Origin of the sequence: Ferrimonas marina (genome assembly GCF_900129905.1) — a bacterium.
GTDB lineage: Bacteria > Pseudomonadota > Gammaproteobacteria > Enterobacterales > Shewanellaceae > Ferrimonas > Ferrimonas marina.
In genome coordinates, this window is sequence record NZ_FQXG01000006.1 from 132,468 (window position 1) to 189,785 (window position 57,318).

General features: G+C 61.8%; 49 protein-coding genes and 2 tRNA genes (2 of these 51 running past the window's edge). 26 read left to right on the forward strand and 25 right to left on the reverse strand.

Annotation, left to right across the window (positions count from 1 at the left end; all coding sequences use genetic code 11):
* The 5 genes from cyoE to BUC04_RS23985 form a co-directional block, all read left to right on the forward strand.
* Positions 1-172: the 3' end of a heme o synthase gene (cyoE, locus tag BUC04_RS15195; RefSeq protein ID WP_067659539.1), read on the forward strand. 731 nt of this gene lie to the left of the window's left edge; only the last 172 of its 903 coding nucleotides appear in the window; the start codon falls outside the window, past its left edge; it ends in the stop codon at positions 170-172.
* Positions 169-822 (forward strand): SCO family protein, encoded by a 654-nt coding sequence (locus BUC04_RS15200; protein WP_067659536.1) that lies wholly within the window; start codon positions 169-171, stop codon positions 820-822. Before cyoE ends, BUC04_RS15200 begins: the two co-directional genes overlap by 4 nt.
* 276 nt (positions 823-1,098) lie before the next feature.
* Positions 1,099-1,284, forward strand: a complete 186-nt coding sequence (locus tag BUC04_RS15205) for a hypothetical protein (protein WP_067659533.1) — start codon at positions 1,099-1,101, stop codon at positions 1,282-1,284.
* Between the two features lie 377 nt (positions 1,285-1,661).
* Positions 1,662-2,045, forward strand: coding sequence for a hypothetical protein (locus BUC04_RS23705; RefSeq protein WP_143165744.1), 384 nt, complete (start codon positions 1,662-1,664; stop codon positions 2,043-2,045).
* A 16-nt stretch (positions 2,046-2,061) separates the two neighbouring features.
* Positions 2,062-2,211: a hypothetical protein gene (locus BUC04_RS23985; RefSeq protein ID WP_156479998.1), complete on the forward strand. Its 150-nt coding sequence runs from the start codon at positions 2,062-2,064 to the stop codon at positions 2,209-2,211.
* 36 nt (positions 2,212-2,247) lie between these two features.
* Here the strand turns inward: BUC04_RS23985 and prpF are convergent, their stop codons facing one another.
* The 5 genes from prpF to BUC04_RS15230 all read right to left on the reverse strand — a co-directional run bounded on the left by prpF (position 2,248) and on the right by BUC04_RS15230 (position 8,952).
* On the reverse strand, positions 2,248-3,426 hold the full coding sequence (gene prpF / locus BUC04_RS15210) for a 2-methylaconitate cis-trans isomerase PrpF (RefSeq protein WP_067659529.1): 1,179 nt from the start codon (positions 3,424-3,426) through the stop codon (positions 2,248-2,250).
* Positions 3,427-3,545: 119 nt separating this feature from the next.
* Positions 3,546-6,161, reverse strand: coding sequence for a Fe/S-dependent 2-methylisocitrate dehydratase AcnD (gene acnD, locus BUC04_RS15215; protein WP_234977428.1), 2,616 nt, complete (start codon positions 6,159-6,161; stop codon positions 3,546-3,548).
* 71 nt (positions 6,162-6,232) lie between these two features.
* Positions 6,233-7,357 (reverse strand): bifunctional 2-methylcitrate synthase/citrate synthase, encoded by a 1,125-nt coding sequence (gene prpC / locus BUC04_RS15220; RefSeq protein ID WP_067659523.1) that lies wholly within the window; start codon positions 7,355-7,357, stop codon positions 6,233-6,235.
* Positions 7,358-7,408: 51 nt separating this feature from the next.
* Entirely contained in the window at positions 7,409-8,290 is an 882-nt protein-coding gene (gene prpB / locus BUC04_RS15225; protein WP_067659520.1) for a methylisocitrate lyase, read from the reverse strand.
* Positions 8,287-8,952: a GntR family transcriptional regulator gene (locus BUC04_RS15230; protein ID WP_234977430.1), complete on the reverse strand. Its 666-nt coding sequence runs from the start codon at positions 8,950-8,952 to the stop codon at positions 8,287-8,289. The genes prpB and BUC04_RS15230 overlap by 4 nt, the downstream gene beginning before the upstream one ends.
* A 220-nt stretch (positions 8,953-9,172) precedes the next feature.
* On the opposite strand from BUC04_RS15230, the gene BUC04_RS15235 reads away from it, so the two are divergent.
* On the forward strand, positions 9,173-9,619 hold the full coding sequence (locus BUC04_RS15235) for a 2-thiouracil desulfurase family protein (protein WP_234977433.1): 447 nt from the start codon (positions 9,173-9,175) through the stop codon (positions 9,617-9,619).
* Between the two features lie 32 nt (positions 9,620-9,651).
* Here the strand turns inward: BUC04_RS15235 and BUC04_RS15240 are convergent, their stop codons facing one another.
* From BUC04_RS15240 to BUC04_RS15260, 5 genes are all read right to left on the reverse strand, one after another.
* Complete coding sequence (locus tag BUC04_RS15240) at positions 9,652-10,050, reverse strand: hypothetical protein (protein ID WP_143165745.1); 399 nt, start codon at positions 10,048-10,050, stop codon at positions 9,652-9,654.
* Between the two features lie 199 nt (positions 10,051-10,249).
* On the reverse strand, positions 10,250-11,203 hold the full coding sequence (locus BUC04_RS15245) for an acyltransferase (RefSeq protein ID WP_067659512.1): 954 nt from the start codon (positions 11,201-11,203) through the stop codon (positions 10,250-10,252).
* 20 nt (positions 11,204-11,223) lie between these two features.
* On the reverse strand, positions 11,224-12,114 hold the full coding sequence (locus BUC04_RS15250) for an acyltransferase (RefSeq protein ID WP_234977434.1): 891 nt from the start codon (positions 12,112-12,114) through the stop codon (positions 11,224-11,226).
* A 99-nt stretch (positions 12,115-12,213) separates the two neighbouring features.
* The gene (locus BUC04_RS15255; RefSeq protein ID WP_067659506.1) at positions 12,214-12,675 is read right to left on the reverse strand and encodes a porin family protein; all 462 of its coding nucleotides are present in this window, start codon (positions 12,673-12,675) and stop codon (positions 12,214-12,216) included.
* A 49-nt stretch (positions 12,676-12,724) separates the two neighbouring features.
* Positions 12,725-14,233 (reverse strand): YifB family Mg chelatase-like AAA ATPase, encoded by a 1,509-nt coding sequence (locus BUC04_RS15260; RefSeq protein WP_067659503.1) that lies wholly within the window; start codon positions 14,231-14,233, stop codon positions 12,725-12,727.
* 390 nt (positions 14,234-14,623) lie between these two features.
* Here BUC04_RS15260 and ilvG point away from each other — a divergent pair, with 390 nt between their 5' ends.
* From ilvG to BUC04_RS15295, 7 genes are all read left to right on the forward strand, one after another.
* Positions 14,624-16,306, forward strand: coding sequence for an acetolactate synthase 2 catalytic subunit (gene ilvG / locus BUC04_RS15265; RefSeq protein ID WP_143165746.1), 1,683 nt, complete (start codon positions 14,624-14,626; stop codon positions 16,304-16,306).
* Entirely contained in the window at positions 16,306-16,563 is a 258-nt protein-coding gene (gene ilvM / locus BUC04_RS15270) for an acetolactate synthase 2 small subunit (protein ID WP_067659500.1), read from the forward strand. The genes ilvG and ilvM overlap by 1 nt, the downstream gene beginning before the upstream one ends.
* Before the next feature lie 15 nt (positions 16,564-16,578).
* Entirely contained in the window at positions 16,579-17,553 is a 975-nt protein-coding gene (locus BUC04_RS15275) for a branched-chain amino acid transaminase (RefSeq protein WP_067659497.1), read from the forward strand.
* A gap of 9 nt (positions 17,554-17,562) precedes the next feature.
* Entirely contained in the window at positions 17,563-19,398 is a 1,836-nt protein-coding gene (gene ilvD / locus BUC04_RS15280) for a dihydroxy-acid dehydratase (protein ID WP_067659495.1), read from the forward strand.
* A 2-nt stretch (positions 19,399-19,400) separates the two neighbouring features.
* A complete protein-coding gene (gene ilvA / locus BUC04_RS15285) occupies positions 19,401-20,975 on the forward strand; it encodes a threonine ammonia-lyase, biosynthetic (RefSeq protein WP_067659492.1) in 1,575 nt (524 codons plus the stop codon).
* A 215-nt stretch (positions 20,976-21,190) separates the two neighbouring features.
* Entirely contained in the window at positions 21,191-22,282 is a 1,092-nt protein-coding gene (locus BUC04_RS15290) for an efflux RND transporter periplasmic adaptor subunit (protein ID WP_067659489.1), read from the forward strand.
* A gap of 9 nt (positions 22,283-22,291) precedes the next feature.
* Positions 22,292-25,360: an efflux RND transporter permease subunit gene (locus BUC04_RS15295; protein WP_067659486.1), complete on the forward strand. Its 3,069-nt coding sequence runs from the start codon at positions 22,292-22,294 to the stop codon at positions 25,358-25,360.
* A gap of 114 nt (positions 25,361-25,474) precedes the next feature.
* Here BUC04_RS15295 and BUC04_RS23990 read toward each other — a convergent pair whose 3' ends face one another.
* A complete protein-coding gene (locus BUC04_RS23990) occupies positions 25,475-26,119 on the reverse strand; it encodes an outer membrane protein (protein ID WP_067659483.1) in 645 nt (214 codons plus the stop codon).
* Between the two features lie 122 nt (positions 26,120-26,241).
* Here BUC04_RS23990 and BUC04_RS15305 point away from each other — a divergent pair, with 122 nt between their 5' ends.
* From BUC04_RS15305 to BUC04_RS15315, 3 genes are all read left to right on the forward strand, one after another.
* Positions 26,242-27,102, forward strand: a complete 861-nt coding sequence (locus tag BUC04_RS15305; RefSeq protein ID WP_067659480.1) for a LytTR family DNA-binding domain-containing protein — start codon at positions 26,242-26,244, stop codon at positions 27,100-27,102.
* Between the two features lie 128 nt (positions 27,103-27,230).
* On the forward strand, positions 27,231-28,352 hold the full coding sequence (locus BUC04_RS15310) for a pyridoxal-phosphate-dependent aminotransferase family protein (RefSeq protein WP_067659477.1): 1,122 nt from the start codon (positions 27,231-27,233) through the stop codon (positions 28,350-28,352).
* 163 nt (positions 28,353-28,515) lie between these two features.
* Complete coding sequence (locus BUC04_RS15315; RefSeq protein WP_067659474.1) at positions 28,516-29,124, forward strand: TorD/DmsD family molecular chaperone; 609 nt, start codon at positions 28,516-28,518, stop codon at positions 29,122-29,124.
* Between the two features lie 463 nt (positions 29,125-29,587).
* On the opposite strand, the gene BUC04_RS15320 is transcribed toward BUC04_RS15315, so the two are convergent.
* From BUC04_RS15320 to BUC04_RS15350, 7 genes are all read right to left on the reverse strand, one after another.
* Positions 29,588-30,139 carry a 4Fe-4S dicluster domain-containing protein gene (locus tag BUC04_RS15320; protein ID WP_067659471.1) on the reverse strand — a complete coding sequence of 184 codons (552 nt, stop codon included), beginning with the start codon at positions 30,137-30,139 and terminating at the stop codon, positions 29,588-29,590.
* 15 nt (positions 30,140-30,154) lie between these two features.
* Positions 30,155-32,404: a molybdopterin-containing oxidoreductase family protein gene (locus BUC04_RS15325; RefSeq protein ID WP_082766656.1), complete on the reverse strand. Its 2,250-nt coding sequence runs from the start codon at positions 32,402-32,404 to the stop codon at positions 30,155-30,157.
* Between the two features lie 547 nt (positions 32,405-32,951).
* Positions 32,952-33,500: a 4Fe-4S dicluster domain-containing protein gene (locus tag BUC04_RS15330; protein ID WP_067659465.1), complete on the reverse strand. Its 549-nt coding sequence runs from the start codon at positions 33,498-33,500 to the stop codon at positions 32,952-32,954.
* 14 nt (positions 33,501-33,514) lie between these two features.
* Entirely contained in the window at positions 33,515-35,758 is a 2,244-nt protein-coding gene (locus BUC04_RS15335) for a molybdopterin-containing oxidoreductase family protein (RefSeq protein WP_067659462.1), read from the reverse strand.
* Positions 35,759-36,126: 368 nt separating this feature from the next.
* Positions 36,127-36,735, reverse strand: a complete 609-nt coding sequence (locus tag BUC04_RS15340) for a TorD/DmsD family molecular chaperone (RefSeq protein WP_067659459.1) — start codon at positions 36,733-36,735, stop codon at positions 36,127-36,129.
* A gap of 62 nt (positions 36,736-36,797) precedes the next feature.
* The gene (locus BUC04_RS15345) at positions 36,798-37,415 is read right to left on the reverse strand and encodes a DMSO/selenate family reductase complex B subunit (RefSeq protein ID WP_067659456.1); all 618 of its coding nucleotides are present in this window, start codon (positions 37,413-37,415) and stop codon (positions 36,798-36,800) included.
* Positions 37,416-37,433: 18 nt separating this feature from the next.
* On the reverse strand, positions 37,434-39,893 hold the full coding sequence (locus BUC04_RS15350) for a DMSO/selenate family reductase complex A subunit (protein ID WP_067659453.1): 2,460 nt from the start codon (positions 39,891-39,893) through the stop codon (positions 37,434-37,436).
* A 429-nt stretch (positions 39,894-40,322) separates the two neighbouring features.
* On the opposite strand from BUC04_RS15350, the gene BUC04_RS15355 reads away from it, so the two are divergent.
* Complete coding sequence (locus BUC04_RS15355) at positions 40,323-41,060, forward strand: Crp/Fnr family transcriptional regulator (protein WP_067659450.1); 738 nt, start codon at positions 40,323-40,325, stop codon at positions 41,058-41,060.
* 6 nt (positions 41,061-41,066) lie between these two features.
* On the opposite strand, the gene BUC04_RS15360 is transcribed toward BUC04_RS15355, so the two are convergent.
* Genes BUC04_RS15360 through BUC04_RS15370 form a run of 3 tightly spaced genes read right to left on the reverse strand, consistent with a single transcriptional unit; the run spans position 41,067 to position 44,901 of the window.
* Positions 41,067-41,675, reverse strand: a complete 609-nt coding sequence (locus BUC04_RS15360) for a TorD/DmsD family molecular chaperone (protein WP_067659447.1) — start codon at positions 41,673-41,675, stop codon at positions 41,067-41,069.
* 43 nt (positions 41,676-41,718) lie between these two features.
* Positions 41,719-42,336: a DMSO/selenate family reductase complex B subunit gene (locus tag BUC04_RS15365; RefSeq protein WP_067659444.1), complete on the reverse strand. Its 618-nt coding sequence runs from the start codon at positions 42,334-42,336 to the stop codon at positions 41,719-41,721.
* Between the two features lie 15 nt (positions 42,337-42,351).
* Positions 42,352-44,901 (reverse strand): DMSO/selenate family reductase complex A subunit, encoded by a 2,550-nt coding sequence (locus BUC04_RS15370; protein ID WP_067659441.1) that lies wholly within the window; start codon positions 44,899-44,901, stop codon positions 42,352-42,354.
* Between the two features lie 420 nt (positions 44,902-45,321).
* Here BUC04_RS15370 and BUC04_RS15375 point away from each other — a divergent pair, with 420 nt between their 5' ends.
* The 6 genes from BUC04_RS15375 (at position 45,322) to BUC04_RS15400 (ending at position 51,239) form a co-directional block, all read left to right on the forward strand.
* Complete coding sequence (locus BUC04_RS15375; protein WP_067659439.1) at positions 45,322-46,068, forward strand: helix-turn-helix domain-containing protein; 747 nt, start codon at positions 45,322-45,324, stop codon at positions 46,066-46,068.
* Positions 46,065-46,796, forward strand: a complete 732-nt coding sequence (gene modA / locus BUC04_RS15380; protein ID WP_067659436.1) for a molybdate ABC transporter substrate-binding protein — start codon at positions 46,065-46,067, stop codon at positions 46,794-46,796. Before BUC04_RS15375 ends, modA (BUC04_RS15380) begins: the two co-directional genes overlap by 4 nt.
* On the forward strand, positions 46,786-47,475 hold the full coding sequence (gene modB / locus BUC04_RS15385; RefSeq protein WP_143165747.1) for a molybdate ABC transporter permease subunit: 690 nt from the start codon (positions 46,786-46,788) through the stop codon (positions 47,473-47,475). Before modA (BUC04_RS15380) ends, modB begins: the two co-directional genes overlap by 11 nt.
* Entirely contained in the window at positions 47,472-48,284 is an 813-nt protein-coding gene (locus tag BUC04_RS15390; protein WP_067659433.1) for an ATP-binding cassette domain-containing protein, read from the forward strand. Before modB ends, BUC04_RS15390 begins: the two co-directional genes overlap by 4 nt.
* A gap of 66 nt (positions 48,285-48,350) precedes the next feature.
* A complete protein-coding gene (gene modA / locus BUC04_RS15395) occupies positions 48,351-49,094 on the forward strand; it encodes a molybdate ABC transporter substrate-binding protein (RefSeq protein WP_067659430.1) in 744 nt (247 codons plus the stop codon).
* A 72-nt stretch (positions 49,095-49,166) separates the two neighbouring features.
* On the forward strand, positions 49,167-51,239 hold the full coding sequence (locus BUC04_RS15400) for an alkyl/aryl-sulfatase (RefSeq protein WP_200804693.1): 2,073 nt from the start codon (positions 49,167-49,169) through the stop codon (positions 51,237-51,239).
* On the opposite strand, the gene BUC04_RS15405 is transcribed toward BUC04_RS15400, so the two are convergent.
* Together BUC04_RS15405 and BUC04_RS15410 are read right to left on the reverse strand one after the other, a co-directional pair.
* On the reverse strand, positions 51,233-51,697 hold the full coding sequence (locus BUC04_RS15405) for a hypothetical protein (protein ID WP_067659426.1): 465 nt from the start codon (positions 51,695-51,697) through the stop codon (positions 51,233-51,235). The two genes, BUC04_RS15400 and BUC04_RS15405, sit on opposite strands and share 7 nt — an antisense overlap.
* Before the next feature lie 154 nt (positions 51,698-51,851).
* On the reverse strand, positions 51,852-52,100 hold the full coding sequence (locus BUC04_RS15410) for an accessory factor UbiK family protein (RefSeq protein WP_067659423.1): 249 nt from the start codon (positions 52,098-52,100) through the stop codon (positions 51,852-51,854).
* Between the two features lie 124 nt (positions 52,101-52,224).
* On the opposite strand from BUC04_RS15410, the gene rep reads away from it, so the two are divergent.
* Positions 52,225-54,240: a DNA helicase Rep gene (gene rep, locus BUC04_RS15415; protein ID WP_067659420.1), complete on the forward strand. Its 2,016-nt coding sequence runs from the start codon at positions 52,225-52,227 to the stop codon at positions 54,238-54,240.
* Positions 54,241-54,249: 9 nt separating this feature from the next.
* On the opposite strand, the gene BUC04_RS15420 is transcribed toward rep, so the two are convergent.
* Positions 54,250-56,871: a bifunctional diguanylate cyclase/phosphodiesterase gene (locus tag BUC04_RS15420; RefSeq protein ID WP_067659416.1), complete on the reverse strand. Its 2,622-nt coding sequence runs from the start codon at positions 56,869-56,871 to the stop codon at positions 54,250-54,252.
* 198 nt (positions 56,872-57,069) lie between these two features.
* On the opposite strand from BUC04_RS15420, the gene BUC04_RS15425 reads away from it, so the two are divergent.
* Together BUC04_RS15425 and BUC04_RS15430 are read left to right on the forward strand one after the other, a co-directional pair.
* A tRNA-Arg gene (locus BUC04_RS15425) sits at positions 57,070-57,146 on the forward strand.
* 32 nt (positions 57,147-57,178) lie between these two features.
* Positions 57,179-57,254, forward strand: a tRNA-His gene (locus tag BUC04_RS15430).
* Positions 57,255-57,298: 44 nt separating this feature from the next.
* Here the strand turns inward: BUC04_RS15430 and BUC04_RS15435 are convergent.
* Positions 57,299-57,318 carry the 3' portion of a bifunctional diguanylate cyclase/phosphodiesterase gene (locus BUC04_RS15435; RefSeq protein WP_067659413.1) on the reverse strand. It continues 1,918 nt past the right edge of the window, so 20 of the gene's 1,938 nt are visible here — the last part of the coding sequence; its start codon lies off the right edge, out of view; its stop codon occupies positions 57,299-57,301.

A 57,318-nucleotide genomic window follows, 5' to 3' on the forward strand; every position in this document is an offset into this window, starting at 1 on the left:
GTACCTGCTCGGAGCCACCATACTGGGTGGGTGGTTCCTGGTTCGTGCCTGGCAGCTGAAGTACCAGCCCGATCGCTATCCCCCGATGAAGCTGTTCCTGCTCTCCATCTGGCAGCTGATGGGTCTGTTTGTACTGCTGCTGGTGGACCATTACTTGATGGTGTGGCTATGAAGTTAAGCTGGCAGTGGGTGATTCTGGCAGGCGCTTTGGCGCTGGCTGCGGGTGTCGGTTTGTCTCTGAATGGACAAGCCGACGAGCGGCCATTGGTGTCGGCGCTGTGGTACGAGCAAGCGCGGCCACTGCCGGAGGTCGAGCTCAAAGATCATAGCGGCGGCGTCTTTACCAACAAGCAGTTCAAGGGTCGCTGGACCCTGATGTTTCTGGGTTACACCTCTTGCCCGGATGTGTGCCCCACTACCATGGCGGATCTGGCTCGGGCTTATCCCAAGTTGCAGGTGCACCTGACCAAGTCCCCGTTGCAGGTGGTGCTGATGAGCGTTGACCCTGGCAGGGACTCTCAGCAGAAACTGGCGGACTACGTTGGCTTCTTCAATCCCGAGTTTTATGCCATCACCGGTGAGCACAGCCAACTTTACAAGCTGAGCCAGTCGCTTGGCCTGATGTACGTGTTGGTGGACAACCCCAACCCGGATGGCACGGGGGAGGATTATCTGGTGGACCACTCTGCCGATATCGTGCTGATTAACCCTGAAGGGGCGGTAGAAGCGGTGTTCCGCCCCGAGGGGGGTGTTGGTGAGATCCGAAAGGTATCGATGAACCGGTTGATGGAGGATTACCCGGTAATCACGGGTGTGCAGTGACTCTAAGTTCGCAATTTGGAACTGAAGGCGCTTGAGATATTATCTGGCGGTAATGTAAGAACTTATCCTGCTCAGGCCTTAAGAAAAAGCTATTACTTGATCGGAATATATCCGCTCTTACTAAAATTTATGCTTTGTTAACATGCTCTTATGTATCTGGATTACTTCTTATACACCAGATAGACCATGGCTTGGATGAGAATGCTCCGAGTTTTGCTCTAAGTTTAAATTGTCTTTTCGTTGAAAGACATAATTTATGGAGCAAAGGAGATACTCATGGAAGAGATTAATAGCAAATCGATTGAAAAGGTCACTGGTGGCTACTGGCACTTTATGGGGGGATGGGCAGCAGGTCATGCTCTTGATTATGCAATAGGGGCTTATGTGGACTACTGGGACCGGGCTGTTGAGGAAGGGTGGGGTAAGAATCCTGGTGAGGCCCCACGGCATAGTAACTACTAAATAGGTGAGTTAGATGAATTTATCTGGTAATAAGGCCTTTTTTGCTGGTGTGGCACTTGCTTTCATTTTACCCAGGTTGTTACCAGAGGGGACTAGTCTCTTAGTAGAATTTTTTGTCCTGCTCGGTATTGTTACTATATTAATTGGATACAAACGGTTAGTTGGTGACAAGAGCAAGTAGATATTAAAACTTATTAGTCAAGATAAATTCATTGGTCATGCCTAGAGAAGCAAGGTTGATGTTATGATATCAACCTTGCTCCGTTCTCAGTGTTGTTGGCTGTGCCATTTTTGATGCAAACCTATAACTGTCTAAGCTGTTGGAGTCTGTTCGCATCGCTTTATAACTAAGAGATTTGTTTAGGCACATTCTAGCTATGATACTCTCCGTTATCGTCTCATCCATTCTTGGCTCTATATGTGGCATTCTCTTGGGATTGTTTGTCTTGGAGCACTTCTTATATAAAACAGGTGACTTAGAGAGTTCATCAGTATTTTATATATCTATAATCATGGTACTTTCGTTATCTTCTGTTTACTCATTGATAATGATTTTAAGAAAGAAATATATAGGGATAGTATCCTTTTTGGCCATGATGCCAGTTGTAACCTTTTTCTTGCTGCTTCACCGTTATGCAACTATTAACATGTTAGGTTTTGCTGAAATATTTATTTTTGTGATGGTGACATCGATTTCTTTGGTGATTTTAAGACAAACACAAAAACTCAACCTAGAGGATCCTGAGTCATGGCCTTGGTAGGGAAGGGCTTCGCATCATGAAACAGTTTTTGGCGGGGGTGCTGCTGGCCTTTGCGCTGCCAAGGTTGCTACCGGAGGGGACCAGTTTGCTGGTGGAGTTTTTGGTGTTACTGGTGATCGTCACTATCCTAATTGGCTTGCGTAAGCTGACAAACAAAGAGGGCTGAACCTTTTGGTTCAGCCCTCTTTGTCTTCTGGGGAGGTTAAGCGACAGGTACGCGCACTTTCCCTTCCATCAATACTCGGGCACTGCGGCTCATGGTGACGGTTCGGGCCTGCCAGAGACCCTCCTCTTCAACCACTTCTGCGCCCACCTTTAGAGTGCCGGAAGGGTGGCCAAACCGGACGCCGTTGTCGGCACGGCCTTGCGTAGCGGCATTGACCAGGGTGCCAGGAATGGCGGCTGCAACCGCAATAGCGACGGCAGCGGTGCCCATCATGGCGTGGTGCAGTTTGCCCATCGACAGGGCACGCACGTTCAGATCAATCTGTTCACTGTCGATCACCTTGCCACTGGAGGCGGCGTAGCTTTTCGGCCCCGCGACGATGGCAATCTTCGGCGTATGACCTCGATTGGCCGCTTCGCTCAGTTCATTGATTAAGCCCATTTTCAGAGCACCGTACGCACGCAGTTGTTCAAACCGCTCCAACGCCTTGGCATCGCCATTGATCGCTTCCTGCAGCTCAGTGCCGTCGTAACCCAAATCCTCTGCCCGGATAAACACCGTTGGGATCCCTGCATTGATCAGCGTGGCTTGTAATCGTCCGCCTGCCAGCAGATGCTCCGGCACCGTAAGGGTGTCGACGGTGTTACCGGTCGGGAATAGCGCACCATCGGCGGGATCGGCAAAGGTCACCGCTACCTCAGCAGCCGGAAAGGTGACCCCATCCAGCTCAAAGTCGCCGGCCTCCTGCACCTGACCATCAGTGATGGGCACCTGGGCGAGGATGGTCTTGCCGATGTTGGCTTGCCAGATCCGCACCGTACAGCTGCCATGATCCGGGATCCGGTCAGCGGCAACCAGCCCCTGTTCTATGGCAAAGGCACCCACTGCTGCGGTCAGGTTGCCGCAGTTGCCACTCCAGTCGATAAAGGGCTTATCGATGCTTACCTGGCCGAACAGGTAGTCGACATCGTGGCCGGGCTTGGTGCTCTTCGACAGGATCACCGTCTTGCTGGTGCTGGAGGTGGCGCCCCCCATACCATCGGTGTGCTTGCCGTAAGGGTCCGGGCTGCCAATGACGCGCAGCAGGATGGCGTCTCGCTGAGAGCCTGGAGATTGGGCCTCGGAGGGCAGGTCGTCCAGCTTAAAGAACACCCCTTTGCTGGTGCCGCCGCGCATGTAGGTGGCGGGGATCTTGATTTGAGGTGGGTATTTCATCGGTCTCTCCCTGGGGAGACTAGGTGCTGGGGCGGGCAACGCCGCCAGGTACGGGAGGGCAGCATTGGCTGCTGCCCTCCACACCTGATGCCTAGACTCCTTACTAATGCCTATGTTGGCTATTGTTGGGCCAAAAAGTCCTTGGCAAAGCGCTGCAGAACGCCACCGGCGTCGTATACCTTGACCTCTTCGGCGGTATCCAGACGACAGGTCACCGGCACCTCCAGGGTTTCGCCGTTGCTGCGATGGATAAGCAGCGTCAGGGTGGCACCCGGCGTGCGTTCACCCAGTACATCGTAGGTTTCGGTACCATCCAGCTCCAGGGTCAGGCGGGTGGTGCCGGGCTGGAACTCCAGCGGCAACACACCCATCCCCACGAGGTTGGTGCGGTGAATGCGCTCAAATCCTTCGGCAACGATCGCTTCTACCCCAGCCAGGCGCACGCCCTTGGCGGCCCAGTCGCGGCTGGAGCCTTGGCCGTAGTCGGCACCGGCGACGATGATCAGCGGCTGTTTGCGGCCCATGTAGGTCTCAATCGCCTCCCACATGCGGGTTTCGCGTCCTTCCGGCTCCAATCTGGCCAGTGAGCCCTGCTTCACCTGGCCTTGCTCATCCCGCACCATCTCGTTGAGCAGCTTGGGATTGGCGAAGGTAGCGCGCTGGGCGGTCAGGTGATCACCACGGTGGGTGGCGTAGGAGTTAAAGTCCTCTTCCGGCAGGCCCATCTTGGCCAGGTATTCGCCGGCGGCGCTGCTGGCCAGGATGGCATTGGAGGGGGAGAGGTGATCCGTGGTGATGTTGTCCCCCAGCACAGCCAGTGGGCGCATCCCCTTGAGGGCGCGAGCACCGGCCAGGACACCCTCCCAGTAAGGTGGACGACGGATGTAGGTCGACATCGGGCGCCAGTCGTACAGCGGGTTGTTCTGCTCGCCATAATCCACGGAGAGATCGAACATCGGCTCGTACACCGACTTGAACTGCTCCGGCTTGACGAAATCCCGGACGATAGCGTCGATCTCCTCGTCACTGGGCCAGAGATCTTTCAGGGTGATGGCATTGCCGTTGGCATCCCGGCCCAGTACATCCTGTTCGATGTCGAACCGCACGGTGCCGGCGATGGCGTAGGCCACCACCAGCGGCGGCGAGGCCAGGAATGCCTGCTTGGCGTAGGGATGGATACGGCCATCGAAGTTGCGGTTGCCGGACAGCACCGCAGTGGCGTAGAGGTCGCGGTCGATGATCTCCTGCTGGATAACCGGGTCCAGCGCGCCGCTCATGCCGTTACAGGTGGTACAGGCGTAGGCAACGATGCCAAAGCCCAGCTTTTCCAGTTCCGGCAGCAGGCCGGCTGCTTTAAGATAGAGCTTGGCCACCTTGGAGCCGGGGGCGAAGGAGGACTTCACCCAGGGTTTACGCACCAGCCCCAGTGCATTGGCTTTCTTGGCCACCAAGCCGGCGGCCACGACGTTGCGGGGGTTGGAGGTGTTGGTGCAGCTGGTAATGGCAGCAATGATCACGGCGCCATCGGGCAACTGGCCCTCGGCTTCCTGCTGCTGAGCGCTGGCCAGATCGGTAGCGATACCACGTTGGGCCAGGTGATCGGTGGGCAGGCGACGATGGGGGTTGGAGGGGCCGGCCATGTTTCGGCCAACCGCTGCAAGGTCGAACTCCAGCACCCGCTCATACTGGGCGGTTTTCAGGTCATCGGCCCACAACCCAGTGGTCTTGGCGTACTGCTCGACCAAGGCCACCTGCTCCGGCTCACGGCCGGTCAGGGTCAGGTAGTCCAGGGTTTGTTGGTCGATGTAGAACATCCCGGCGGTGGCACCGAACTCGGGGGTCATGTTGGCGATGGTGGCCCGATCGCCGATGGTCAGGCTGTCGGCCCCCTCGCCAAAGAACTCCAGGTAGGCGGAGACCACCCGCTGCTGACGCAGGAATTCGGTCAGGGCCAGCACGATGTCGGTGGCGGTGATCCCAGGCTGACGCTTGCCGGTGAGCTTGACGCCGACGATCTGAGGCAAGCGCATCATCGAGGGGCGCCCCAGCATCACGGTTTCTGCCTCCAGCCCGCCAACCCCGATGGCGATAACGCCCAGGGAGTCCACGTGCGGGGTGTGACTGTCGGTGCCAACACAGGTATCCGGGAAGGCGATGCCATCGCGGGATTGGATCACCGGCGACATCTTCTCTAGGTTGATCTGGTGCATGATGCCGTTGCCGGCGGGGATAACGTCGACGTTCTTGAAGGCAGTCTTACACCAGTCGATAAAGTGGAAGCGATCGGCGTTGCGACGCTCCTCGATGGCACGGTTCTTCTCAAAGGCTTCGGGATCGAAGCCAGCGTGCTCTACCGCCAGGGAGTGATCGACGATCAGCTGGGTGGGCACTACCGGATTGACGTCGGAGGGGTCGCCACCTTGCTCAGCGATGGCATCGCGCAGCCCCGCCAGGTCAACCAGGGCGGTTTGGCCGAGGATGTCGTGGCAGACCACACGGGCGGGGTACCAGGGGAAGTCCCGGTCTCGTTTTCGCAGCGCTATCTGTTCCAGGCTGGCGGTCAGCTCCGCCGGGTCACAGCGGCGCACCAGTTGCTCGGCCAGCACACGCGCGGTGTAGGGCAGGGTGTCGTAGGCACCGGGTTGGATCTCCTCGATCGCTTGGCGGGTGTCGTAGTAGTCCAGTCCAGTTCCAGGCAGGGGTTTGCGGTATTCGGTGTTATTCACGGCAGGCACCTTCCATTGTCTTGCTCGTCCCGGGCTTCGACGCCGGGGGCAAAAGGGGGCACTGGGCCCCCTTGCTCATCTCAGGGGCGATCCTCGATGGCCACCCATTCCGCGGTTTCCGGCCCGGTGTAGTCGGCGCTGGGACGGATGATGCGATTGTTGTTGCGCTGCTCTATCACGTGGGCGGTCCAGCCGGACACCCTGGAGCAAACGAAGATGGGGGTGAACAGCTTGGTGGGGATCCCCATGAAGTGGTAGGCGCTGGCGTGGAAGAAATCGGCGTTGCAGAACAGCTTCTTCTCGCGCCACATCACCGCTTCCACCCGCTCGGAGACGGCATAGAGGTGAGTATCCCCCACCTGCTGGGCCAGCTTCTGCGACCAGGCCTTGATGATGGCGTTGCGAGGATCGGATTCCCGGTAGATGGCGTGGCCAAAGCCCATGATCTTCTCTTTGCGCTCCAGCATGCCCATGATGGCGGTTTCCGCTTCATCGGCACTTTGCCAGTTCTCGATCATCGCCATGGCGGCCTCGTTGGCCCCACCGTGCAGCGGGCCACGCAGCGAGCCGATGGCGCCGGTCACACAGCTGTGAACGTCGGACAGGGTGGATGCACAGACCCGGGCGGTGAAGGTGGAGGCATTGAACTCATGCTCGGCGTAGAGGATCAGCGAGGCATGCATCACCTTAACGTGCAGTGGATCGGGCTTGCTGTCGTGCAGGGTCCAGAGAAACTGCTCAGCGATGGAATCGGCGTCGGTGTCGACCTCAACCCGCTTGCCGTGGTGGCTGAAGTTGTACCAGTAGTTGATCAGGCCAGGGAAGACCGCCAGCATCCGGTCGATGTGCTGGTGCTGCTCGGCAAAGTCCTGCTCGGTTTCCAGGTTACCCAGCATGGAGCAGCCGGTGCGCATCACGTCCATCGGGTGGGCGTCGGCGGGGATCTGCTCCAGCACCACCTTGAGGGCGTCCGGCAGGGTGCGCATCCCCTTGAGCTTGGTTTTGTAGGCGCTCAGCTCCGCCTGGTTGGGCAGATGACCGTACAGCAGCAAAAACGCCACCTCTTCAAACTCTGCCTTCTCCGCCAGCACGGCGATGTCATAGCCGCGGTAGGTCAAGCCGGAGCCGGTCTTACCTACGGTGCACAGGGCGGTTTCACCGGCGCTCTGGCCTCGCAGGCCGGCGCCACCAATGGGCTTAGTCATGTAATGCTCCTTATCCTTTCTTCTAATCCGTCAGTTGAGGTCAGTGACCACTTACTTGCCTTGTTTGAACAGGGTATCCAGCTTGTCTTCGTAGCTGTGATAGCCGAGGAAGTCGTAGAGTTCGGCCCGGGTCTGCATCGCCTCCACCTGGCTGCGCTGATGGCCATCCTGCTTGAGCGCCTCGAACACCTTGAGGGCGGCAGCATTGGCGGCGCGGAAAGCGCCCAGGGGGTAGAGCACCATGTCGGCACCGGCTTCGAACAGATCCTCTTTGTTGAACAACTCGGTCTTACCAAACTCGGTCATGTTGGCCAGGATTGGCGCCTTCACCTGGGCCTTGAACTGGCGGTAGTGGTCCAGCTCGGTCAGGGCCTCGGCAAAGATCATGTCGGCACCCGCTTCCAGGTAGGCGTTGGCGCGCTCGATGCCGGACTCCAGGCCCTCCACGGCCACCGCATCGGTGCGAGCCATGATGACGAAGCTGTCGTCGGTGCGGGCGTCTACGGCAGCCTTGATGCGGTCACACATCTCCTCGATGCTGACCACGGCCTTGTTGGGGCGATGGCCACAGCGCTTTTGCGCGACCTGGTCTTCCATGTGCACCGCCGCCACCTGGGCTTTTTCAAACTCCTTGATGGTGCGGGCGATGTTGAAGGCGCCGCCCCAGCCGGTATCGATGTCCACCAGCAGCGGCAGTTCGGTGGCGGAGGTGATGCGACCTGCGTCGATCAGTACGTCGTTCATGGAGGTCATGCCCAGATCCGGCAGGCCATAGGAGGCGTTGGCGACACCGGCGCCGGACAGGTACAGGGCCTGGTGCCCCACACGCTCCGCCATCAGCGCAAAATAGGCGTTGACGGTACCGACGATCTGTAGCGGTTTGGCGTTGGCCACGGCGTGGCGAAAGCGTTGACCCGGGGTTGTAAAGCTCATCCTGAATACTCCTCCATGGTGTGTTGCAGCACTTGGCGGGTGCGGCGGGCGCCCGCTTCGATATGGCGTCGCATCAACAGGGCGGCGAGTTCACCGTCACCAGCCGCGATGGCGGCGAGGATGGCGCGGTGTTGCTCGAGGGCCTGCAGGGGGCGACGGCCGCTGCTGCATTGGTAGCGGTACATCTGCAGTTGGTGATAGAGATCGCCGGTGAGGGTGGCGATCAAGGTGCGGTTCTGACTGGCCTGGATGATGCCGCTGTGGAAATCCAGGTCGTCTTGAAATTCGGTGACAGGCTGCTGGGTAAAGGCGGCTTGCTGGCGGTCTAGCAGCTGTTGCAGTGATTCGAGCTGTGTTGGGGTGATGCGCTCGGCCGCCAGACGGCAGGCCATGGCCTCCAGTTCGGCCCGAACCTGGTAGAGGTCATCGAGTTTATCCGGGGTGAGTTGAACCACCCGCGCGCCAACGTGGGGTTCTCGCTCGATCAGGCGACGCTGCTCCAGCCGCTGCAGTGCCTCGCGCAGCGGGCCACGGCTGACGCCAAAGCGCTCGGCAATGGCCTGTTCGTTGATTTTGCTGCCTGGGGCCAGCTCACCACCGACGATGGCCTGTTGCAGCTGGGCCAGGGTGCGATCCGCCAAGGTGGTCTGTTTCGGTTGCATACCGGATAATGCACTCGCTAAAGAAAGTGCCATCAACTTCGTGGATTTTCACCCCGTTGTCAACAAAGTGTTAACCTAGACGTTAGTCGGAAGAGAGTGGGCTTTTGGGGTTATAATATTGATAGTATTGACAAAATCTTCATTCGTTCGTTTTTTGTCCCAGATCAAAAGAGGCTGAGATTTGAGTGATTGTCGACAATCTGAGGGGCCAAGGCTGTTGGTGAGTGCCTGCTTACTGGGCGATCCGGTGCGTTACGATGGCGCCAGCAAAGGCCTGAATGACCCCCGACTCGCGCAGTGGTGTGCCCTGGGTTGGGTGCTGCCCTTATGCCCTGAGGTGAGTGGTGGCTTGCCGACGCCCAGGCCCGCTGCGGAGCAGCAGAGCGACGGACGGGTGCTGACCCAGCAAGGTGAGAACGTCAGCCAAGCGTTTTATCTGGGGGCGGAGGTGGCGCTGGCCCAGGCTCAACGCCATGGGATCCGTTTGGCCCTGCTCAAGGCCAACAGTCCCAGTTGCGGCAATCGACAGGTGTACGATGGCCGCTTCCAGGGGCGGTTGATATCCGGAGAAGGGGTCACGGCCTCACGCCTGCGTCAGCACGGGGTGCAGGTGTTCAATGAGAACGAGCTGGCGGCGCTTGCGGAGGCGCTCGGCTGGGAGGCGTGAGCGCCTTGAACCATGGCCTTGGCCGTCGGAGATCAGATCTCGCTCAGTGACAGGTTGGAGAGCGACAGGGTCACTGCGGTGCCATCGGCGGCCTGGGCTTCGAAGTAGGCGGAATTCTCGGGCAGCACCGTCATGTCCGGGGTGGCCAGTTCGCCCCATAGTCCGTTGTCCTGACGCTGGTAGATGCGGTGGCGCGCGGTCAGGCTGTCCGCTTGCTGCCCAGGGAGCACCTGCAGATCGATGCGGTAGGCTTCACGCCCATCGCGATTGGGCAGGAAAAAGGCCACCTCTTTGCCCAAGTTAAAGCTGCTGGTCAGCTCGGTTTGATGGTTGCCAATGGTGAACTTGGCGTCGTAGTGCACCACAGGCTCTGCGGTGACAGCGCTGCTGAGTGTCAGCAACCCGATTGCGATCCCTTGCTTCAACATCACTTCAACCTCCTGTTGCTCTGATGTTTTCCCCGACTCTATGGCCCGGAGGCAGGGCCGTCAAGGCGACGGCATCGGCAGCGATTGTAAGAGATCATTGATAGCCAATGGCTTGCTACTGGCGACAAACTTGGGCAGGTGATAGAGACGAAAACGCCAGTGCAGGGGCACTGGCGTTGGCAATTGATGTTCGGCGTTAGGGTCAGGCCGAGCGGGTGTGGGCGGCCAACTCCTGGTAGAGCGGCGCCGATTGGCTCTGCTCACGCAAGATGGTGTCGATGGTGGCGTCCTTCTCCTGCCAGACGCCGTTGAGCCACTGTTGGAACTCCACCCGGAAGGCCTTGTCGCCATCGTAGTTGCCCTGGGGCACCTCGGTGATGGGGCGGGTCTTCACGGCCACCTCGATGCTGGTAAGACGACCGGAGAGCAGGCCGACCATGATGTTTTCCGGTGCGTCGGGGTAGACCACGGTGACGTCCAGCAACTGGTCAAACTGCTCGCCCAGGGTGTTCAGCGCAAAGGCGATGCCACCGGCCTTGGGCTTCATCAGGTAGCGGTAGGGACTACGCTGACGCTTGTGCTTCTCCAGGGTCAGGCGGGAGCCTTCAACGAAGTTGATCACACAGGTGGGCAGGTGCTTGAACTTCTCGCAGCTGCGGCGGGTGGTCTCGATGTCCTTACCTTTGAGGCTCGGGTTCTTGGCGAGCTGGCTCTTGGTGTAGCGGCGCATGAAGGGCATGTCCAACGCCCAGCAGGCCAGACCCATCACCGGTACGTAGATCAGCTGCTGTTTCATAAAGAACTTCAGCATCGGTACGTGGCCGCGCAGCACCGAGGTCACCACGAAGATATCGGCCCAGGACAGGTGATTGGCCAGTACCAGGTACCAGCCCTTTTCATCCAGTTGGGCCTGCTCCAGGCCGCGGATGTTCCACTGGGTGTTGGTGGTCAGCGCCAGGATCTTGCGGTTACACCATACCCAGGCTGACATGCACCCATTGCAAATGTTGCTCAGGGCCAGGCGGCCCCGGGGGATTGGCATCAGTGCCTTGAACAGAGCGAACACCAGGATCATCAGGCCCCAGAACAGGATGTTCAGGGTGGCAAGGGTGCCATTGAGCAGGGTTTTTATCGGACTCGGCAAAAAGGACAACATGATGTGGTTTCCAGGGCGTTTCAGTCTTGGGCGGTATTCCGCTGATGTTCGAGATCGGCAAGCTTACCTGCTTTCTGCTGCCAGATCTGGTTCAACCAGCTTTGGTAAGCGGCTTTGTCTTCACGTTTTTCGTAATTTAGACCGTTGAGGTCTTTGAGGCAGCGCTCCTCCACCACCATCTCTACTTTGGGCACCCTGCCGCACAAAAAGTCCCAGAAACTGGGGACCCCGTTAGGGTAGTAGATGGTGACATCCAGCAGCCGCTGCAGCTTGCCATTCATCGCATCCAGCGACAGGGCCACTCCGCCCACCTTGGGTTTGAGCAGGGAGGGATAGGGACTGTTCTGTTTCTGCTGCTTGATCGGGGTAAAGCGGGTGCCCTCAACGAAGTTCATCACGCTGACCGGCTGGTGGTGAAACTTTTCACAGGCCTTACGGGTGGTCTCCTGATCCTTGCCCTTGAGGTGCGGGTACTTGGCCAGGAAGCTTTTGCTGTAGCGGCGCATAAAGGGGAAATCCAGCGCCCACCAGGCCAGGCCCAGTACCGGCACATAGATCAGCTCCCACTTCAGAAAGAACTTGAGGAAGGGGATCTTGTGGTTAAACAGCCGTTGCAGCATCAGGATATCTACCCAGGATTGGTGGTTGGCCACCACCAGGTACCACTGCTTGGGACTGAGCTCCGGCAGCTTATGGGCGATCACCTTGGTGCCGGAAAGCAGGCGCTGGTTGAGGTTGTTGATACTGATCCAGGCGGTGGCCATGCGATCAAGGATGCCGGAACAGACGCGGCGCAAGGGTTGAATAGGCAACAGCTTAAGCAGGCCCAACAGCACCACCCAGGGGGCCCAAAACAGGGTGTTGAACAGGTAGCCCAGGAACGACAATACGCCACGTAGCGTAGACAACATCGAGACTCTCTCCATGACACGATTGAACCTAGAGTAAAGAGTTAAATCCGGAGCGACAACCCTTTGAAGGCGGGGATAAGAAGGGGGGTTATGAAGACATTAGAAGCGCCAGCCCAGGGCCAGCTGGATCCGGTTTGCGCTCTGTTCGGCCCGGCTGCTCTGCTGGAACCCCAGCCGCATCAGCCAGCCTTGCTGGCCATGCCACTGCCAGCCACCGCCGGCGGTCAGGCCCAGGCCGCGCTCGCCATTCAGGTAGAACAGCTGATTGCCCGCCTGCAGATAGAGGGAGTGATCGCCTTGCAGACCAATGCGGCGTTCCAGCAACATCGGCATCTCGTGAAGATCGCCCTGCTCGTCCTGGCCGGTGAGGAAACCGGTGACCAAAGACCAGTGGCGGTGCAGGCGCAGGTGGTATTGGACCCCGGCCACTGAGCTGGATTGGCTCAACTCGCTCTGGGGATCGCTGGTCCAGCCGGTGCTGCCGGCCAGCAACAGGCGATGCTCCGCCGCCTGAGCGGTGGGCAGTAGCAAGATGCAGGCAATGATCGCAGCTCGAACCATGGATTCCCTCCCAATACGGGATCCCAAGTCGACCTGAACTCGGCTCCGCTTAAATCTCGCCCAGCTGTTTCAGCAGGCGGTCCATGGCTCGGTAGCCCAGCGCCTCCTTGATGTGGTTTTGGTTGACCTGCTCCTGCCCGGCGATGTCCGCCAGGGTACGGGCGACCCGCAAGATACGATGGTAGGCACGCACCGACAGGCCCAGCCGCTCTACCGCCTGCTCGGTGAACTGCATCAGCGGACGGGCAATCCCCAACTCGGGCCCCAACTGGTGGCCAGACAACCCCTGGTTGAGACAGCCCTGTCGAGCCATGGCCCACTGCCGGGCGGCGATCACCTGGGCAATGGCCTGTTGCTGAGCCCCCTGGGCTGCGGTCGGTCCCTGGCTTAGGGCCCCGGTTGGCAGGCGCGGCACCTCGATACTCAGGTCAAAACGATCCAGCAGCGGGCCGGACAATCGTCCAAGGTAGCGACGGATCTGATCCGGGGTATCGCGGCTGCGGGGACCCAGTTCGCCACTGGGGGAGGGATTCATTGCCGCCACCAGCTGGAACCGGGCGGGGAAGGTGAGCTTGGCGTTGGCGCGGGAGATCACCACCTGGCCGCTCTCCAATGGCTCGCGCAGGTTATCCAGTACCGCCCGGGCAAACTCCGGCAGTTCATCCAGGAACAGCACCCCCTGGTGGGCCAGGGAGATCTCGCCAGGCTGCGGGATGGAGCCGCCACCCACCAGCGACGGAGCGGAGCTGGAGTGGTGGGGGGCGCGAAATGGCGGCTGCCTCAGATGGGGACGGGTCAGCCCCGCCACCGAGTGCACAGCCGCCACCTCCAGGGCATCGGCTAGGCTCAGCGGCGGAAGCAGCTCGGGCAAACAGCTGGCCAGCAGGGTTTTACCGGTGCCGGGTGGGCCCACCATCAGCAGATGGTGGCCACCGCTGGCGGCAACGATTAAGGCGCGCTTGGCGTGGTCCTGCCCGATGATCCTGTCCAACCCCTGGCCCACCGGCAGTGAGGGCTCCGCATCGTTGTCAGGTTGGGGCAGGGATTGCTGGCCATGCAGGCTGGCGGTAAGGCTGGCCAGGTTGTCCGCCAGGGCGATGTCCGCATCCGGAACCAGGCGGGCGTCGCTGGCGTTGCCCTGGGGCAGGAACAGCCGCCGTTGCGCCTGCTGGCCGGCCACGATGGCCGGCAGGATCCCAGGCACCGCACGGAGCTCACCGCCCAAGCCCAGCTCGCCGTAAAACTCTCTTCTCTGCAGTGATTGTGCGGGTATCTGACCGGAAGCGGCGAGGATCCCCAGGGCAATGGGCAGATCGAAGCGGCCCCCTTGCTTGGGCAGATCCGCCGGTGCCAGGTTGATGGTGATACGCCGTTGGGGGAAGTCGAATCCGGCGCTTTGCAGCGCAGCACGCACCCGCTCCCTTGCTTCCCTGACCGAGGCCTCAGGGAGGCCAACCAGAGTGAAGCTGGGCAATCCTCCGGCCAGGTGCGTTTCCACCGTCACCGGTGGTGCCTCGATACCTAATTGTCCACGACTGATAACCCGTGACAGACCCATATGCCCTCCTTGGCGCTGTGTCCGATAGCGTTAAGGGTAGTGTTCCCATCAGGGCTTGGTGTGAAACATTTTGTTACATCTGGGCTTCGGGGCTGGGTGCAAATAAAGGTTTGCACCCTGTGAGGGCCTATGTTAAACCTAAAAGCGCCCAACAAATGGGCAACGAATTTGATGTATGTGGCATAGCAGCAGACGAGAACGATGACCAACTTCGCCCAATCCCTAGTGCTAATTCTGATTTCCGTGGTGGTGATTATCACCGGCGGGGGTCGGTCTGTGGCACGCGGCGAAGCGATACGCTAGCGACAAACACACAGGCACAACCCCCCGCACCGACAGGTCCGGGGGGTTTTTGTTTTTTAGGCTGTAGCAAGGCAAGGAGAGGGTGACATGGCCCAAGGGTTGAGTCAGAACGCAGAGCCAACGTCCGCCATCAGCGGGGCCGAAGCCGTGGTGCAGGCCCTCGTGGATCAGGGCGTTACGAGCCTGTTTGGCTACCCCGGCGGGGCTATCATGCCGGTGTACGATGCCTTGCTCGACAGCCCGGTGGAGCACCTGTTGTGTCGCCATGAGCAGGGTGCGGGCTTCGCTGCTCTCGGCTTTGCCCGCGCCTCCGGCCAGGTCGGGGTTTGCCTGGCCACCTCAGGCCCTGGCGCCACCAATCTGATTACCGCCCTGGCGGACGCCATGATGGATTCGGTGCCGGTGGTGGCCATCACCGGGCAGGTGCCCTCTGCCGCCATCGGTACCGATGCCTTCCAGGAGATCGATCTGCTGGGTATGTCCCTCTCCTGCACCAAGCACAGCTTCCTGGTGACCGAGCCTGACCAGCTCTGTGCCACCTTGCACCAGGCCTTTGCCCTGGCCCGGGAAGGCCGACCCGGCCCGGTGCTGGTGGACATCCCTAAGGACGTACAACAGGCGATGGTGAGCTACCAGGGGCCCCGCCCCCGCCTGGCCGAAGCCAAGACTCAACACTTTGACGCCGAGCCCTTTGTCCAGATGTTGCAGCAGGCCAAACGCCCCTTGCTGTACGTCGGTGGCGGTGTCGGCATGGCGAACGCCGTAGCACAGCTGCGTGATTTTCTCGCTGCCACCGGCATGCCTTCGGTCACCACTCTGAAGGGGATCGGCACCATCGCCCCGGGCACGCCGGGCTTTCTCGGCATGCTGGGGATGCACGGCAGCAAGGCAGCTAACCTGGCGGTGCAGGGCTGCGATCTGCTGATGGTGGTGGGCGCCCGCTTCGATGACCGGGTCACCGGCAAGCTCGACACCTTTGCCCCCAATGCCCAGGTGATCCACCTGGACATCGATGCGGCGGAGATCGGCAAGCGCCGTGCCGCCACCCTCTCCTCCAACGAGGATCTGCGCCAGGTGTTGCCGGCGCTTCAATCCGCCCTGTCGGTTCAGACCTGGCGCCAGCAATGTGAAGCGGTGGCCGCCGAGAGCGCCCCTCGCTACGACCATCCGGGCCCGCGGATCTTCGCCCCGGCCCTGCTTAAGCAGTTGAGCGAGCAGCTGCCCCACCGCGCCGTGGTCTCCTGCGATGTTGGCCAGCACCAGATGTGGGTGGCCCAGCACATGCAGTTTGATGGTCCCGAGAATCACCTCTCCAGCGCCGGCCTGGGCACCATGGGTTTTGGCTTGCCGGTGGCGATCGGTGCCCAGAAGGCCCGGCCGGAGGATCTCTCGGTACTGGTCTCCGGCGATGGCTCTTTCATGATGAACGTGCAGGAGCTCACCACCATCAAGCGCGACCGCCTGCCGGTGAAGATCCTGATCCTCGACAACCAGCGCTTGGGCATGGTGAAGCAGTGGCAGGAGCTGTTCTTTGAGCAGCGCTACAGCGAGACCAACCTGTCGGACAACCCGGAGTTTGTCACCCTGGCTTCTGCCTTCGACATCCCCGGCCGTCACATCTGGCATAAGGGCCAGATCGACGCTGCCCTGACCGAAATGCTGGAGGCCGACGGCCCCTTCCTGCTGCACGTATCCATTTCCGAGCAAGACAATGTATGGCCCCTGGTGCCGCCCGGCGCGGCGAACGATCAAATGATGGAGCGAGAATGATGAGCGAACATACTATCTACATCGATATGAACCCCAGCGCCGAGGTGATGGAGCGGGTACTGCGGGTGACGCGCCACCGGGGCTTTGCCGTAGCCCAGATGCAGATGCAGTGCCTGGGTGGCAACAGTGAGATGGCGGTGACCGTGGTCAGTGAGCGGCCGATCGAGCAATTGACACGTCAATTGGATAAGTTATATGACGTAAATCACTGTCGGCTGGCGCCGGCGGTGGCCGCCAGCGCAGCCGCGATGGCCTGAAGAATTTGAAGGAGTATGAGTGTGAGCCAAGCCGACTACATCTGGTTTAACGGGAAGATGGTGCCATTTCAGGACGCCAAGGTGCATGTATTGAGCCACGCGCTCCACTATGGCTCCTCGGTGTTTGAGGGGATCCGGGCCTACAAGACCCCGAAGGGTGCGGCGGTGTTCCGTCTTAAAGAGCACGTTCAACGGCTGTACGACTCCGCCAAGATCTACCGTATGCCGATCCCCTATGAGCTGGAGACCCTGGTGCAGGCTTGTAAGGACGCGGTCAGCCAGAACGGGCTGGACTCTGCCTACATCCGTCCGCTGGCATTCTATGGCCAGGTGGGTCTGGGGGTGAATGTCCCCGCCGACAGCCAGGCCGAGGTGATGATCGCCGCCTTCCCCTGGGGCGCCTACCTGGGTGAGGAAGCGCTGGAGTCCGGCGTTGATGCCTGCATCTCCAGCTGGAACCGGGCCGCGCCCAATACCATCCCCACCGCCGCCAAGGCCGGTGGCAACTACCTCTCCTCCGCCCTGATCGGCGGTGAAGCCCGCCGCCATGGCTACGCCGAAGGGATCGCCCTGGACGTCAATGGCCAGATCTCCGAGGGTGCCGGCGAGAACCTGTTCGTGATCAAGAAGGGCGTGCTGATCACCCCGCCGGCCACCGCCGCCATCCTGCCTGGGATCACCCGTGACACCCTGATGACCCTGGCCCGCGACGCCGGCTACGAGGTACGGGAAGAGCCGCTGGCCCGCGAAGCCCTCTACCTGGCGGATGAGATCTTTATGACCGGCACCGCCGCCGAAGTGGTGCCGGTGCGCAGTGTCGATGGCATCGAGGTAGGCTGCGGCGCCCGTGGCCCCATCACCCAGGCCCTGCAGGAGCGCTTCTTCGGCCTGTTCGATGGCTCTACCGAAGACAAGTGGGGCTGGCTGGACTACGTCAGCCAGGAAGACCCCAACAGCTTTGAGGCCCACACCCAGGCCTGCGTTTTGTAAGGATCAGTCATGCCGAAGTACCGCTCTGCCACCTCCACCGCCGGCCGCAACATGGCCGGTGCCCGCGCCCTGTGGCGCGCCACGGGAATGACCGATGACGACTTCGGCAAGCCGATCATCGCCATCGCCAACTCCTACACCCAGTTTGTCCCCGGTCATGTCCACCTTAAGGACATGGGGGATCTGGTGGCCGGTGCCATCGAGCAGGCCGGCGGCGTGTCCAAGGAGTTCAACACCATCGCCGTGGACGACGGCATCGCCATGGGCCACGGCGGCATGCTCTATTCGCTGCCCAGCCGCGAGTTGATCGCTGACTCGGTGGAATACATGGTCAATGCCCACTGCGCCGATGCGCTGGTGTGCATCTCCAACTGCGACAAGATCACCCCGGGAATGCTGATGGCGGCATTGCGCCTCAATATCCCGGTGGTGTTCGTCTCCGGTGGCCCGATGGAGGCCGGCAAGACCAAGCTGTCGGATCAAATCATCAAGCTGGACCTGGTGGACGCCATGGTTCAGGCCGCCGATCCCAACGTCTCCGATGAGCAGGCAGAGCAGGTGGAGCGCAGTGCCTGTCCCACCTGTGGCTCCTGCTCCGGCATGTTCACCGCCAACTCGATGAACTGTCTAACCGAGGCGCTGGGCTTGTCGCTGCCGGGCAACGGCTCGATGCTGGCCACCCATGCCGACCGTCGCCAGCTGTTCCTGGAGGCGGGGCGCCGGGTGGTCGAACTGACCCAGCGCTACTACCAGCAGGACGACGAATCCGTGCTGCCCCGCAACATCGCCAACCGTCAGGCGTTCCAGAACGCCATGTCGCTGGACATCGCCATGGGCGGCTCCACCAACACCATCCTCCATCTGCTGGCCGCGGCCCAGGAGGCGGAGGTGGACTTCACCATGGCGGACATCGATGCCCTGTCCCGCGAGGTGCCCAACCTGTGCAAGGTGGCACCGGCAACACCGCAATACCATATGGAGGACGTGCACCGGGCCGGTGGGGTGATGGCGCTGCTGGGTGAGCTGGCTAAGGGCGGTTTGATCCACACCGGTGTCGGCCATGTGGCCGGTGACTCCCTGGCAGATGTGCTGTCCCGCTGGGACATCGGTGCAAGCGCTGCTCGTGACAATGGTGCCCACGACTTCTATCGGGCCGGACCGGCGGGGATCCGCACCACCAAGGCGTTCTCCCAGGAATGCCGCTGGGACAGCCTGGATCTGGATCGCGAAGCGGGCTGCATCCGCACCATTGAGCATGCCTACAGTCAGGATGGCGGATTGGCGGTACTGTCCGGCAACCTGGCCCCCAACGGCTGCGTGGTGAAAACCGCCGGGGTACCGGACAGCTGCCTGACCTTCCGTGGCCCGGCCCGGGTCTACGACAGCCAGGACGCGGCGGTGGCCGGGATCCTTGAGGGTGAGGTCAAGGCCGGTGAGGTGGTGGTGATCCGCTACGAAGGCCCGAAAGGGGGCCCGGGGATGCAGGAGATGCTCTATCCCACCAGCTACCTCAAATCCATGGGGTTGGGTCAGGCCTGTGCCCTGGTCACCGATGGCCGCTTCTCCGGTGGCACCTCCGGGCTGTCCATCGGCCACGTTTCGCCGGAAGCGGCGGCGGGGGGCGACATCGCCATCGTCGAGACCGGCGATCTGATCGAGATCGATATCCCCGGCCGCACCATCCGCTTCGTGCTGGACGACGCCACCCTGGCAGCCCGTCGGGCGGCCTGTGCCTACCGTCCGCAGCGCCAGCGTGCGGTTTCCCTGGCCCTCAAGGCCTATGCCCACCTGGCCACCAGTGCCGATCTGGGCGCGGTGCGGGATCGCAGCAAGCTGGAGGAGTAAGTATGACGGCGCAGGCGCAACCCCAGGTGGCACTGGCCACCTCACCCGGTGACAGCCCCCTGGTACGGGAGACCCTGCGCCAGATCCTGATGGCACCGGTCTACGATGTGGCCCGCCACACCGACCTGTCGCCGCTGAATAAGCTGTCGGCCCGACTGGGCACCCGGGTCTGGCTCAAGCGGGAAGATCAGCAGCCGGTGCACTCTTTCAAGCTGCGTGGCGCCTTCAACAAGCTGCATACCCTCACTGCTGAGCAGAAGGCAGCGGGGGTGGTGGCGGCTTCCGCCGGTAACCACGCCCAGGGGGTGGCGATGGCGGCCAAGCGGGCGGGGATCCGCGCGGTGATCCTGATGCCCACCACCACCCCGGAGATCAAGGTTCAGGCGGTACAGAGCCATGGCGGTGAGGTGGTGCTGCACGGCAGCAGCTTCGATGAGGCCTATGCCGAGGCGATGCGCCTGGCCGAGGTGGAGGGGCTGACCCTGGTGCCGCCCTTTGACGATGCCGCGGTGATCGCAGGTCAGGGCACCGTGGCCCAGGAGCTGCTGCAGCAGAAGCGCGATCTGGACATGGTGTTTGTGCCGGTGGGCGGCGGTGGCCTGATCGCCGGTATGGCCGCTTACATCAAGGCGTTGGCCCCGAACGTTCGGGTGATCGGGGTGGAGCCGGAGGATGCGGCCTGCTTGCAGGCCGCCCTGGTGGCGGATCAGCCGGTCACCCTGGAACGGGTTGGGCTGTTTGCCGATGGGGTGGCGGTCAAGCGCATCGGCACCGCGCCATTTGAACTGGCCCGGCTCTGCGTCGACGAGGTGATCACCGTTAACTCCGACGAGATCTGCGCCGCAGTGCAGGACATCTACGAGGATACCCGGGCCATTGCCGAACCGGCCGGAGCGCTGTCGGTGGCTGGCCTGAAGCGCTACTGCCAGCTCAACGCCATTGGGCCGGAGCAGAAGCTGGCGGCGGTTCTGTCCGGCGCCAACATCAACTTCCACAGCCTGCGCTATGTGTCGGAGCGCTGTGAGCTGGGTGAGGGCAAGGAGGCGGTGCTGGCGGTCACTATTCCAGAGCGTCAGGGCGCCTTCCTGCAGTTCTGCCGCTTGCTGGGCCAGCGCAGCATCACCGAGTTCAACTACCGCCTCAGCGGCCGTGACCGGGCCAGTGTCTTTGTCGGGATCCGACTCAAGCAGCATGAGGAGCTGGCGGCGATCTGCCACAGCCTGACCGAGGCGGGCTATCCGCATCAGGACCTGTCCGGCGACGAGACCGCCAAGCTGCACGTGCGCTACATGGTGGGGGGCGTGCCCCCGGAGCCGCTGTCAGAGCGGCTTTACCAGTTGGAGTTTCCCGAGCAGCCCGGGGCGCTGGAGCGCTTCCTGACGCAATTGGGGGATCGCTGGAACATCTCGCTGTTCCATTATCGCAACCACGGCGCCGCCTCCGGTCGGGTGCTGCTGGGGCTGGAGGTAGACGAGGCGGACCGTGCGGCGTTGACCGCGCGCTTGGACAGCCTGCAGATGGATTGTCGTGAGGTGACCGACAGCCCGGCCTACCGCTTTTTCCTGCGCAAAGGCTAGCTGGGCATCACCGGGATAACAGGAGGCTTCGGCCTCCTTTTTTGTTTGAGCGGCCTTCATTGTCGGTTGTTCAGCTTACCGACAGCTAGCAAGTGATTAACTAATAACGCAAACGGTTACAAAAAGTTGGTAACCCAAGGGAGTGCTCCCGGTACAATGCCCGTGCGCTGCGCAAGGTGGCGCGTGAGGTGGCTGTAGTTGAAAGGAATCTGAAGATGTTAAAGCGAAGTCTATTCGTGATTGGGGGGCTGCTGCTGGTGCTGGCGGCCCTGGTGGCGTTGAAGTGGCCGCAGATGCAGGCCGGTCAGGCGATGTTGGCAGCGATGCAGGCGCCGCCGACCCACAGCGTCTCTGCCGTCGAGGTGGTGCAGGTGCGCTGGCGCCCTCAGATCGCCGCAGTGGGCACCCTCAACGCCAGAGCCGGTACCCTGTTGTCCCTCGAGGTGGCCGGAACCGTCACCCAGATCCCCTTCGTCAGTGGCGACAAGATCGAGCGCGGCGCCCTGCTGCTCAAGCTGGATGACAGCATCGAGCAGGCCAACCTGACCAGTGCCGAGGCCCAGCTGGACCTGGCTCAGATCAAGCACGACCGCAACAAGGTGCTGTTCAAGCGCAACAACATCTCCGAGATCGAGCTGGCCGAATCCGCCGCCAGCCTGAAGATGGCCCAGGCCTCGGTGCAGCAGCTGCGTGCCAGCATCGACAAAAAAGCGCTCACCGCTCCCTTCGCCGGCACCCTGGGGATCCGCCAGGTCGACCCGGGTCAGTACCTCAAGGCCGGCGATCCTGTGGTGACCCTGCAGGATCTGACCGCACTGTACGCCGACTTTGCCGTACCGGAGCAGTACCTGCCTGAGCTTTACGTCGGCCAGGAGGTGCAGCTTCGCAGCAGCGCCTACCCGGAAGAGGTGTTCACCGGGGCGGTGATCGCCCTGGAGGCCAAGGTCGACGAAAACACCCGCAATATTGCCCTGCGCGCCGAGCTGCCCAACGACGATGGCCGCCTGCGTCCCGGCATGTACGCCGAGATCCACCTGCTCAAGCGCGACAACATCGAGCCTGTGGTGGTGCCCGCCACCGCCGTGGCCTACAGCCCCTTTGGCGATTCCGTCTACGTGGTGCGCCAGGACGAGGAGGGGGCCCTGCGGGCCTACCGCCAGTACATCACCCTGGGTGAGCAGCGTGGCGATCAGATTGCCGTGCTGGATGGCCTCAGCGTCGGTGACCAGGTAGTGGATGCCGGCACTCAAAAGCTGGACCACCAGGCACTGGTGCGCCTGACCTCCTCGTTGTCCGCACAGCGGTAAGGCGGCGCCATGTTTACCGATATCTTTATTCGCCGCCCGGTGTTGGCGGTGGTGCTGAACCTGCTGCTGCTGGTGTTCGGCGTGCGTGCCCTGATGGAGCTGCAGGTACGTGAGTACCCGGAGATGGAGATCGGCCAGATCAACGTCACCACCGCCTACCCCGGCGCCGACGCCGAGCTGGTGCAGGGCTTTGTCACCACCCCGATTCAGGAGGCAATCGCCTCCACCGAGGGGGTCGACTACATCAAGGCCAGCTCCCGTGCTGGTGCCAGCCAGATCGAGGTCTACCTCAAGCTGGGCCAGGACGCCAACGCCGCGATGGCGGAGATCCTCACCAAGCTCAACAAGGTGCAGGGCCAGCTGCCTACCGACATCACCGATCCCATCATCGCCAAGGCCAGCGCCGGCGGTGACTCCATCATGTACCTGGCCTACGTGGGCGACACCATGAGTGGGGTGCAGCTGAGTGACTACCTGCGCCGCGTGGTACAGCCCAAGCTGACCGAGGTGGATGGGGTGGCCGAGGCACAGCTGATCGGTGACCAGCAGTTCGCGATGCGGATCTGGCTGGATCCGCTGCGGATGCAGGCCAATGGTATCAGCAGTGACGAGATCAGCCGGGCCCTGGCGGCCAACAACTTCCAGTCCGCCGCCGGTGAGCTGCGTGATAGCTTGACCGTCACCTCGGTACGGGCCTCCACCTCACTGAGCGATCCCCAGGCCTTTGGCGATATCACGGTGAAGAGTGATGGCCTCAAGGTGGTGAAGTTGCGGGACGTGGCTCGAATCGAACTGGCGGCCCAGTCAGACAAGGTGCGGGTGGTGTTCAACGGTGAGCAGTCGGTCTACATCGGCATCAACACCACCCCGGAGGCCAACCCACTGGAGGTCTCCAAGGGGGTGCGCGAGGTGCTGCCGGCGATCGAGCGCAACCTGCCGCCGGGGATGAGTCAGATCGTCGCCCACGATTCCACCGAGTACATCGAGGAGTCGATCAACGAGGTGATCCACACCCTGCTGGAGGCGGTGGTGATCGTCATCATCGTGGTGTTCCTGTTCCTCGGTTCGCTGCGCTCAGTATTGATCCCCATTGTCACCGTGCCGCTGTCGCTGATCGGCGTGGGTCTTTTCATGCTGGGGCTGGGCTTCTCGCTCAACCTGCTGACCCTGTTGGCGATGGTGATGGCCATCTCGCTGGTGGTGGATGACGCCATCGTGGTGGTGGAGAACGTCCACCGTCACCTGGAGGAGGGCTTGTCGCCGGTCCGCGCCGCTGTGGTGGGGGCCCGGGAGATCGCCATGCCGGTGATCGCCATGACCATCACCCTGGCAGCGGTGTACGCCCCCATCGGCTTTATGGGCGGGCTGACCGGCACCCTGTTCACCGAGTTCGCCTTCACCCTGGCCGGCGCGGTGCTGATCTCCGGCTTTATCGCCTTGACGCTCTCCCCCGCCATGTGCGCCAAGCTGCTCAACAAGCAGGCGCTGGAGGGGCGCTTTGTGAAGATGCTGGATCGTCATTTCGGTCGGTTGAAGGACATCTATCAGCGCATCCTCAGCGGCGTGCTGTCCCATTACCGCGGACCGATCCTGCTGGCGGCGCCGCTGCTGCTGGTGGCCATCGCCGGGATGTTCAACCTGACCCAGTCGGAGCTGGCGCCCAACGAAGACCAGGGCTTTATCTTCAACATTGGCCTGGGGCCGGACAACGCCAACGTCAACTACAGCTTCGAATACGCCAAGCAGTTCCAGGCGATGGCGGAGAGCCTGCCGGAGTACGAGCAGACCTTCCTGTTGGCGGGTTACCCGGCGGAGAACCAGTTCATGTCCGGCTTGATCCTCAAGCCCTGGAGCGAGCGGGAACGTTCTCAGCAGGAGATCCAGCCGCAGTTCCAGCAGATGATCAACGAGATCCCCGGGATGAAGGTATTTGCGGTCAACCGACCGCCACTGCCGGGGGCGCCCTCAGGCATGCCGGTGAACTTCGTCATCACCTCCTCCGCCAGCCATGCCCAGCTGGATGAGGTGGCGCAGGAGCTCACCGCCCGGGCCCAGGCCTCGGGGCTGTTCTTGATGGTGAACAATACCCTCAAGCTCAACACCCCGCAGGTGCACATCCAGATCGACCGGGCCAAGGCGGGTCAGCTCGGGGTGTCGATGCAGGCGATCGGTGCAGCCCTGGCCACCCAGTTGGGGGATTTCCGCACCAACTACTTCGATATCCAGGGCCGCAGCTACGAGGTGATCACCCAGGCGGATGCCGATTTCCGCCGCACCCGGGACAAGATCAACGATCTCTACGTGCGCAGCGAGCGCGGCGCCATGCTGCCGCTGTCCACCCTGGTGACGGTCAGCGAGGAGGTGATCCCCAACGCCCTGACCCAGTTCCAGCAGCTCAACTCCGCTACTATCGAGGCGATGCCCAACCCTATGGTGGCCACCGTCGCGGACGCCCACGCCTTTATGCGTAAGGCGCTGGCGGAGATTGCCCCTAATGGCTTTGCCTACGACTACGCCGGCCAAAGTCGCCAGTTTGAGCAGGAGGGCGCGGCGCTGTACGTCACATTCGCCCTGGCCTTGGTGGTGATCTTCCTGGTGTTGGCGGCCCAGTTCGAAAGCTGGCGTGATCCTGTGGTGGTGCTGGTAACGGTACCTCTGTCGATCTTCGGCGCGATGATCCCGCTGTTCCTGGGTTTCGCCACCATGAACATCTACACCCAGGTGGGGCTCATCACTCTGGTGGGGCTGATCTCCAAGCACGGCATTCTTATCGTGGAGTTCGCCAACCAGCTGCAGCGGCAGGGCCGAGACCGCACCGAGGCGGTGCTGGAGGCGGCGGCGCTGCGTCTGCGGCCGATCCTGATGACCACCGCTGCGATGGTATTGGGGGTGATGCCGCTGGTACTGGCCACCGGTGCCGGCGCGGTCTCCCGCTTCAACATCGGCATCGTCATCACCGTGGGCTTGTCGGTGGGCACCCTGTTCACCCTGTTCGTGGTGCCGGTGATGTACAGCCTGTTCGCCAAGCGGATCGACAACACCGAAGAAGCCACCCTGCTTGAGGCTACTACCGCTTAGAGGCAATTGGCGCGTAGAGGCAGTCAACGCTTAAAGGCAACTGGCGTAAACAGGCAAGCAGCGCACAAAGTGGCTTGCCCGAACAAAGGGGCCCATTCGGGCCCTTTTGCTTTGCTAGAAGGCGTAGCGCAGGGCGATCTGGAAGGTGGTGGTGTGGTAGTCGATATCCTCGATCCGCCCGGCCTCCTGTTCGCCCTCCAGGGTCAGGCCACTCAAGGCACCGTAGCGGACCTCCCCCTGCAGCGACCAGGTGGGGCTGAAGCGATACTCGATTCCGGCAAAGGCCTGGTAGCCAAACTCACCGTCACCGGAGAAGGAGCGCTCGATACCGTCTTGCTCCAGATCCAGGTCCACCTCCTGGGCCCAGCTTATGCCAGCCCCCAGGTAGGGCACCCACTTTTGCCCCTGGTCAAAGAAATAGAAGCCGTTAAGGAAGAACAGGTTGGAGGCGAAGTTGCCCTCGTCGAACCGCTCACCGCTGGCCAGGGTCGTGGTGCTGTCGTTGCTGCGGTACTCCCAGGCAAGCTCTACCGCCCAGTTGGCGTTGTAGCGGTAGCCCAGGCCCAGGCCTGCGGCAAAGCCGCCGTCCAGATCGACCGATACCGCACCATTGGCTTGGCCCAGGTCGGCTCCCTGGCCGGTTTGATCCGACATCAGGCTGTAGCCGACATAGGGGCGAACAAACCATTGGCCCTCGTCGGCCTGGGCACTGGAAAACAGGCCCGCGAGTAACAGGGGAAGACAAAATCGATAGCGCATAACAGACTCTCCTCTTGGGGGTGGCACGCAAGATTGCGCGTTCCGATGCTGCTGGTTACCGCTTGAGGAGTAGGCTTGGATCGGTGAATACTGGAGCGATGCACCAAAGGGCAGATTATTGTATGAATGGGCAACCCTCAGTGGGGAAAGAGAAAACCATACTGGTGGTGATGGCAGCCTTCCTCGGGCTGCTGTTTGGCCTGATCGCCGGGGACGATGGTGCCCCGCTTTGGCTGTCGCTGCTGCAGTGGCAGCTGCAAACCTTGATCCCCATCCTGCTGATCCTGGCGGTGCAGATCGCCCTGGAGCGACATCGCCGCAAACTGCCCTCTTCCCACTGGCTGCGATTGACCCTCTACGGGCTGCTGGGCGCCATCCTGTTTTCTCCCATCGCGTTGGCGATCGATCTCTGGCTGCAGGAAGGATTGGCGCAGTCCCTCGGTGGTGCCTGGTTGGAAGAGCTGCTGGCTGTTGGTCCGCCGGTAGTGGTGGCCTGGCTGGGGATGAACGCCTTGTTGCGATTGGCTGGCACCAGCGCCTTGGCATCCGTTCCCGAGTCAGACGCCGAGCCAGCCGGACTCGGCAAACCGCCATCAACGCTCCTGGCGTCCGAGCTCGAATCCGCGCCCAAGGCCGCGCTCGAACCTGAGTCTGAGCTGGAGAATGAGCCAGAGCCAGAGTTCATGCAACGCGTCCCCGCGGCACAGCGCGGCTGTCTGCGCTACCTCAAGGCAGAGCTGCACTACCTGCAGGTGGTTACTGACAGGGGCAGCAGCCTGATCCTGTTCAACCTCCGGGATGCGGTGGCCCAGCTGCCCGAGGGGCTGGGGGTTCAGCCGCACCGCTCCTACTGGGTCCGGCGCAGCGACGTCGAGGCGATGCGCCGCCAGGGTCGACAAGGGGAACTATGTCTGCGCGGCGGTGAGCGTATCCCGGTCAGTCGCTCTAAGCTGGCCCAAATGCAGGCGCTTTGGCCGCAATAATCCAGAGCAGTCTGTTCTCGACCGCGACAAGGTAACGGGATTTGCGGTGTGAGGAAGGGTTTCTTGTGGATCGATGTGATACATTTTTCGGTTGAAAATTTCGTCACATCCGGTAAGCAGGAGACCTGATGACTGTTCAACCGTTCAATCCAACCCCCCGTACCCTGATGGGCCCCGGCCCGTCTGACGTTCACCCCCAGGTGCTGCAGGCTCTGGGCAAACCCACCATCGGCCACCTGGATCCGCAGTTTGTGGCGATGATGGACGAGGTCAAGGCGCTGACCCAGTATGCCTTCCAGACCGAGAATCCCTTCACCATCGTGGTCTCTGCTCCTGGCAGTGCCGGCATGGAGACCTGCTTCGTCAACCTGGTGGAGCCGGGCGACAAGGTGATCGTCTGCCGCAACGGCGTGTTCGGTGAGCGGATGCGTCAGAACGTGGTCCGCGTCGGTGGCGAGGCGGTGATGGTCGACGATGCCTGGGGCACCCCGGTATCGGTGGAAAAGGTGGAAGCGGCGCTGAAAGCCAACCCGGACGCCAAGTTCCTGGCCTTTGTTCACGCCGAAACCTCTACCGGCGCGCTGTCCGACGCCAAGGCGCTGTGCGCCCTGGCGCAGCAGCATGAGGTGCTCTCCATCGTTGATGCGGTGACCTCCCTGAGCGGGGTGGAGCTGAAGGTGGACGAGTGGGGCATCGATGCCATCTACTCCGGCAGCCAGAAGTGTCTTTCCTGTGTGCCGGGTCTGGCCCCGGTCTCCTTCTCGGCCAAGGCGGTGGCTAAGCTGGAAGCGCGTCAAACCCCGGTGCCCAGCTGGTTCCTGGATCAGACTTTGGTGATGGGGTACTGGTCTGGCACCGGCAAGCGCAGCTACCACCACACCGCGCCGGTCAACAGCCTGTACGCCATGCACGAAGCCCTGCGCCTGCTCAAAGCCGAGGGGCTGGAGAACGCCTGGGCCCGCCACCGTGCCATGCACGAGCAGCTCAAGAGCGGCCTGGAGCTGCTGGGTCTGGATTTCGTGGTGGATGAGGCCAGCCGCCTGCCCCAGCTCAACGCGGTGTACATCCCGCAAGGGGTGGACGATGCCGCGGTGCGCAGCGCCCTGCTGGAGCGCTTCAACCTGGAGATCGGTGCCGGCCTGGGCGATCTGGCCGGTAAGGCCTGGCGCATCGGCCTGATGGGCCACGCCGCCCGGGAAGAGAACGTCCTGCTGTGCCTGGCGGCGCTGCGCGAGGTTCTCAACGGCTGATTGCCAAGGGAAAAGCCTTTCATCAACACGGCCCGAAGTTGTGCTTCGGGCCGTTTTTTTGTGCCTGACTCGAGTGGGCTTCAGGCTTTTCGAGTTGGCTCTCAGTGCCGCTTATGGGCCTGTGCTCTACTGGCGCTCAGGATTGAAAAACAATGAGTTGACCATGCAGATTGCCCCCATGCGCGCCGAGTTGAGCGCCGCCCTGGAGATCCTCGCCAGCCTGTTTTATCGCCGCCCGGACGCGGATCAGCTGGCTGCCCTGGCCGAACCCCTGAGTCAGTGGCCCGAGCTGGGCAGCCAGGGGCCCGACCAGGCGAGAGCCTTGGCCACCGCGCTGTCCGCCACCGAGTTTGAGGCGATCAGCCGGGATCACTACGACCTGTTTGAGGCCCCCAAGGGCCGCAAGGCCTACCCCTGGGGCTCGGTCTACACCCACAAAGACAACCTGCTGTTTGCTGACAGCTGCCGGGCCTACCAGGCCTTTCTGCGGGAGCAGGGGATGCAGTTCGAGCTGACCGCCAATGAGCCGGTGGACCACATCGGCCTGATGCTGGGCGCCCTGGCCCATCTGGTGGCGCAACAGCAGGACGATGCGGCCCAGACCCTGCTGGGGGAGCACCTGCTGCCCTGGGCCGGTCGCCTGTTCGAATGTGTGCAGGAAGGGGCCAGCACGGCCTACTACCGGGCCCTGACCACCCTCACCGAGTCTTTGCTGCTGACCCTGCGGGACAGCTGGGCGGTGCCGGTGCGGATCATCCCGCTGTACAAGTAAGACCCAGGCTTAATGAGCTAAAGCCACCGGCAACGCCGGTGGTTTTTTTGTTGCGGTTCGACTGGGATAAATAAGGGCTCTGTCCGAGCTAAGTACCGAGCCTCATAAGAACTCTGATTGGCAGCAGTTCATGATGCCCCGCCAGCATTTCGTCGACTTGGAGTCGCCCAAACGAAGTGGCCTAAGGCCAGGTTGAGGGCCAGGATGGCCCGAGTGGCTTGCGGAGACAGGGATGTCGACTCAAGCCAGAGCCGCAGATTTAGGGCACGAAAGTGAGGAATAGCGACGACTGGAGGCAAGCGGGGGTTCCAAGGGGGCGGAACGCCCCTTTGGTTGCTGCCGGCAACCCGGCAAAGCTATTAGCAATAAGTGAGACAACAAATCATGAGGTTAACTGGAACGACAGTTAACGTAGACAGAGTCAAAAAAGCCCGCGTATGCGGGCTTTTTGCTGAGCGGGTTATCAAGCGCGGCGCTTGATGATCACCGTGTTGGGCTGGGTGCCCTTGTCGTAGTAGCCGTGGCCGTGCAGCTGGGCACCGGGCAGGCGCACCGCCTCCTCCAGTGGCATCACGTCCAGTACCTGTACCGGGCAGCCGCGCACGCAGTGGGGCTTCTCACCCTCGGCGATACGACTGGCGCACATGTCGCACTTGGTGGCCAGGCGACGGCCATCCTTGACCTCCATCTTGATGGCGCCGTAGGGGCAGGCGCTCTCACAGCGGCCACAGCCAACGCAATTCTGCAGGTGCTGGCGCACGATGCCATCCTCGCGACGGCTGTATACGCCGTAGCCACAGGCCTGCAGACAGGAGGGGGTTTCGCAGTGGTGACAGGACTGGCTCAGGAAGGCCTGAACCTGACGGCCCTCGGCGTTGAGGTGCTCGACTGCTTCCACCTGGCGGTACATGCGGTCTTCAGCCAGGCCGCGGTTGGCCTGACAGGCCACGGTGCAGGCCTCGCAGCCCACGCAGTTTTCCTGACGGAAGACAAAAGCTAATTGTTCTTTACTCATTATTCTTTCCTCGGCTTAGGCGTGGTGGATGTCCACGCGGGTGGCGTGGAAGGAGGAACCACGAGCCATATCGGTCAGGTCACAGTTGGTGATCATGTTGATGGCGGTGTTGGTGCCGTTGGGGTTGGTCTTCTTCCAGGCACACTTCCAGACAAACAGGGTGCCGGCGGCGGTCATCGGCTCCACCTTGGCGGTGTAGATGATGCTGGCCTCCTCGTCGTTGTGACGGCTGGCGGTCAGCACTACGCTGTCGCCGGTCTGGATCCCCTTGGCGGCCGCATCATCCGGGTGGATGTAGAGGGTGTGGGCCGGCAGGTTGCGGGTGTACTTGATGTTGCCCCACTGGGAGTTGCTCATCTTGGCGTGGGCCGGGGAGAGCAGGCGGAACTCGCGGGCTTTCTCCGCCTCGGTCATGCCGAAGTTGGCGTGATCGTCGCTCTCCGGGGTGCCGACATCGATCACCGGGTGGAACTGCTCCGGGTCGAAGAAGCGACCGCTGGCGTCCTTGAACTCGAGCTTGCCGCTGGGGGTCGGCCAGTCGAAGTTCTTACGCCAGGGATAGTCGATCCCCTTGGGCGTGTAGAAGCCCTGCTGCTTGAACTCGTCGTAGCTGACGCTGCCATTCCAGCAGCCTTCCACCAGGTCTTCCTGGCTGATGCTGAACTCCGGCTCGCTGAAGCCCATCGCCTTGGCCAGGCCCTGGAAGATCTGCAGGTCGGTGCGGGTCTGGTACAGCGGTTCGATCTGCTTGTGGCTGTGCTGGGTGTAGTAGGCGTGGTAGCTGTCGACCATGTCCTCCTGCTCGATGAAGCTGGTGGTGGGCAGGATGTAGTCCATGTACTCCATGGTGTCGGTCATGAACAGATCCAGACCCACCAGGAACAGGTCTTCCCGCTGCAGACCCTTCTCGATCAGCTGGGTGTTGGGGGCGATCGCCATTGGGTTGGAGGAGTAGACGATCATTGCCTTGATGGGATCCACCGGCGCGCCGTTGGAGACCGGGCCGGTCAGGTCCAGATCCTTGTGGTAGTAGTCTTCTGGCACCAGCGCCTTGCCGATGTCGTTGATGCTGACGGTGTCGCGAACGGCGCCTTCTGGCACCAGGTGGTTAGCGTTGGCGAAGCCCCAGTCCATGGCGGCACCGCCTTGCACATTGAGGTAGACCACACCGGCACCGGGGCGACCGAAGTTGCCGGTCAGGCCGGCCAGCAGCGGGATGGAACGAACGATACGACCGCCGTTACGGGTCCGCTGCAGGCCATAGCCAATGCGGATCATGGCGCTGGGCGCCGCGGCGTAGGTGCGGGCAAAGGCCTGGTAATCGCGGGTGGCGACGCCGGTCTTGGCGGCGATCTCCTGGTGGCTGAAGTCCTGTACCCGGGCCTCCAGGGCGTCGAAGTCCTGGGTGTACTTGCTGATGAAGTCGGTGTCGTGCAGGTTCTCTTCGATCAGCACCTTGCAGATCCCCAGGGACAGCATGGCGTCGGTACCCGGGGTGGGCTGCAGCCAGATATCTGCCTGGGAGGCCATCGGGGTGCGGGCGGAGTTGATCACCAGGATCTTAGCGCCATTGTCGCGGGCCTGGTTGATGAACTTCAGGTGGTGGATGTTGGTGGACTGCTCGTTGGTGCCCCAGGAGACGTAGCACTGGGTGTTGACGTAGTCCTCCGGGCTGGGGCCGTTAAACTCGCCCAGCACCGAACTCATGCCATCGTAGCCCGCACTGGCGCAGATGTTGCGCTCCAGGTTGCGGCTGCCGATGCGGTTGAAGAAACGGTTGGCACTGCACTTGGCAACGATGGTGTTGTTGCCGGAGTAGGAGTATGGCAGGACCGAGTTGCCACCGTGCTCGCCGATGATGGCGTTGAGGCGAGCAGCGATGGCACTGTTGGCCTCGTCCCAGCTGACCGGCTCGAAGCGGGCACCGGGACCACGGGGGCCAACCCGCTTGAGCGGCTGCTGCAGGCGATCCGGGCTGTACACGGATTGCAGGTAGGCGTGGCCTTTGACACAGGGGGTGCCGGCGGTAACCGGGTGGCGATCATCGCCGGTAAAAGCGGTGGCGACACCGTCTTCGGTGGTCACCAGCAGGCTACAACGGTCGCCGCAGTTGCGGGGACAGGTGACGTGGCGGGTGTAGTCAAACTCCGGCTGGCTGCCGCCGTTGTCATCGTCCTTATCCGAGCTGCTGCTGCAGCCGATCAATCCGCTGGAAAAGGCAAATACCGATGCACCCTTGAGGAAACACCGTCTGTTAATAGCCATACTGAACTCCGAAATTTCGAATTAAATTATTCAGAGTGACTATATCGCTATGCGGGAAAACCTAGATCACAAACGAAGATGTTTACCTAGGTCCTTTCCATTTTGGCTGGTGAGGGTGGTTCATTAAGCTAATGATCGGCTATGACAACGATTCCCATTTGCCTTAGGCGGTTTTCTGGGCGCTAGGTCAATGCAGAGGGCTGTTGTGCTGAAACTGTTTTCGAAAGCTATTTCGCTGAGTCATCCTCAATATGAGGCTTGGGCAGGGTTTTGTCATATATGCGTCAAATGATCGTCAGATAACGAATTATCTCCATTGAATTACTTTTCCCCTATTTTTGCCCAGAACGATCCGAGATCGAATTATTCCAGTCTAAGGGGTTTTTGCCTCACGGGTAGGTTGATGGCATTGGGGGATATGGCAGCAAAGGCCGATGTCAGCCGGCGAGAAAATGGGGCACAGGGTTGCCGCCATGCCCTCATCGGTGGATGGGTCTGAGAATGGCCACCAGAAGCCCGGGTGGGCGGGCTCCTGGTCGGTCGGCGCTCAGCTGCGGTGCTTGATGATCACCGTGTTGGGCTGGGTGCCCTTGTCATAGTAGCCATGGCCATGAAGCTGGGCACCGGGTAAGCGCACCGCCTCCTCCAGCGGCATCACGTCCAGTACCTGCACCGGACAGCCGCTGACGCAGTGGGGCTTTTCCCCCTCGGCGATGCGACCGGCACACATGTCGCATTTGGTGGCCAACTGGCGGCCATCCTTCTGCTCCATCTTGATGGCACCGTAAGGGCAAGCACTGACGCAATGGCCACAGCCTACGCAGTTTTGCAGGTGCTGGCGGACGATACCGTCCTCCCGCCGGCTGTAGACACCATAGCCGCAGGCCTGCAGACAGGCCGGTATCTCACAATGGTGGCAGGACTGGCTCAAAAAAGCCTGAACCTGGCGGCCGTTGGCATTGAGGTACTCAATCGCCTCCACCTGGCGGTAGAGCCGATCCTCGGCCAGACCACGGTTGGCCTGGCAGGCGACGGTACAGGCATCGCAGCCGACGCAGTTCTCTTGGCGAAACACAAAAGCTAGTCGTTGAGTCATTGTCTTTTCCTCGATCAGGCCAAGCTGATATCAACCCGGGTAGCGTGGAAAGAAGAGCCGTGGTTCATATCGGTCAGATCGCAGTTGGTGATCATGTTGATGGCGGTACCACTGCCGTTGGGGTTGGTCTTCTTCCAGGCGCATTTCCACACGAACAGGGTGCCGGCGGGCGTCATCGGCTCCACCTTGGCGCTGTAACGGATGCTGGCTTCCTCGTTGTTGTGGCGGGTGGCGGTCAGCACCACGCTGTCGCCGGTCTGGATCCCCTTGGCGGCCGCATCCTGCGGGTGGATGTAGAGGGTGTGGGCCGGCAAATTGCGGGTGTACTTGATGTTGGCCCACTGGGAGTTGTTCATCTTGGCGTGCGCCGGCGAGAGCAGGCGGAACTCGCGCAGTTTCTCACCCTCGGTCAGGCCGTAGTTTTGCCGCGTGTCACTCTCCGGCGTGCCCACATCGATCACCGGGTGGAACTGCTCGGGATCGAAGTAGCTGCCACTGGTGTCCTTGAACTCGATCTTGCCACTGGGGGTAGGCCAGGTGAGGCTGGCACGCCAGGGATATTCGATGTTTGGCGGCGTGTAGAAGCCCTGCTGCTTGAACTCGTCGTAGCTGATGTCGCCGGCCCAGGCGTTGCGGTTGACCTGCTCAATGGTCTCGCTGAACTCCGGATCGCTAAAGCCCATCTTCTTGGCCAGGGCGGAGAAGATCTCCAGGTTGGGCCGGGATTGGTACAGTGGCTCAATCTGCTTATGGGTGTGCTGGGTGTAGTAGGCGTGGTAGCTGCTACAGGTGTCCTCCTGCTCGATGAAGCTGGTGGCCGGCAGGACGTAATCCATGTACTCCATGGTGTCGGTCATAAACAGCTCGAGGCCCACGGTGAACAGGTCATCCCGCATCAGCCCCTGCTCCAACAATGTGGTGTTGGGGGCCACGGCCATGGGGTTGGAGTTCCAGCAGACAAAAGCCTTGATCAGCTCGCTGGATTCGCCATAGGCCATCGGGCCGACGGTGCCATCGGGCTGTTGGTAGTCGGCGGCAACCAGCCCGCGGGCAAACTCGTTGATGCTGATGGTGTCGCGCTTGGCCCCTTCCGGCGTCAGGTGGCCGCCGTTGGCCGCGCCGCCGTTGCGGGCGTTGCCCTGGCCGTTGAGGTAGATCACCCCGGCGCCGGGTCGGCCAAAGTTGCCGGTCAGTGCCGCCAGCATGGGGATGGCACGGACGATGCGGCCGCCATTGCGGGTCCGTTGCAGACCGTAGCCGATGCGGATCATCGCCGCGTCGACGCCGGCATAGGCGTGGGCGAAGGCGCGATACTCGCTGGTGCTGACGCCGGTGTGTTCGGCGATTTGGCCGTGGCTGAACTGGTCGACCCGTTCCTGCAGGGCATCGAAATCCTGGGTGTACTTGCTGATGAAGTCGGTGTCGTGAAGGTTGTCCTCGATCAGCACCTTGCAGATCCCCAACGCCAGCATGGCGTCGGTGCCCGGGGTGGGTTGCAGCCAGATGTCGGCCTGGGAGGCCATCGGGGTGCGCGCCGAGTTCACCACCAGCACCTTGGCGCCCTTATCCCGCGCCTGGTTAATGAACTTGATGTGGTGGATGTTGGTGGCCTGCTCATTGGTGCCCCAGGAGACGTAGCACTGGGTATTAACGTAATCCTCAGGGCTTGGGCCGATGTACTCCCCCAGGATGGAGGTCATGCCGTGGTAGCCGGCACTGGCGCAGATATTCTCTTCCAGTCGTCGGCTGGCAATCCGGTTGAAGAAGCGGTAACCACTGGCAGCCGCCGAGAGGCCGCCGTTACCGGAATATTTGTAGTAAGAGATGGCATTGCCGCCGTGCTCTTCGATGATCTTGTTCAGATTGCTGGCGATGGCGTTCAGCGCCTCGTCCCAGCTCACCGGTTCAAAGCGGGCGCCTGGGCCACGGGGCCCGACCCGTTTCAGCGGTTGTTGCAGGCGATCCGGGCTGTAGATGTACTGCAGATAGGCATGGCCTTTGACGCAGGGGGCGCTGCCGGTCACCGGGTGGCGTTCATCACCGGTGATGGCGGTGGCCACCCCGTCTTCGGTGGTCACCAGCAGGCTGCAGCGGTCACCGCAGTTGCGCGGACAGGTGACGTGCCGGGTGTAGTCGAACTCCGGCTGGTTGCCGCCGTTGTCATCGTCGTTGTCTGAGTTGCTGCTGCAACCAATTAAGCCACTGGAAAAGGCAAATGCGGATGCCCCTTTCAGAAAACATCGTCTATCAATAGCCATACTGAACTCCGATAAATCGCATCATATAAATCGGAACTACTATATCCTTGGCTTGCAGCAAAAATATCAATAACGAAGATGTTTATCCCAGTTGTTTTCTAATTGGTATGGCCTGGGGCTATTCCCATTCGAACCAAATATGCAATGGTTCTCGTTCTGTTATTGGAATGGTTGTTTATTTCTTTATATGGAACTCTGGGTTTTATTTTATAACTTAGATGGGCTGCAAGAATATTGGCATTCGATGACAAATAGTTTTAGCCATTAAAGTCAGTGAAATAACTTGGTATTAAAAATGAAAAAAACCAGGCGGGGTGCGCCTGGTTTGCTGTGTTTACTGAGAGGGTTTACTCACTTAGCTTGTTGGCCTAGCGGTAAAGGATTAGCTCCCGGGGCTGGACCGCCAGTCGCTGTTGCCAGTCGGCCAGCAGGATTGCTAGCAGTTGGGCAAAGCCTCGGTAGTAGCCGCTGGGGTTGGCCTGTTCCACTGCCTCGATAAAGCGGTGACTCCAGGGCAGCAGGTGCTGTCCCAGCAGGACCTTCACCCCCTCTTCGTCCTGCTGTTCAAACAGGTGGTTGAGGATCGCCAGGATCAGGCCGATGTGGTCGACCGGTTCACGCTGAGTCAGTTCAAAGGCGATCCCCTTGTCCCGGCAGAACTGCTCCAGCTCCCGGGTGGTTTCGCCGAACATCAGGTTTTCCTTATCGGTGTAGACCGATCCCCAGGGGTAGGCCTCCATCGGACCCGGGCCGATAAACAGGCGGTAGTGCTCCCGCTCCAGCGCGGTTTGGTCCTGCTCCGCCAGGGCGGTGCGGATCAGTGCGATGGCCGGGGCCACCGGCTGCTCGAACTCGGGCCAGTGGTCCAGCAGCTCGGTTTGGCTCAGCTCATCCAGCAGGGCCTGGCTGGGCTTTTGGTAAAACACGTTGTGCAGCACGCCACAGGCGGCCGCTGCCAGGGAAAAGGCGTCGTTCATAACAGGGCTCCAGTGCACTCTCTAGATAAAGATAGGGCCAGCTTGCGCTGGCCCCATGGCGTTTACACTTCGAACCAGTTGAGGACCTCGCCGCCCGCCTGGGCGTTGCGGTTCTTCTTGATCACCAGGTTAGGCTGGGTCTCACCGGAGGAAGGCAGCGGATTGATGTCCGCGTTGGTGCCGTACTTGCTGCGCAGCTCGTCGATGGGACCGAAGTCCATCGCCCGCAGCGGGCAGGATTCCACGCAGATCGGCTTACGGCCCATCTCGATGCGCTCGTAGCAGCCGTCACACTTGGTCATCACACCGCGGGTGCGGTCCAGCTGCGGGGCGTCGTAGGGACACTTCTTAGCACAGCGGCCACAACCGATGCAGACACCGCCATCGATGACCACCAGGCCATCCTCGCGACGCTTGTAGATGGCGCCGGTGGGGCAGTCATCCATGCACACCGGGTTGGTGCAGTGGTTGCAGCTGATGGAGACGTAGTAGCTGTAGACGTCCTGCTCGACGGTGCCGTCGGCGTTCTCGCTCCAGCTGCCGCCGCCGTATTCGTACACCCGACGCCATTTTACGTCCTTGGCCAGGTCCTTGCGGTCTTTACAGGCCACGTGACAGGTCTTGCAGCCGGTGCATTTGGTGGTATCGACAAAGAAGCCGTACTGAGTTTTGTCAGTCATTGTGGGTTGCTCCGGTGATTAGGACACTTTGACGCGGATGGTGTGCTGGGGGTTACCCTTGGACACCGGCGTCGGGTGGTACTTGGTCAGGGTGTTGATACAGCCGCCCTGGTCAACGCCGTTGGCGCTGGTGCCGCGGTACCAGGCGCCCTGGGCCATGGCAACAACACCAGTCATCACCCGCGGGGTGATCTTGGCGCGCACCTGGATAGCGCCCTGCGGGCTGGTCAGGGTGATCATCTCGCCCTTGGTCACACCGTATTTCTGGGCGTCCGCCGGGTTGAACCAGGCCGCATCTTCTACCGCCTCACGCAGCCACTCCACGTTGTGGTAGCTGGAGTGGGTACGACCCTTGGTGTGGTAGCCCACCACCTGCAGCGGGTACTCGTCGCGGGTTTCCTCGTCCTCGTAACCCTGCCAGGCCTCGGTGTAGTGCGGCAGCGGGGTGATCTGGTCGTAGTCCTTGTCGGACAGCGGGATCCACTCGTCGCGCTTCTTGGCCCAATCCAGCGAGAAGATCTCGATCTTGCCGGACGGGGTGTTCAGCGGCTGGCCGTCCTTCACAAAGCTCTGCAGCGCCACGTGGGTACCCGGGCTGTGGCGACGGTAGAAGCCCACCTTCTGTGCTTCGGCGTAGGTGCTGGGCAGATCCAGTTCCGGGTTGCTCTCGCGGGTACCCTGGTACAGGTGCTCCAGCCACTCCTGCTCGGTGCGGCCTTCGCTGTAGGCGCCCTCTTGACCGAAGCGCTGGGCCAGGCCCAGGCCGATCTGGTACAGGTTGCGGCAGTCGTACATCGGCTCGATGCCGGTGCTGAGGAAGGTCAGGTAGCCGGTCTCGCCGGAGGCGTAGCTGTCGTTGGCCAGATCGTTGGATTCCAGCCAGGTGGTGTCCGGCAGCACGTAGTCGGCAAAGCGGGCACTGGCGGTCATCCAGCAGTCGGTGACGACCACCAGCTCACACTGGGACTCGTCTTCCAGGATCTGACGGGTGTGGTTGATGTCGGAGTGCTGGTTGATCAGGGCGTTACCGGTGGAGGAGAACACCGCCTTGATGTTGGTACCCAGCTTCTCGCCCTCTTCCAGACCTTTCACGCCGTCGGCGTTGGCGGTCATCTCTTCACCGCGCTCGATCGCTTCGGCCCAGGAGTGGAAACAGATGCTGGCCTTCTGCGGGTTGCTGCCGGCGCTCATGCCGGAGCGGCCCAGGCCGAAGTTGCTCGGCAGCTCGCCGTTGTTAACGCCGTGCTCGCCCAACTTACCGGTCAGGATCGGCAGCATGTACAGGGCACGCATGGTCTGCTCACCACAGGCGTGGCGGTTACAGCCGGCACCGATGGTGATGTAGGGGGTCTTGGCACCCATCAGCTTGTCGGCCAGATCCTGGATCTGGGTGACCGGCACACCACACTTGGCCGCGGCCCACTCAGGAGTGCGCGCGCCCTGCTCGGCGTACTTGCCCACGCCCATGATGTAGTCGTGGTAGTTCTCGGACGGGTCGATCAGGTTGGCGTAGTCCGGGTTGTCCAGCTTGGCCTGCTCCAGCGAGGCGCTGTCGTAGCCGATGGCGTGCTTGTCCAGGAAGGCCTTGGAGTTGGCCTCGACCCAGCCGGAGCTGATCATCAGGTAGGCGATCGCTTCGGCCAGGGCACCGTCGGTACCGGGGCGGATCGGCAGCCACTGGTCTTCTTTGCCCAGGGTGGTGTCGGTGTAGCGCGGATCGATGATGATCACGTCCAGGTTGCCGTTGGCACGACGCTTCTCAACGGCGTTGAGGAAGTCGATCTGCTCACCGGAGCCGGACATGCGGATCTCAAACGGGTTGAAACCGAAGCCGATCACCAGGTCGGAGTGCTCGATCTCGGACAGACGGGTACCGGAGGTACCACCGGTGCCGAAGGTGGCCGGGCCGGCAACGTTGAGCTGGGCCCAGGAGTAGTTGCCGTAGGGGCTCAGGTGGCCGCCGGACAGGTTCAGGGCGCGCTGGATACAGGCGCTGCTGGCGAAGCCGTAGTAGGCACCGGAGCCGTAGTGGTGGTAGATGGAGCGCGGGCCGTGCTCGGATTGAAGCTGCATCACCTTGGCGGCGATCTCGTCCAGGGCCTGTTCCCAGCTGATCTCTTGATACTGGCCAGAACCGCGCTTGGAGCCCGGTACCCGCTTCAGCGGAGTCTTCAGACGGTCAGCGGCGTAGGTACGCTGCTTGATGGAGCGGCCACGCAGACAGGCGCGAACCTGGTGATCACCGTACTGGTCGGTACCAGAGTGATCGGTCTCCACGCGGATGATGTGGCCATCTTGGCTGATCACCTTGAGCGGGCAGTTGGAGCCACAGTTCACCAGACAGGCACTGAAGTTAACCTGTTCACCCTCCGGCAGGGTCGGGGTGTTGTCATCGTTTTTGTCGTCACTGCTGCAGGCGGCCAGGCAGGATACCGCCCCGGCAGTGGCACTCAGTTTTAGAAACTCGCGACGTTGCATCTTGTCACCTTTGTATCAAAGCCAAAATTCGGCATCGGGCGCCTTGGGCGCGGGGGAATTCCCTGTCGGGCTGCAGCGTCCATCCTTTGGGGCTGACCGTGGATCGCTCGGTTAGAACGAAGACTGGAAGTGGGGGAATGAGAGTGATTGCCATTTGCCTTAACTTGTCGCTAAGGTCATGATATGAATCACAAAAAAAGCCTCACCTCTTAGGTGAACGGGATTATCGAACGAGGTTCCGATAGCAAATGCAATCCAGATTGCATTCGGGATTGAAACTGTTTCGTTCTGTGATCACGCACCCTATTTGTGGGTATAGGCAGGCAAATCTTTTTCCACTGTGGCGCCGCCGCTTGATCGCCGCCACAGAGTCTGTTGGGGAAGGGCGTATACTTGCTGGCACTTTCATCCATTGGAGTGTGTTGTACCGTGCCGCGCCCTGTCGATCTCGATGCCCTGCAGATGGGCCAACAGCTGCGCCAGATGGGGATGGCCCCCTCGGTGGTATCCCGTTTGTGCCAACTGGTTCGACGGCAAAGCCTGGCGGCCGGGGACAGCTTCAGCATGAAGGAGGGCAAGCTGGGCCTGGCGCTGGTATGCCAGGGCACGCTGCTGCGCCAGGTGGCGTTCCACGACGGCAGTGAGATGGGCACCGCCCTGGCGTTTTCCGGTCAATGGCTGTTCTCCTCCTGCTCGCCCATTCAGCGCGACGACAACGTGCGCTACCGCTGCCTGGAGGCCACCGAGCTGGAGACCTTAAGCGGCGAGGCCGTGCTGCGCTTCTGCCACGAAGACAGCCGCTTTTTGCGCTTTTTTATGGAGCATCGCTACCTCTATGCGCGGATGACCGAGGATCACCTGCTGCTGCGCTCGCTGCTGAGCAAGCGCGACCATATCCTGCTGACCCTCACCATGATCTTCTCCTCGCAGCTGCGCCGCGGTGAGAACACCATCAAGCTGACCATTGAAGACCTGGCCTCCACCTCCGGCGCCACCCGGCAATACTACGGCAAGGTGATTACCGAGCTGTGCGAGGCCCAGATCCTGCGTAACCGCTATGGTTGCCTGGAACTGCTGGATTATGCCCGGCTCAAGCAGCAGCTGGGGGAGGAGGGCCTGAAACATTATCAACTGCTGCGGGCCAAGCCGGAGGCCGACGGACGTTAATCAGGGTTACCGATAGAGCGGCAGGCTCAGCGGCTGCAGTTGCCAATGTTGGCGCAGGTGGTTCAGCAGTTGCTGCAGCAGTTGGGCGAAGCCACGGAAGTAGCCGGTCGAGGCATGGGTCAACACCGCCTCGATCACCCGGTCTGCCCAGGGCAACAGGTGGTGACTGAGCAAGGTGGCGGCCGCCGGTTGGCGTTGCTGCTGCAACAGTTGGTTGAGCATGCCCAGGATCAGCCCTAGGTGATCGATGGGCTCGCGATGGGGCAGCTCGAGCAAAAGCCCCTGTTGGCGGCAGAACCGGCTCAGTGCGTGGGTGGTGTCGCCGCAGAGCAGGCTTTCCCGGTCGGTATAGACCGACCCCCAAGGATAGGCGTGCATACCGCCAGGACCGACGAACAGGGCATAGAAATCGCGCCTTAGGGTGTCGGGAGTGTCCTGCTGCAGACTCACAATCACCTGCTGCAGGGCTTCCGCCTGCTGCGGATCGATCTTGGGCCAGCTCTCCAGTAGCCCGGGGTGGGCCACCTCAGCCAGCTGCAGGGGGTCGGGCTTGCGGTAGAACACGTTGTGCAGGATCCCGCAAACCGCAGCGTACTCTTCGTTGCTGGGTGTCATAGAACCTCCAAAGGCGGGGCCGGCCTGGCCGGCCCCGTGGTCGTTATACCTCAAACCAGTTGAGGACCTCGCCGCCACGGTGGGCGTGCTGGCTGCGTTTTACCACCAGGTTAGGGGCGGTCTCGCCGGAGCTGGGCAGCGGTGTGATGTCGGCATTGCTGCCGTACTTACTGCGCAGCTCATCGATAGGAGCAAACTCCAGCGCCCGAGCGGTACAGGACTCGACGCAGACCGGCTGGCGACCCTCGGCCAGGCGCTGATAGCAACCGTCGCACTTGGTCATCACGCCGCGGCTGCGGTCCAGCTGCGGTGCATCGTAGGGACAGGCATTGGCACACATGCCGCAGCCGATGCAGACCCCACTGTCGATCACCACCAGGCCATCCTCACGACGCTTGTAGCAGGCACCGGTGGGACATCGGTCGATGCAGGCGGCGTTGTCGCAGTGGTTGCAGCTGACCGAGACGTAGTAACTGAAGACGGAGTTCTCCAGTCCGCCATCGGCCTGCTCGGCGAACTGGCCGCCACCTACCTCGTAGACCCGGCGCCAGGTGACACCCACCGGCAGATCGCTGCGATCCTTGCAGGAGACATGGCATGCCTTGCAGCCGGAGCATTTGCTGGTGTCGATGAAAAAGCCGTATTGCTTGGGTTCATTCATGATCTGTTCCTATCCTCACGCTCTGATCTTGACCCGGATGGTGTGCTGGGGGTTGCCCTTGGCCACGGGAGTGGGGTGGTAGCGGGTCAGAGTATTGATGCAGCCGCCTTTATCCACGGCACCGGCCTGGTTGCCCTGGTACCAGGCACCCTGAGCCAGGCCTACCACGCCGGGCATCACTCGCGGGGTGATCTTGGCGCGCAGCTCAATCGCCCCGTCGGGGCTTTCCAGCACGATGGTGCTGCCGTTGCTGACGCCCTGAGCCGCGGCATCCTGCGGATTGATCCAGGCTGCGTCTTCCACCGCTTCACGCAGCCAGTCGACGTTGTGGTAGCTGGAGTGGGTTCGACCCTTGGTGTGGTACGCCACGATGTGGAAGGGGTACTCCTCCTTGTCCTGCTCTGCCCAGGTCTCGGTGTACTGGGGCAGTGGGGTGATCTGGTCGTAGGGTTGATCGGACAGCGGGTCGTGACGGGTGGCCTTGTCGGCCCAATCCAGTGAGAAGATCTCGATCTTCTTCGACGGGGTGCGCATGTTGGATTGCGCCCACTCCCCCTGCGGTCCTTGGGAGCGGAACTCTTCCAGGGCGACAAAGCCGCTGGCGTAGTGGCGCTTGAAGCCCAGCTTTTGTGCCTCGGCATAGCTTTCAGGCAGGTCCCAGTCGCTGTTACGCTCGCGGGTGGCCTGGTAGGCCTCCTCCAGCAGCTGCTGCTCGGTCTTGCCCTCGGTGAAGGCCGCCTCGACGCCCCAGGCCTTGGCCAGGCCGTGGCCCATCTCCCACATATTGCGGCAGTTGTACATCGGCGGGATCCCCTTCATGAAGGTGACGTAGCCGGTTTGGCCCGAGGCATAGCTGTCGCCGGCCAGGTCGTCGGTTTCCAACCAGGTGGTGTCCGGCAGCAGGATGTCGGCGAACTTGGCGGAGGCGGTCATCCAGCAATCGACCACCACGATTAGCTCACACTTGGACTCATCCTCCAGGATGGCGCGGGTCTTGTTGATGTCGGAGTGCTGGTTGATCAGGGCGTTGCCATTGGCAGAGAACACCGCCTTGATGTTGGTGCCGAACTTGAGGTGACCGTTCTCGTCCCGCTCGTGAGCGTCGTCACTGAGGCCGTTGACGCCATGACGCTCGTTGGTCATGTTCTCGCCGTTTTCGATCGCCTCGGCCCAGGTGAAGAAGCAGATGGTCTCTTTAACGTTGTTGTCGCCCTGGCTGATGGAGCCACTGGTGCCGCGGCCGTAGTTGCGTGGCAGCGGGCCAGAGTTCACCCCGGCTTGACCGATCTTGCCGGTCAGGATCGGCAGCATGTAGAGGGAACGAACGGTTTGCTCGCCACAGGCATGACGGTTACAGCCCGCGCCGACGCTGATGTAGGGCGCCTCGGCGTCCATGATCATCTTGGCCAGCTTGCGGATCTGCGCCGCACTGAGGCCGGTGATCTCAGCCGCCCACTCCGGGGTCCGTACCAGCTGGTACTGGCCTTCGCCCAGGATGTAGTCCTGGTAGTTCTCTGCCGGGTCGATGAGGTCGCGGTACTTGGCCAGCGGGTGCTCATCGCTACTATCGATCTCGGTTATCAGTCGCTCCAATGAGGCCCGGTCGTAGCCTAAACAGTGGCTGTCGAGGAATGCCTTGGAGTTTGCCTCAACCCAGCCGCTGTGGATCATTTCGTAGGCGATCGCCTCCGCCAGGGCGGCATCGGTGCCCGGACGCACCGGCATCCACTGGGTCTCTTTGCCGGTGACGGTGTTGACGGCGGTATCGGTGTAGCGCGGGTCCACCATCACGATATCGATGTTCTTGCGGTTGCGCTCCAGCGCCTTGAGAAAATCGTACTGCTCGCCGGAGCCGGACATCCGGATCTCCATCGGATTGAAGCCGAAGCCCAGGAATAGATCCGAGTGCTCCACCTCAGACAGGTAGGTGCCGGACTGGGTGCTTTGGCCCAGGGTGGCGGGGGTGGCGGCGTTGATCTGGGCCCAGGAGTAGTTGGAGTAGCAGCGCAGGTGGCCACCGATCCCCAGGTTGATCGCCCGCTTGATGGCGTTGTTGCTGTGGAAGCCGTAGTAGGAGCCGGTGCCGTAGTGGAAGTAGATCGACTGGTTGCCGTAGTCGTTGGCCAATTGGCTGACCTTTCCGGTGATATGAGCAAACGCCTCGTCCCAGCTGATCTCCTCAAACTTGCCCTCGCCCCGCTTACCAACCCGCTTCATCGGTGCCTTGAGGCGATCCGGTGCGTAGGTACGTTGTTTCAGAGCGCGGCCACGGACGCAGGCCTTAACCTGGTGGCTGCCGTATTGATCCTCCCCTTGGTGATCGGTCTCGATCTGGGTGACGTGGCCGTCCTCGTTGGTGTGAACCTTGATAGGGCAGTTGGAGCCGCAGTTCACCAGGCAGGCACTGTAGTGGGTTCCGGCCAGATCCGGGTTGTCCGGTACATCCGGTACGTCCGGCACATCGGGCAGATCCGGCGTGTTGGGATCTGAGTCTGAGCTGCAGGCGGTCACCATGGTGACGGCGCTGGCGGTGGCACTGAGTTTCAGAAAGTCGCGTCTTTGCATTGTGAGTTTCCTCAATGGGTGAGCCTTTAAGAAGCGCCGCCGACGGTGCCGACATGGGAGTGAGAGTGGTCCCCCTGTCCGGTTGAAAAGCCCTCGGAGTGGGGGGCTTAGCCACCGAAGATTGACGGCACCGTCAACCTTGCTCCTCACCTGCCCGTGGTCATAACCGGTTCGATGCGGCCTGGCCGGGCAGGTGAATGCGGAGGATTATCGGCGAGCGAAGATTGGGAGGAATGTCGCCCCAGTTGCATTTGCTGGTGGCGGTTTTTTACTTTGTGATCGATGCAGCGAAGTGGTGAATCCGGGTGTCGTTTTCGTTACCGGCAGGTGTTTGAACTGGGTCCTTGGTCACATTCTGTTCGAATTGCGCTCGCTACCCTGAACCGCTACTGAACGAGCGGGCGAGATAAGGGAACCGAGATGGCAGCAGTAAGCCAGAGCAAAGCGCAGATTGAATTACGTAACTCGCTGATGCGTCACGGACTGCATCAACAAGCTGCGCTAGCCTTGAGTGAGTTGTCCCACACCGACAGCATGGCAGCGGGTGAAACAGCGCAATTGGATACCGACCAACTGGGACTGGCGTTGATCCACCAGGGCACCTTGATGCGCCAGGTGATGTTCCATGATGGCAGCATCGGCTCCACCGAGCTGCGTTACTCAGGTCAGTTGGTGTTCTCACCGGCGAGGGCGGCGTCCTGCGATAACAATGTGCGTTATCGCTGCCTGGAGCCTGCCTACTATTCGGTGGTCTCAACCCAGGCGCTTAACGAGCAGTGCCGTGCCGATGCCCGCTTGCTGGAGTTCGTATTCGAGCGCCAGCATGTATACCAACGGATGGTGGAAGATCGCATGCTGCTGCGCTCCGTGCTGAGTAAGCGGGAACACATCATCATGGTGTTGGTGATGGTGTTCTCCTCAAAGCTGAAGCGAGGCGAGCAGCTGATCCGGGTGACCCTGGAGGATCTGTGCACCGTCAGTGGCGCAACCCGTCAATACTACAGTCGGGTGATCTCCGCGTTGTGTCGTCAGGGGATCCTGGTAAACCACTACGGTGCGCTGGAGTTGCTGGACTACAACCGCCTCAAGGCGGAGCTGGGCGAGACTGCCCGTAAACATTACGAGCTGGTACGAAACCGGCCTGAACATTGGACCGAGATGGCATGATCCGCGTTTTGTTTTTCTTGGCGATGCTGTGTACTGGCAGCGCCGTGGCCGCGCCGCTGCAGGTGGCGGTGGCCTCCAACTTCAAGACCACCCTGGAGCTGCTGTTGCCCCAGTTTGAGGCCGAGACCGGGGTGCAGGTGCGGATCTCCTCCGGCGCCACTGGCGCGCTCTATACCCAGATCATCCACGGTGCCCCCTACGACCTGTTCCTCGCCGCCGACGATGAGCGTCCTGGCATGCTGGTCGAGCAGGGCATGGGTCAGGCGGACAGCCTGCAGAGCTACGCCGTCGGGGTGCTGGCGTTCTGGGATCCCAAGGGGGAGCCGGGCGAGCAGCAGCTGCGTCAGTGGGATCAGCGATTGGCAGTGGCCAATCCCCGCACCGCGCCCTTTGGTGCCGCCGCGGAGCAGGTGCTGGAGCGACTGGAGCTGACTCGCCCCTTGCGCGGCAAGGTGGTGCGCGGCAGCAACATCCTCCATACCTTCCAGTACGTACAAAGCGGCAATGTGCCGGCGGGGCTGGTGTCGCTGGCCCAGCTCAAGCAGGCTGACATTCCCGCTGACCAGTATTGGCCGGTGCCGGCCGACTGGCACGGCAGCCTGGTGCAGCAGGGGGTGGTGTTAAGCCAGTCGAAGATGCCTGAACAGGCCCAGGCCCTTTTGCAATACATTGCCAAGCAGCATACCGTGTTAGCCAAGGCAGGTTACCTCGTACCCCATGACCATTAATCCTTCGGATCTGGAAGCGCTCTGGATCACCCTGAAACTGGCGGCGATCAGTACCGCCCTGCTGTTGCTGGTCACCCCGCCGCTGGCCTGGTGGCTGGCCCACAGCCGTGCACGTTACCGCCCGCTGGTGGAGGCATTGGTGGCCCTGCCGCTGATCCTGCCGCCCACGGTGCTGGGCTTCTACCTGCTGCTGGCCTTCTCCCCACAGCATCTGCCGGGGCAGTTCTTCCAATCCCTGACCGGCACCACCCTGGCGTTCTCCTTCACCGGCCTGGTGATCGGCTCGATGATCTACTCCCTGCCTTTCGTGGTTCAGCCGCTGCAATCCAGCTTCGCCACCCTGGGCCGCAATGAGCTGGAGGCCGCCGCCACGCTGGGGATGAATCGCTGGAAACGGTTCCACTACGTGGTGTTTCCCATGACCCGCCACAGCTTTGTACTGGCGGGGATGCTGGGCTTTGCCCATACCCTGGGGGAGTTCGGTGTGGTGCTGATGATCGGCGGTAATATCCCAGGCGAAACCCAGGTGATCGCCATCGCCCTGTTTGAGCATGTGGAGGCGCTGGACTACGCCAGTGCCCACCTGCTGGCGGGCGGTATGTTGACCCTCTCCATGGTACTGCTGCTGATCATCTACGTCGGCATGGACCGTCGTAAGCGCAACTGGGGGTACTGGTGAGACTGGATCTGCAACTGGCGGGCAAGCTCGGCGAGTTTGCCTTCGATCTGCAATGGCAACCGGAGCTGACCGGGATCACCGGGGTGTTTGGTCCTTCCGGGGTGGGCAAGACCAGCCTGTTCCGGGCTCTGTGTGGGCTTGAACGCTCGCTGCAGGGCCGTATCGAGCTGGCCGACCAGCTGCTGCAAGACAGCGCCAGTGGTCATTTCGTGGTACCGGAGAAGCGTCGCATCGGCGTGGTGTTCCAGGACAGCCGGCTGTTTCCGCACCTGACGGTGCGGCAGAATCTGCAGCTGGCGGCCCGACAGGCCAAGCGGGCCCGCTGGGATCTGGACCAACTGGCCCAGGCCTGTAACTTTGCCGAATTGATGGAGCAGCCGGCGCCGTCGTTGTCTGCCGGTCAGCGTCAGCGGGTGGCCATCGCCCGGGCCATTGCCGCGGATCCCCAGCTGTTGCTGCTGGATGAGCCGCTGGCGGCACTGGATCTGCACAGCCGGCAGATGCTGTTGGAGTTTTTGCAGCGCACTGCGGAGGCGATTCCCATGGTGTTCATCAGCCACTCGGTGTCGGAAACCCTGCAGCTGTGCGACCGGGTCGCGCTGATGGAGGGCGGCCGGATCGTCGAATATGGGCCAACAGAACGGCTGGCGGCGCAGCTGCCCCGTCGTCGTGGCCACGGCCGGGTGGTGCAGTACGACAAGGACCGGGGCCAGGTCACCCTGCAGCTGGATGAGTTCGCCCCTGACTTCGAACCAGACCAGGTGGTCGGCCTGGTGGGCGATCCCAGCTGGCTGAAGGAGCGCAGCTGAGCGTCACGCTAGGTTGTGCTGTGGCTCTATGCCATAGTAAATGCTTGGCAATGAGGGGAGACAGGGATGCGGTGGCTGCTGGGTGGGATACTCTGGTGTGCGGCAGCGACGTGCTGGGCCGAGGTGGAGCTGCGGGTTGCGGTGGCCGCCAATTTTGCCCCAACCTTACAATCTCTTGTCCCTGCCTTTGAGCAGCAATCCGGGGTCCGGGTGCGGATCTCCACCGGGTCTACCGGCGGGCTGTTCACCCAGATTGTTCATGGGGCCCCCTACGACCTCTTCCTGGCGGCGGACGCTCGCCGACCGACCCTGCTGGAGCAGCGTGAGCTTATCGTCGCCGACTCCCGGGTGACCTACGCCATCGGCGTGCTGGCGTTCTGGACCCCGGGGAGCACGGCCAGCGAGGCCAGGCTGAGGCAATGGGACGAGCGCCTGGCGGTGGCCAATCCCAGGACCGCCCCCTATGGTCAGGCAGCACAGAGCGTGTTGGCGCGGCTGCAGCAACTCAAGCCGCTGCACGGCAAGCTGGTGCGCGGCAGCAATATCCTGCAAACCTTCCAGTTCGTGCAAAGTGGCAACGTCAATGGCGGCCTGGTGGCCTGGGCGCAGCTACAACGGATCAAGATGGACCCGGCCGAATACTGGCTGATCCCCAGCCACTGGTACCCGGCGCTGGAGCAGCAGGCGGTGGTGCTTAAGCGCAGCGAGCATCCGAAGCAGGCCCAGGCACTGCTGGCCTTCTTGCTGGCTCAGCAGGAGCAGCTGAGCCGCTCCGGTTACCGTCAGCCCGACCCCCTGCCCGCCGGCTAATCCCGCCTGAACTCAGCCCGTTGTACTACACTCGCTGCAAGCGAAATGGGATGCGCGGCGCAGGATGGGCGGATGAAACTGGGATGGGCCATGGTCGGCTGGCTGTTGGGAATGGGGGCAACCGCCCTGGCCAGTGAGGCACCCGCTGTGGGCCAGCCCAACGCGGAATCGCAGCATTTCGACAGCAAAGGCAAGCTGCCCTCCGAGCATACCCGTACCCTGTTGCAGCAACAGATAGCAGAACTGCCGTTCGACGATGAGCTGGATTTTTCCGAGTCTCAGCGAGGCTTTATCGCCGCCCCACCCTTTCAGCAGATCATCGCCGAGGCGGGCCACGTGGCCTGGGACATGGGCCAGTACCAGTGGCTGCTCTCCGCCCCCAACTTCGACAGCATCCACCCCTCACTGCGCCGTCAGGCGGTGCTGAACCTGGCCTATGGCCTCTATGAGGTGGTGCCTGATCGCATCTACCAGGTGCGAGGCTTCGATCTGGCCAACATCACCTTCGTCCGCGGCGACACCGGCTGGATAATCTTTGACCCCTTGACCTGTCGTGAGACCGCCTCCGCCGCCCTGGCCTTCGTCAATCAGCAGCTGGGCGCACGCCCGGTGGTGGCGGTGATCTACTCCCACTCCCATGCCGATCACTTTGGTGGCGTGCGGGGGGTGGTGGAGGAGGCCAAGGTCAGCGCGGGCGAAGTGCCTATCCTGGCGCCTCAAGGCTTTATGGCCCACGCCGTGGCGGAAAACATCTACGCTGGCAACGCTATGAATCGACGGCTGGTTTATCAGTACGGCTTGAACCTGCCCCGCAGTCCCTATGGTCAGGTGGACCAAGGCATCGGCAAGACGGTGGCGCAGGGCCAGATCGGCCTGCTGGCGCCGACCCGGGAGATCCGCGATGAGATGGAGACCCTGACCCTGGATGGGGTGGAGATGGTGTTTCACAACACCCCGGGCACCGAGGCGCCGGCGGAGATGAACACCTACTTCCCGCAGTGGAAGGCATTGTGGGCGGCGGAGAACATCAGTGCCACGGTGCACAACATCTACACCCTGCGGGGGGCCCTGGTGCGGGATGCGCTGGAGTGGTCAAAGCAGATCAACCAGGCGCTGTACCACTTTGGTCAGGAGGCGGAGGTGATGTTCTCTGCCCACAATTGGCCACGCTGGGGCAACGCCCGGATCCAGTCGGTGATGCGGGCCCAGCGCGACAGCTACGCCAACCTGCATAACGGGGTGTTGCACCTGGCCAACCAGGGGGTCACGGTCAACGAGATCCACAACCTGTACCGACCCCCCTTGAACCTGCGCCAGCAGTGGGCGGCCCACAGCTACCATGGCTCTGAGGCGATCAATGCCCGGGCGGTGATCAACCGCTACCTGGGGTTCTGGGATGGCAACCCCTCGACCCTGATGCCGCCGCTGCCGCGGGAGTCCGCCACCCTTCTGGTGGAGATGATGGGCGGGGCGGACCGGATCATTCCCCGGGCACAGCAGTTGGTGGAGCAGGGTCAGTACCGGCTGGCGATCACCCTGCTGAATGAGCTGGTGTACGCCGAGTCCGGCAACCAGGTGGCCAAGGATCTGCTGGCGGACGCGTTTGAGCAGTTCGGATACCAGCAGGAGAGCACCGGGGTGCGCAACAGCTTCCTGGCTGCGGCGCGGGAGCTGCGTTATGGCATCCAGGCGATGCCCAGCGTCAGCAGCCTGGGGCCGGATATGGTGGGGGCGATCAGCACCAGCCGCTGGCTGGATTACCTGGCGATACGGCTGGACAGCAGCAAGGTGGAGGGGGTGGAGTTCACCATTAATCTGGTGACCCCGGACAACGGCGAGCGTTTTGTGCTGGAGCTGAGCAACGATACCCTCAGCCACATCGCCGGCTTCCAGGCCGAGCGAGCGGATCTGACCCTGACCCTGACCCGCCAGGCGCTAGAGCAGGTGATGACCGGCCAGTCCAGTCTCGATGCGCTGATCTCCGCCGGCGAGGCCAAGCTGGAGGGCGCGGTAGAGCCGCTGTCCCGCCTGATGACCCTGATGGTCAGCTTTACCCCGGACTTTGAGATGATGCCCGGCACCAGTCCGGGCCCCACCGGCGAGGCGGTCAGCCAGCCATTGCAGCCGCTGGCGCCGGATTACTGATCCGCCTTCATCGCCTCACGCAGCTTGTCTACCTTGAAGCGGATCTGCTCGGCCATCTTGGGTTGGGCCGCCTGCTGGCCCATCAGCACCGCGCAGTGCAGTGCGGTGTGGTAGCGGCGCCAGCGCAGATCTGGTGCCCCCTGGGCTTCCGCCTCCAGAAACTCTCCCAATAGCGCCTTCAGTGCCTTGTTGTCGGCATTTTGCTGGCTGCCCACCAGCTCGGCGCCAAATTCGTAGGCCTCTGCCAATCCCGCCTTGAGTGCCTGACGCATCGGCAGGTCTGCCTCTTTACCGGCACCCCAGTCGGCCAGCTCCTGTTGCAGTCGCTGTTCGATACCGTCCAGTCGGGCCTTGGCGTCGGCGTTGGCGCTGGCATGCTCCTTCTGATAGCGCTTGGCTTTGAACACAAAATACAGGGCCACCAGGGCCACGATGAGCAGCAGGATGTCGAAGTTCAAGGAAGGCTCTCCTCAATCGAATAGGGATGGTTTAAGCCTAAGCTGAGCCCGCTCCGGGGGCCAGTGGCATTGAAAAACGGGCCGAAGCCCGTTGAGGTGGTTGCACCTAACTTCCCCGTTACGGCGGGGAGTTGGTTGGGCCCGGACACGGGTATCAGTCCTGTTTATCGGACTCCAGCGCATCCAGGCGCTCTTCCAGCTGCTCCACCATCTGGCGGGTCTTGGCCAGCACGGCGCTCTGGCGATCGAACTCTTCCCGCGATACGAAGTCCAGCTTGGACAGCTGGCTTTGCAGGATGGTCTTGGCCTTCTGCTCGAAGTCATCGGCGGCGGCCTTCAGCCCCGGCGGCAGGTTGCCTGCCAGTTGCTGAGCCAGCTCTTCCAGTTTTTGAGGGGTCAACATCAGTCCATCTCCCGTTGGATTTTTCCGTATAGTACCAGATCCCGGCAGGGATCTTTGGGACCCTGGACATATGGGGTACACTGCGCCCCCAATTTTGACCGGCACAACCCACAGAGAGGCGGCGATGAAACTGAACCCAGCGCAACAACAGGCGGTGACCTATGTCTCCGGCCCATGCCTGGTGCTGGCAGGGGCAGGCTCGGGCAAGACCCGGGTAATCATCAACAAGATCGCTTATCTGATCCAGCAGTGCGACTACAAGGCGCGCCACATCGCCGCGGTGACCTTTACCAACAAGGCCGCGCGGGAGATGCGCGAGCGGGTGGCCAGCTCGCTGGGCAAAGCCGAGGCCCGGGGCCTGCGGATCTCCACCTTCCACACCCTGGGGCTGGATATGATCCGGGCCGAGCACAAGGTGCTGGGGCTCAAGCCCGGCTTCTCGCTGTTTGATGACCAGGATAGCCTGGCCCTGCTTAAGGAGCTGACCGAGCAGGAGCTGATGGAGGATAAGGACCAGCTGCAGCAGCTGATCACCCGGATCTCCGACTGGAAGAACGACCTGATGCAGCCGGAGCAGGCGATCGCCACCGCTCGGGACGGCAAGGAGGCGCTGCAGGCCCAGCTGTACCAGCGCTACCGCGATCATATGACCGCCTACAACGCGCTGGACTTCGATGACCTGATCCTGTTGCCGACCCTGATGCTGGCCTCCAACGAGGAGGTGCGTCTGCGCTGGCAGAACAAGATCCGCTACCTGCTGGTGGACGAATACCAGGACACCAACACCAGCCAGTACCAGCTGGTGAAGCTGCTGGTGGGGGAGCGGGCCCGCTTCACCGTGGTGGGGGACGACGACCAGTCGATCTACTCCTGGCGTGGCGCCAAGCCGCAAAACCTGGTGCTGCTGGGTAAGGACTTCCCCAAGCTGGAGCTGGTCAAGCTGGAGGAGAACTACCGCTCCTCCGGTCGTATCCTTAAGGCCGCCAACATCCTGATCGCCAACAACCCCCACGTCTACGACAAGACCCTGCGCTCCAACCTGAGCTACGGTGAGCCGATCCGGGTGGTCAGTGCCAAGAACGAGGACCACGAAGCGGAGCGGGTGGTGGCCAACCTGGTGCGGCACAAGTTTATGAACCACGCCAAGTTCAAGGATTACGCCATCCTCTACCGTGGTAACCACCAGGCGCGGCTGTTTGAGAAGGCGCTGATGGCCAACCGCATCCCTTACAAGATCTCCGGCGGCACCAGCTTCTTCAGCCGGGCGGAGATCAAGGACATCATGGCCTACCTGCGGGTGCTGGTGAATCCGGACGACGACAACGCCTTCCTGCGGATCTGCAACGTGCCCAAGCGGGGCATGGGCCCGGCGACGCTGGAGAAGATCGGTAGGCTGGCCAACAGCAAGCAGATCAGCCTGTTCGCCGCCAGCTTTGAGCCGGAGATCGAGCAGGTGCTACCACCCCAGGCGGCGGAGACGGTGATGGTGTTCACCCGCTGGCTGGTGAAGCTGGGGGATCGGGCCGTGCGCGGCGATACCCTGGATGCACTGAAGGATATGATCCGTGGCATCAACTACGAGGATCACCTGTACGACAGCTCCCCCAGCCCCAAGGCGGCGGAGATGCGGATGAAGAACGTCTCCGAGCTGTACCGCTGGATCACCGACATGATCGAGGGGGATGACCTGGATGAGCCGATGACCCTGGAGCAGGTGGTGACCCGCCTGACCCTGCGGGACATGATGGAGCGCAACAACGAGGACGAGGAGCTCGACCAGGTGCAGATGATGACCCTGCATGCCTCCAAGGGCCTGGAGTTCCCCTACGTGTTCCTGGTGGGTGCGGAGGAAGGCCTGTTGCCGCACCAGAGCAGTCTGGACGAGGGCAACGTAGAGGAGGAGCGCCGCCTGGCCTACGTGGGGATCACCCGGGCCCAAAAGGAGCTGATCTTTACCCTGTGCAAGGAGCGTCGCCAGTTCGGTGAGCAGATCCGCTGTGAGCCCAGTCGCTTCCTGTTGGAGCTGCCCCAGGATGATCTGATCTGGGAGGCGCGCCAGGCCAAGCCCAGCGCCGAGCAGCGTCAGCAGACCGCCCGCTCCCACATCGCCATGCTGCGGGAGAAGCTCAAGCAGAACTGAGGCCGGGCCTCAGAGGTTGGTACAGGCGGGCAGCGGCTCGATCTGGCCCAGCTCACTGGGGCGGTTGAAGTAGTAGCCCTGACCCCAGCGGCAGCCCAGCTCACGCATCTGGTCGCGCTGGGATTCCGACTCGATCCCCTCGGCGGCGATGGTGAAGCCCAGGTGGCCGGACAGGTCGATCAGCGATTGGATGATCGCCTTGTGGCGGTCGCAGCGGGTGGATTGCTGGCAGTACTGCTTGTCGATCTTGATGAAGTCCAGTGGCAGGTTGGGCAGCATGGTCAGTGCCGAGTAACCGGTACCGAAGTCGTCCAGCCCTAACTTAACCCCCAGCTGACGCAGCCGCTCCAGGCCATTGCGCAGGGTTTGCTGATCCACCAGCAGGTCCCGCTCGGAGAACTCCAATGCCAGCTGGCGGGTGGGGATAGGCAGATCGGCAATCGCCTCCTCCAGCTCCAACAGGCGGGTTTCTGAGCGCAGATGCGCCAGGTCCAGGTTGATGTGCACCCAGCCCTGCTCGCCCACCATCGCCTGGATCTGGGCGAAGTCACGGGCTACCTGGCTGAGCACGTAGCGATCCAGCTCGGTGACGGCACCGCATTTGTTGGCCCAGGGCAGGAACTGCTGGGGGTGGATCATCCCCAGCTTGGGGTGGTTCCAGCGGGCCAGCGCTTCGACGCCCACCAGGCGATTACGCTCCAGGTCGAACATCGGCTGGTAGTAGAGCTGGATCTCGCCTTGAGCCAGGGCATTGCGGAACTGGGACTCGCGGCTGAGATCGTTGAGCATCTGCAGCTTGAGATCCGAGGTGAAGAAGGCAAAGCAGCCCCGGCCGGCGGATTTGGCCTGGTACAGGGCAGCATCAGCGTTGCGCAGCAGCGCCTCCGGCTCCAGCTCACCGTGGGGATCCGCCAGGGCGATGCCGATGCTGGCACCGGGGAAGAACTCCCGACCCTCCAGGATGATCGGCTGTCGCACCCGCTCCAGGATCCGCTCACATACCTCCTGCACCCCCTGCTTGTCCTGGATCCGATCCAGCAGGATGACGAACTCGTCGCCACCGAGCCGGGCCAGGGTGTCGTTGTCGCGGATGCAGATCTGCAGACGCTGGGCAATCTCCTTGAGGAAGCGGTCACCGGCCAGGTGGCCCAGGGTGTCATTGACCATCTTGAAGCGATCGAGGTCGATGAACAGCAGGGCGAAGCGCTCCTGGGCATGGCGGCGGATCCGCTTCAGCGCCAGATCCAGGCGGTTGAGCAGCAGTGCCCGGTTGGGCAGGTTGGTCAGGGCATCGTGGAAGGCATCGTGGCGTAGCTGGTGCTCCGCCTTGCGGCGCTGGATGATCTGGCGCTGCAAGTCGACGTTAAGCGCCTGCATCTCCCGGGTACGCTCCTCCACCTGGCGCTCCAACTCTTCGTTGTAGCGCGCCTGCTGCTCCTCGTGGGCGCGGCGCTCGATGGCGGTGCTGATGTGCTGGGAAACGAAGCTAAGCAGCTCCAGGTCTTTCTGATCGTAGCCGTAGCCCTCCTGCTGGCTGAATACCGCCAACACGCCACGGGTCTGGCCATTGATGGTCAGGGGGACGCCGAGCCAATCGCGCAGCTGGATCAGGCAGCGATCGATCTTCTGCCCCAGCTGGCCATTACGGTAGGCACGCTGGATATCACTGCCGGTCAGCTGCACCGCCTGCTGCTGCTTGAGCACCTGCTCCACCAAGCCATCCGCCGGCGTGCGGGCGCTGGGGGCGGGCAGGGTGTCACCGGCCTCGTAGTAGGGGAACTCGATCTGGGTCCCGGCCTCATTGAGCAGGGCCACCATGCAGTTGTCCGCGTGCAGCAGATGGCGCAGGGCACGGTGAATGGAGAGGTAGAAGGAGTCGATGTGGCTGCGCCTTGCGGTCAGCTCGGTGATCTCCAGCAGTGCATTTTGCAGCTGCTCGGCCCGGCGGCGCTGGCGGATCTCCTCGTGCAGGGCCTGGTTGGCCAGGCGCAGCTCACGGGTGCGGCGCTCGATGGTGATCTCGGTGTGCTCCGCCTGCTGCAGTCGATTGAGGGTGGCCACCAGGTGCTGGCCGACAAAGTTGAGGATCTCCTGATCCTGGACGCTGAACTGGCTGCCCCGGCGGTAGCTTTGTACCGCCAGTAAGCCCATCACCTCCTGCTGATGGCGCAACGGGGTGCCCATCCAGGCCTCACAACGGCTGCCCAGTTGCTGCACCTCACCGGCCTCGATCAGGGCATCTATCTGCTCGGCATCGAGCCGCAAAGGCAGGTTTTGACGGACCAGGTAGTGACTGATCCCTTGACGGAACTGGCGCTGATCGCAGGACTGGAAGGGGTTGTCGCCATCCTGCTGGTCAAGAAAGAAGGGGCAGTGGTATTCGTCCTGCAGGCGGTCATAGAGGATGACATAGCAGTTTTCCACCGCGGGAACCCGTTTCACCAGTGGCACCAGGGATTGGTAGAACTGCTCCATGGAACGACAACTGCCCGCCAACTCCGAGATCTGGAGTAGCAGGTGTTGCAGGTGTTCCCCCTGGCGGTAACGCTTGGCCAGCCGCATCAGGCGCTGGGCATGGCGTTGCCATCGGGTGGGCGGCGTTCCGGCCACGGTTGGGCTTTTCGGGCTCATTGGGATCCATCCCTTTGATTCGTTTGGCTATCTTACCGTAATTTCTGGGTAATAAAAATCCAGCGGAGGGGCCAGATAGCGTGCACTTGGGTTGGACAGGCTCAAACCTCTAGTTAAAAATTCAGCAGTCAGCGGATTTTTGCCATTTTTCCGTAGACGCATGGGGGGCGCTTCAGTACTATATGCGCCGTCAAGGATGCGCCCATAGCTCAGCTGGATAGAGCGCTGCCCTCCGGAGGCAGAGGTCAGAGGTTCGAATCCTCTTGGGCGCGCCATCCTCCGATGGCTCGACATCTTAATTTCGATGGTGGCTATAGCTCAGTTGGTAGAGTCCCGGATTGTGATTCCGGTTGTCGCGGGTTCAAGTCCCGTTAGCCACCCCATCTTCAAGTGAAAAGCGCAGGCCTCGGCCTGCGCTTTTTGCGTTTTAGCCCTGGGTATCCTCCT

What these genes read in the sequence shown, in the direction of transcription:
- BUC04_RS15200 (WP_067659536.1), top strand. Translation starts at nt 169, where the DNA reads ATGAAGTTAAGCTGGCAGTGGGTGATTCTGGCAGGCGCTTTGGCGCTG.
- BUC04_RS15205 (WP_067659533.1), top strand. Translation starts at nt 1,099, where the DNA reads ATGGAAGAGATTAATAGCAAATCGATTGAAAAGGTCACTGGTGGCTAC.
- BUC04_RS23705 (WP_143165744.1), top strand. Translation starts at nt 1,662, where the DNA reads ATGATACTCTCCGTTATCGTCTCATCCATTCTTGGCTCTATATGTGGC.
- BUC04_RS23985 (WP_156479998.1), top strand. Translation starts at nt 2,062, where the DNA reads ATGAAACAGTTTTTGGCGGGGGTGCTGCTGGCCTTTGCGCTGCCAAGG.
- prpF (WP_067659529.1), bottom strand. Translation starts at nt 3,426, where the DNA reads ATGAAATACCCACCTCAAATCAAGATCCCCGCCACCTACATGCGCGGC.
- prpC (WP_067659523.1), bottom strand. Translation starts at nt 7,357, where the DNA reads ATGACTAAGCCCATTGGTGGCGCCGGCCTGCGAGGCCAGAGCGCCGGT.
- prpB (WP_067659520.1), bottom strand. Translation starts at nt 8,290, where the DNA reads ATGAGCTTTACAACCCCGGGTCAACGCTTTCGCCACGCCGTGGCCAAC.
- BUC04_RS15230 (WP_234977430.1), bottom strand. Translation starts at nt 8,952, where the DNA reads ATGCAACCGAAACAGACCACCTTGGCGGATCGCACCCTGGCCCAGCTG.
- BUC04_RS15245 (WP_067659512.1), bottom strand. Translation starts at nt 11,203, where the DNA reads ATGTTGTCCTTTTTGCCGAGTCCGATAAAAACCCTGCTCAATGGCACC.
- BUC04_RS15250 (WP_234977434.1), bottom strand. Translation starts at nt 12,114, where the DNA reads ATGTTGTCTACGCTACGTGGCGTATTGTCGTTCCTGGGCTACCTGTTC.
- BUC04_RS15255 (WP_067659506.1), bottom strand. Translation starts at nt 12,675, where the DNA reads ATGGTTCGAGCTGCGATCATTGCCTGCATCTTGCTACTGCCCACCGCT.
- BUC04_RS15260 (WP_067659503.1), bottom strand. Translation starts at nt 14,233, where the DNA reads ATGGGTCTGTCACGGGTTATCAGTCGTGGACAATTAGGTATCGAGGCA.
- ilvG (WP_143165746.1), top strand. Translation starts at nt 14,624, where the DNA reads ATGGCCCAAGGGTTGAGTCAGAACGCAGAGCCAACGTCCGCCATCAGC.
- ilvM (WP_067659500.1), top strand. Translation starts at nt 16,306, where the DNA reads ATGAGCGAACATACTATCTACATCGATATGAACCCCAGCGCCGAGGTG.
- BUC04_RS15275 (WP_067659497.1), top strand. Translation starts at nt 16,579, where the DNA reads ATGAGTGTGAGCCAAGCCGACTACATCTGGTTTAACGGGAAGATGGTG.
- ilvD (WP_067659495.1), top strand. Translation starts at nt 17,563, where the DNA reads ATGCCGAAGTACCGCTCTGCCACCTCCACCGCCGGCCGCAACATGGCC.
- ilvA (WP_067659492.1), top strand. Translation starts at nt 19,401, where the DNA reads ATGACGGCGCAGGCGCAACCCCAGGTGGCACTGGCCACCTCACCCGGT.
- BUC04_RS15290 (WP_067659489.1), top strand. Translation starts at nt 21,191, where the DNA reads ATGTTAAAGCGAAGTCTATTCGTGATTGGGGGGCTGCTGCTGGTGCTG.
- BUC04_RS15295 (WP_067659486.1), top strand. Translation starts at nt 22,292, where the DNA reads ATGTTTACCGATATCTTTATTCGCCGCCCGGTGTTGGCGGTGGTGCTG.
- BUC04_RS23990 (WP_067659483.1), bottom strand. Translation starts at nt 26,119, where the DNA reads ATGCGCTATCGATTTTGTCTTCCCCTGTTACTCGCGGGCCTGTTTTCC.
- BUC04_RS15305 (WP_067659480.1), top strand. Translation starts at nt 26,242, where the DNA reads ATGAATGGGCAACCCTCAGTGGGGAAAGAGAAAACCATACTGGTGGTG.
- BUC04_RS15310 (WP_067659477.1), top strand. Translation starts at nt 27,231, where the DNA reads ATGACTGTTCAACCGTTCAATCCAACCCCCCGTACCCTGATGGGCCCC.
- BUC04_RS15315 (WP_067659474.1), top strand. Translation starts at nt 28,516, where the DNA reads ATGCAGATTGCCCCCATGCGCGCCGAGTTGAGCGCCGCCCTGGAGATC.
- BUC04_RS15320 (WP_067659471.1), bottom strand. Translation starts at nt 30,139, where the DNA reads ATGAGTAAAGAACAATTAGCTTTTGTCTTCCGTCAGGAAAACTGCGTG.
- BUC04_RS15325 (WP_082766656.1), bottom strand. Translation starts at nt 32,404, where the DNA reads ATGGCTATTAACAGACGGTGTTTCCTCAAGGGTGCATCGGTATTTGCC.
- BUC04_RS15330 (WP_067659465.1), bottom strand. Translation starts at nt 33,500, where the DNA reads ATGACTCAACGACTAGCTTTTGTGTTTCGCCAAGAGAACTGCGTCGGC.
- BUC04_RS15335 (WP_067659462.1), bottom strand. Translation starts at nt 35,758, where the DNA reads ATGGCTATTGATAGACGATGTTTTCTGAAAGGGGCATCCGCATTTGCC.
- BUC04_RS15340 (WP_067659459.1), bottom strand. Translation starts at nt 36,735, where the DNA reads ATGAACGACGCCTTTTCCCTGGCAGCGGCCGCCTGTGGCGTGCTGCAC.
- BUC04_RS15345 (WP_067659456.1), bottom strand. Translation starts at nt 37,415, where the DNA reads ATGACTGACAAAACTCAGTACGGCTTCTTTGTCGATACCACCAAATGC.
- BUC04_RS15350 (WP_067659453.1), bottom strand. Translation starts at nt 39,893, where the DNA reads ATGCAACGTCGCGAGTTTCTAAAACTGAGTGCCACTGCCGGGGCGGTA.
- BUC04_RS15360 (WP_067659447.1), bottom strand. Translation starts at nt 41,675, where the DNA reads ATGACACCCAGCAACGAAGAGTACGCTGCGGTTTGCGGGATCCTGCAC.
- BUC04_RS15365 (WP_067659444.1), bottom strand. Translation starts at nt 42,336, where the DNA reads ATGAATGAACCCAAGCAATACGGCTTTTTCATCGACACCAGCAAATGC.
- BUC04_RS15370 (WP_067659441.1), bottom strand. Translation starts at nt 44,901, where the DNA reads ATGCAAAGACGCGACTTTCTGAAACTCAGTGCCACCGCCAGCGCCGTC.
- BUC04_RS15375 (WP_067659439.1), top strand. Translation starts at nt 45,322, where the DNA reads ATGGCAGCAGTAAGCCAGAGCAAAGCGCAGATTGAATTACGTAACTCG.
- modA (WP_067659436.1), top strand. Translation starts at nt 46,065, where the DNA reads ATGATCCGCGTTTTGTTTTTCTTGGCGATGCTGTGTACTGGCAGCGCC.
- modB (WP_143165747.1), top strand. Translation starts at nt 46,786, where the DNA reads ATGACCATTAATCCTTCGGATCTGGAAGCGCTCTGGATCACCCTGAAA.
- modA (WP_067659430.1), top strand. Translation starts at nt 48,351, where the DNA reads ATGCGGTGGCTGCTGGGTGGGATACTCTGGTGTGCGGCAGCGACGTGC.
- BUC04_RS15400 (WP_200804693.1), top strand. Translation starts at nt 49,167, where the DNA reads ATGAAACTGGGATGGGCCATGGTCGGCTGGCTGTTGGGAATGGGGGCA.
- BUC04_RS15410 (WP_067659423.1), bottom strand. Translation starts at nt 52,100, where the DNA reads ATGTTGACCCCTCAAAAACTGGAAGAGCTGGCTCAGCAACTGGCAGGC.
- rep (WP_067659420.1), top strand. Translation starts at nt 52,225, where the DNA reads ATGAAACTGAACCCAGCGCAACAACAGGCGGTGACCTATGTCTCCGGC.
- BUC04_RS15420 (WP_067659416.1), bottom strand. Translation starts at nt 56,871, where the DNA reads ATGAGCCCGAAAAGCCCAACCGTGGCCGGAACGCCGCCCACCCGATGG.